Origin of the sequence: Streptomyces aurantiacus (genome assembly GCF_001418335.1) — a bacterium.
Lineage (GTDB): Bacteria > Actinomycetota > Actinomycetes > Streptomycetales > Streptomycetaceae > Streptomyces > Streptomyces aurantiacus.
The window spans coordinates 1-51,468 of record NZ_LIPP01000061.1 but is presented as its reverse complement, the minus strand read 5'-3'; the positions used below and the strand labels follow the sequence as shown (position 1 = coordinate 51,468).

The 51,468-nt window shown below is 71.5% G+C and carries 44 protein-coding genes; 16 read left to right on the top strand and 28 right to left on the bottom strand.

The window, feature by feature from the left end; all coding sequences use genetic code 11:
• Positions 1-69 precede the first annotated feature (69 nt).
• Entirely contained in the window at positions 70-1,338 is a 1,269-nt protein-coding gene (locus AOK01_RS09600; RefSeq protein WP_055510507.1) for an extracellular solute-binding protein, read from the bottom strand.
• Between the two features lie 260 nt (positions 1,339-1,598).
• Here AOK01_RS09600 and AOK01_RS09595 point away from each other — a divergent pair, with 260 nt between their 5' ends.
• The 6 genes from AOK01_RS09595 to AOK01_RS09570 all read left to right on the top strand — a co-directional run bounded on the left by AOK01_RS09595 (position 1,599) and on the right by AOK01_RS09570 (position 8,438).
• Complete coding sequence (locus AOK01_RS09595; protein WP_055510506.1) at positions 1,599-2,444, top strand: GntR family transcriptional regulator; 846 nt, start codon at positions 1,599-1,601, stop codon at positions 2,442-2,444.
• Positions 2,445-2,599: 155 nt separating this feature from the next.
• Entirely contained in the window at positions 2,600-3,184 is a 585-nt protein-coding gene (locus tag AOK01_RS09590; protein ID WP_055510505.1) for a TerD family protein, read from the top strand.
• 161 nt (positions 3,185-3,345) lie between these two features.
• Positions 3,346-4,626: an MFS transporter gene (locus AOK01_RS09585; protein ID WP_055510504.1), complete on the top strand. Its 1,281-nt coding sequence runs from the start codon at positions 3,346-3,348 to the stop codon at positions 4,624-4,626.
• A gap of 91 nt (positions 4,627-4,717) precedes the next feature.
• Entirely contained in the window at positions 4,718-5,299 is a 582-nt protein-coding gene (locus AOK01_RS09580; RefSeq protein ID WP_055510514.1) for a sugar O-acetyltransferase, read from the top strand.
• 11 nt (positions 5,300-5,310) lie between these two features.
• Positions 5,311-5,859 (top strand): TetR/AcrR family transcriptional regulator, encoded by a 549-nt coding sequence (locus tag AOK01_RS09575; RefSeq protein ID WP_055510503.1) that lies wholly within the window; start codon positions 5,311-5,313, stop codon positions 5,857-5,859.
• A gap of 179 nt (positions 5,860-6,038) precedes the next feature.
• On the top strand, positions 6,039-8,438 hold the full coding sequence (locus AOK01_RS09570) for an ATP-binding cassette domain-containing protein (RefSeq protein WP_055510502.1): 2,400 nt from the start codon (positions 6,039-6,041) through the stop codon (positions 8,436-8,438).
• A 141-nt stretch (positions 8,439-8,579) separates the two neighbouring features.
• Here the strand turns inward: AOK01_RS09570 and secD are convergent, their stop codons facing one another.
• From secD to AOK01_RS09550, 4 genes are all read right to left on the bottom strand, one after another.
• Positions 8,580-10,958 (bottom strand): protein translocase subunit SecD, encoded by a 2,379-nt coding sequence (secD, locus tag AOK01_RS09565; RefSeq protein ID WP_055510501.1) that lies wholly within the window; start codon positions 10,956-10,958, stop codon positions 8,580-8,582.
• A gap of 63 nt (positions 10,959-11,021) precedes the next feature.
• Positions 11,022-11,477, bottom strand: a complete 456-nt coding sequence (locus AOK01_RS09560; RefSeq protein WP_055510498.1) for a hypothetical protein — start codon at positions 11,475-11,477, stop codon at positions 11,022-11,024.
• Positions 11,478-11,706: 229 nt separating this feature from the next.
• Positions 11,707-11,946 carry a helix-turn-helix domain-containing protein gene (locus tag AOK01_RS09555; protein WP_055510497.1) on the bottom strand — a complete coding sequence of 80 codons (240 nt, stop codon included), beginning with the start codon at positions 11,944-11,946 and terminating at the stop codon, positions 11,707-11,709.
• The gene (locus tag AOK01_RS09550; protein ID WP_055510495.1) at positions 11,946-12,443 is read right to left on the bottom strand and encodes a DUF2975 domain-containing protein; all 498 of its coding nucleotides are present in this window, start codon (positions 12,441-12,443) and stop codon (positions 11,946-11,948) included. The genes AOK01_RS09555 and AOK01_RS09550 overlap by 1 nt, the downstream gene beginning before the upstream one ends.
• 240 nt (positions 12,444-12,683) lie before the next feature.
• On the opposite strand from AOK01_RS09550, the gene AOK01_RS09545 reads away from it, so the two are divergent.
• Entirely contained in the window at positions 12,684-13,913 is a 1,230-nt protein-coding gene (locus AOK01_RS09545; RefSeq protein ID WP_055510493.1) for a cysteine desulfurase-like protein, read from the top strand.
• Positions 13,914-13,928: 15 nt separating this feature from the next.
• On the opposite strand, the gene AOK01_RS09540 is transcribed toward AOK01_RS09545, so the two are convergent.
• From AOK01_RS09540 to AOK01_RS09515, 6 genes are all read right to left on the bottom strand, one after another.
• Complete coding sequence (locus tag AOK01_RS09540) at positions 13,929-15,698, bottom strand: hypothetical protein (protein ID WP_055510491.1); 1,770 nt, start codon at positions 15,696-15,698, stop codon at positions 13,929-13,931.
• Complete coding sequence (locus tag AOK01_RS09535; protein WP_055510489.1) at positions 15,695-19,348, bottom strand: vWA domain-containing protein; 3,654 nt, start codon at positions 19,346-19,348, stop codon at positions 15,695-15,697. The genes AOK01_RS09540 and AOK01_RS09535 overlap by 4 nt, the downstream gene beginning before the upstream one ends.
• A gap of 5 nt (positions 19,349-19,353) precedes the next feature.
• Positions 19,354-20,535: an ATP-binding protein gene (locus AOK01_RS09530; RefSeq protein ID WP_055510486.1), complete on the bottom strand. Its 1,182-nt coding sequence runs from the start codon at positions 20,533-20,535 to the stop codon at positions 19,354-19,356.
• Between the two features lie 112 nt (positions 20,536-20,647).
• Positions 20,648-25,726, bottom strand: coding sequence for a hypothetical protein (locus AOK01_RS09525; RefSeq protein WP_055510484.1), 5,079 nt, complete (start codon positions 25,724-25,726; stop codon positions 20,648-20,650).
• Entirely contained in the window at positions 25,723-26,577 is an 855-nt protein-coding gene (locus AOK01_RS09520; protein WP_055510482.1) for a DUF4132 domain-containing protein, read from the bottom strand. Before AOK01_RS09520 ends, AOK01_RS09525 begins: the two co-directional genes overlap by 4 nt.
• 158 nt (positions 26,578-26,735) lie before the next feature.
• Positions 26,736-27,326: a TetR/AcrR family transcriptional regulator gene (locus AOK01_RS09515; protein ID WP_055510479.1), complete on the bottom strand. Its 591-nt coding sequence runs from the start codon at positions 27,324-27,326 to the stop codon at positions 26,736-26,738.
• Between the two features lie 225 nt (positions 27,327-27,551).
• Here AOK01_RS09515 and AOK01_RS09510 point away from each other — a divergent pair, with 225 nt between their 5' ends.
• Positions 27,552-28,481 carry an alpha/beta hydrolase family protein gene (locus AOK01_RS09510; protein ID WP_079103294.1) on the top strand — a complete coding sequence of 310 codons (930 nt, stop codon included), beginning with the start codon at positions 27,552-27,554 and terminating at the stop codon, positions 28,479-28,481.
• Positions 28,482-28,530: 49 nt separating this feature from the next.
• Here the strand turns inward: AOK01_RS09510 and AOK01_RS09505 are convergent, their stop codons facing one another.
• Positions 28,531-28,935, bottom strand: coding sequence for a MerR family transcriptional regulator (locus AOK01_RS09505; RefSeq protein ID WP_055510475.1), 405 nt, complete (start codon positions 28,933-28,935; stop codon positions 28,531-28,533).
• Between the two features lie 128 nt (positions 28,936-29,063).
• Here AOK01_RS09505 and AOK01_RS09500 point away from each other — a divergent pair, with 128 nt between their 5' ends.
• Complete coding sequence (locus AOK01_RS09500) at positions 29,064-30,137, top strand: alkene reductase (protein ID WP_055510473.1); 1,074 nt, start codon at positions 29,064-29,066, stop codon at positions 30,135-30,137.
• A 96-nt stretch (positions 30,138-30,233) separates the two neighbouring features.
• Here the strand turns inward: AOK01_RS09500 and AOK01_RS09495 are convergent, their stop codons facing one another.
• Entirely contained in the window at positions 30,234-30,743 is a 510-nt protein-coding gene (locus AOK01_RS09495) for an SRPBCC family protein (protein WP_055510471.1), read from the bottom strand.
• Between the two features lie 102 nt (positions 30,744-30,845).
• Positions 30,846-31,406, bottom strand: a complete 561-nt coding sequence (locus AOK01_RS09490) for a GNAT family N-acetyltransferase (RefSeq protein WP_079103293.1) — start codon at positions 31,404-31,406, stop codon at positions 30,846-30,848.
• A gap of 101 nt (positions 31,407-31,507) precedes the next feature.
• On the opposite strand from AOK01_RS09490, the gene AOK01_RS09485 reads away from it, so the two are divergent.
• Positions 31,508-32,239 (top strand): class I SAM-dependent methyltransferase, encoded by a 732-nt coding sequence (locus AOK01_RS09485; RefSeq protein ID WP_055510467.1) that lies wholly within the window; start codon positions 31,508-31,510, stop codon positions 32,237-32,239.
• Between the two features lie 54 nt (positions 32,240-32,293).
• Here the strand turns inward: AOK01_RS09485 and AOK01_RS09480 are convergent, their stop codons facing one another.
• The 7 genes from AOK01_RS09480 to AOK01_RS09450 form a co-directional block, all read right to left on the bottom strand.
• Complete coding sequence (locus tag AOK01_RS09480) at positions 32,294-33,154, bottom strand: MmyB family transcriptional regulator (protein ID WP_055510465.1); 861 nt, start codon at positions 33,152-33,154, stop codon at positions 32,294-32,296.
• Positions 33,155-33,241: 87 nt separating this feature from the next.
• The gene (locus AOK01_RS09475; RefSeq protein WP_055510463.1) at positions 33,242-34,387 is read right to left on the bottom strand and encodes an RNA polymerase sigma factor; all 1,146 of its coding nucleotides are present in this window, start codon (positions 34,385-34,387) and stop codon (positions 33,242-33,244) included.
• Between the two features lie 8 nt (positions 34,388-34,395).
• Positions 34,396-34,803 carry a YciI family protein gene (locus AOK01_RS09470; RefSeq protein WP_055510461.1) on the bottom strand — a complete coding sequence of 136 codons (408 nt, stop codon included), beginning with the start codon at positions 34,801-34,803 and terminating at the stop codon, positions 34,396-34,398.
• A gap of 133 nt (positions 34,804-34,936) precedes the next feature.
• Entirely contained in the window at positions 34,937-35,479 is a 543-nt protein-coding gene (locus AOK01_RS09465) for a DinB family protein (protein WP_055510513.1), read from the bottom strand.
• Positions 35,480-35,499: 20 nt separating this feature from the next.
• Positions 35,500-36,180 (bottom strand): class I SAM-dependent methyltransferase, encoded by a 681-nt coding sequence (locus AOK01_RS09460; protein WP_079103292.1) that lies wholly within the window; start codon positions 36,178-36,180, stop codon positions 35,500-35,502.
• Positions 36,181-36,390: 210 nt separating this feature from the next.
• Positions 36,391-37,821, bottom strand: a complete 1,431-nt coding sequence (locus AOK01_RS09455) for an MFS transporter (protein WP_245702190.1) — start codon at positions 37,819-37,821, stop codon at positions 36,391-36,393.
• 20 nt (positions 37,822-37,841) lie between these two features.
• Positions 37,842-38,687 carry an alpha/beta fold hydrolase gene (locus AOK01_RS09450; protein ID WP_055510459.1) on the bottom strand — a complete coding sequence of 282 codons (846 nt, stop codon included), beginning with the start codon at positions 38,685-38,687 and terminating at the stop codon, positions 37,842-37,844.
• Between the two features lie 118 nt (positions 38,688-38,805).
• On the opposite strand from AOK01_RS09450, the gene AOK01_RS09445 reads away from it, so the two are divergent.
• Positions 38,806-39,768: a LysR family transcriptional regulator gene (locus tag AOK01_RS09445; RefSeq protein WP_055510457.1), complete on the top strand. Its 963-nt coding sequence runs from the start codon at positions 38,806-38,808 to the stop codon at positions 39,766-39,768.
• Positions 39,769-39,781: 13 nt separating this feature from the next.
• On the opposite strand, the gene AOK01_RS40890 is transcribed toward AOK01_RS09445, so the two are convergent.
• The gene (locus AOK01_RS40890) at positions 39,782-40,126 is read right to left on the bottom strand and encodes a hypothetical protein (RefSeq protein ID WP_055510455.1); all 345 of its coding nucleotides are present in this window, start codon (positions 40,124-40,126) and stop codon (positions 39,782-39,784) included.
• Between the two features lie 31 nt (positions 40,127-40,157).
• Between AOK01_RS40890 and AOK01_RS40885 the strand changes: the two genes are divergently transcribed.
• Complete coding sequence (locus tag AOK01_RS40885) at positions 40,158-40,406, top strand: hypothetical protein (protein WP_157871236.1); 249 nt, start codon at positions 40,158-40,160, stop codon at positions 40,404-40,406.
• Positions 40,407-40,570: 164 nt separating this feature from the next.
• On the opposite strand, the gene AOK01_RS09430 is transcribed toward AOK01_RS40885, so the two are convergent.
• Positions 40,571-41,368 carry a class I SAM-dependent methyltransferase gene (locus AOK01_RS09430; protein ID WP_055510451.1) on the bottom strand — a complete coding sequence of 266 codons (798 nt, stop codon included), beginning with the start codon at positions 41,366-41,368 and terminating at the stop codon, positions 40,571-40,573.
• Between the two features lie 196 nt (positions 41,369-41,564).
• On the opposite strand from AOK01_RS09430, the gene AOK01_RS09425 reads away from it, so the two are divergent.
• On the top strand, positions 41,565-42,743 hold the full coding sequence (locus tag AOK01_RS09425; RefSeq protein WP_055510510.1) for an FAD-dependent monooxygenase: 1,179 nt from the start codon (positions 41,565-41,567) through the stop codon (positions 42,741-42,743).
• A gap of 31 nt (positions 42,744-42,774) precedes the next feature.
• Here AOK01_RS09425 and AOK01_RS09420 read toward each other — a convergent pair whose 3' ends face one another.
• Positions 42,775-43,257: a MarR family winged helix-turn-helix transcriptional regulator gene (locus AOK01_RS09420; RefSeq protein WP_055510449.1), complete on the bottom strand. Its 483-nt coding sequence runs from the start codon at positions 43,255-43,257 to the stop codon at positions 42,775-42,777.
• A gap of 72 nt (positions 43,258-43,329) precedes the next feature.
• Here AOK01_RS09420 and AOK01_RS09415 point away from each other — a divergent pair, with 72 nt between their 5' ends.
• Positions 43,330-44,199, top strand: coding sequence for an alpha/beta fold hydrolase (locus AOK01_RS09415; protein WP_055510447.1), 870 nt, complete (start codon positions 43,330-43,332; stop codon positions 44,197-44,199).
• Positions 44,200-44,273: 74 nt separating this feature from the next.
• Positions 44,274-45,179 (top strand): NAD-dependent epimerase/dehydratase family protein, encoded by a 906-nt coding sequence (locus tag AOK01_RS09410; RefSeq protein ID WP_055510445.1) that lies wholly within the window; start codon positions 44,274-44,276, stop codon positions 45,177-45,179.
• A gap of 21 nt (positions 45,180-45,200) precedes the next feature.
• Here AOK01_RS09410 and AOK01_RS44365 read toward each other — a convergent pair whose 3' ends face one another.
• Both AOK01_RS44365 and AOK01_RS09400 read right to left on the bottom strand, forming a co-directional pair.
• The gene (locus tag AOK01_RS44365) at positions 45,201-46,154 is read right to left on the bottom strand and encodes a hypothetical protein (RefSeq protein ID WP_079103291.1); all 954 of its coding nucleotides are present in this window, start codon (positions 46,152-46,154) and stop codon (positions 45,201-45,203) included.
• 201 nt (positions 46,155-46,355) lie between these two features.
• Complete coding sequence (locus tag AOK01_RS09400; protein WP_245702189.1) at positions 46,356-47,738, bottom strand: MFS transporter; 1,383 nt, start codon at positions 47,736-47,738, stop codon at positions 46,356-46,358.
• 55 nt (positions 47,739-47,793) lie between these two features.
• Here AOK01_RS09400 and AOK01_RS09395 point away from each other — a divergent pair, with 55 nt between their 5' ends.
• Positions 47,794-48,630, top strand: a complete 837-nt coding sequence (locus AOK01_RS09395; protein WP_055510442.1) for a helix-turn-helix transcriptional regulator — start codon at positions 47,794-47,796, stop codon at positions 48,628-48,630.
• Here AOK01_RS09395 and AOK01_RS09390 read toward each other — a convergent pair.
• Positions 48,627-50,357 carry a carbohydrate-binding protein gene (locus tag AOK01_RS09390; RefSeq protein WP_055510440.1) on the bottom strand — a complete coding sequence of 577 codons (1,731 nt, stop codon included), beginning with the start codon at positions 50,355-50,357 and terminating at the stop codon, positions 48,627-48,629. The two genes, AOK01_RS09395 and AOK01_RS09390, sit on opposite strands and share 4 nt — an antisense overlap.
• A gap of 137 nt (positions 50,358-50,494) precedes the next feature.
• Positions 50,495-51,256: a carbohydrate ABC transporter permease gene (locus AOK01_RS09385; protein ID WP_055510508.1), complete on the bottom strand. Its 762-nt coding sequence runs from the start codon at positions 51,254-51,256 to the stop codon at positions 50,495-50,497.
• Positions 51,257-51,468 lie beyond the last annotated feature (212 nt).

Genomic DNA, 51,468 nt, shown 5'->3' with positions numbered 1-51,468 from the left:
CGGTGGGGGGTGGGGCGCGGTCTGTTCTCGGACGGCCGACACGGCACTCTTCCTCCGGTGCGTTGGCGGTCAGGAGCCGGAGTTCATCGCCGTGGTGATGGCGTCGGACGCGGTGGCGGCTTCCTTCTTGGCGTCGCCTCCGGTGAGAACGGCCGTCATGTAGTCCTTGATCGGGTTCTTGGCCTCGACGGCGGCCCAGCCCGGTGTGTTGGGCGTGGCATGGCCTTCCGCGGCGCCGACCGCCATGGCCGAGGCGCCCGGGTCGGAGGCGACCGCGTCGGACAGGGTGGTCTTGTTCGGGACGTAGCTCATGGCGACGGCGAGCTTCTTCTGCCAGGCATCGCCGGTGAGTTCCTTGATGAACGTGTAGGCCGCGTCCTGCTTGGCGGAGGCCGTCGGGATGACGAGGTCGGAGCCGCCGGTGAAGACGGCACCCGGTGTCCCGGCGGTCTTCCCCGGGATCGGGAAGAAGCCGAGCTTGCCCTTCAGTTCGGGGTTGTTCTCGATGACGACGTTGGCGCCGCCGGGAGTCGAGATGACCTGGGCGACCTTCCCCTTGGCCATGACGTCCGCCTGCGGAGGGCTGTCCTCGTCGGAGTCCTTGGGGCCCTTGCCGAGTGCCTGGAGCTTCTCGTAGAACTCCATGCCGCGGACCGCCTCGGGAGTGTCGAGGTTGCCCTGCCACTTGCCGCCCGACTCGGTGGCGAGCTCGCCACCCTCGTCCCAGACGAAGCCCGCGAGGGTGTACCACATCTGACCGGGCAGATAGATGCCCTGCGTGTCACCGGTGTTGAGCTTCTTGGTGGCGGCGATCCACTGGTCGCGCGTCTTGATGGCGGCTGTGTCGACGCCCGCCTCCTTGAAGAGGTCGGTGCGGTAGACGACGACACGGTTGGCGGCGTAGTACGGGATGCCGTACTGCTTGCCCTCGTAGGCGCCGGGCTCGGCGAGGCCCTTGAGCCAGTCCTCGCCCCCGAGCTCGCCGACCTTGTCGCTGAGGTCGAGCAGTCCTCCGCTCTGCGCGAACTGGGCGACCTGGGTGTTGCCGGTCTCGATGACGTCCGGTGCGTCCCGGCCTGCGAGGGCCGCGGTGACCTTCTCGCCGATGCCGTCCCACTCCTGGATCTGCACCTTGACCTGGATGTCGGGATGAGCGGTCTCGAAGCCCTTGACGAAGTCCTTCTGGAACCGGTCCGAGACGCTGTCGCGCATCAGCCAGACGTCGATGGTGGTGCTCCCGCCGGAGCCGCCGCCGGAGTCGTCGGAGGAACTGCTGCAGGCACTCAGTCCGGCGGTCACCACAAGCACGGACACACCGGCGAACAAGCGGAGCTTCACGGTTCACCTCTGGAGGACAGGAGCCAACCACCTGACCAGTGAAGTCCACTGGACAGCTCACCTCTTGATGCGGGGATGAAACTGGCATAGACCAATCGGTGGCGTCAACCCCCTTGGCAGCAAGGGAATTTGACGTATGCGCCGGTCGATGCTCCGGCGATCACCGTGGGGAAGCGGTTACACTTCGTCCGACCAGGGGAGCAGCTGCGTTCGGCAACTGGTCAACTGGTAAAGGGGATTTCGCGTATGGGGGGCACGCCATGAAGGAAGACGCGCCGGGTGCGGTGCTCAAGCGGGAGCGGGTCCGCGACTTCGTCCTCGACCTCGTCGAGTCGCGCAGCCCCGGTGACGCGATCCCCTCCGAACGCGCCCTGTGCACCCGTCTGGGGGTGTCCCGCCCGACCCTGCGCGCGGCGGTCGACGAACTCGTCGCCGCAGGACTGCTGGTACGGGAACACGGCCGCGGCATGTTCGTGGCCCCCGAGAAGATCACCCAGGAACTCGTCTCCGGTCACGGCCGGCAGACCATGACGGCACCGCCGGCCTCCGGGGCCTGGTCCAGCCGACTGCTGGAGTTCACCACCTTCCCGGCCGGCGCGCGCGTGGGCCGCAAACTGCGTATGTCACCCGCCGCCGAGATCGTGTACGTGGCACGGCTGCGCCTGGTCGACGGCGCCCCGATGGCCATCGAGCACCTGCACATCAGGGCCGACCTGGTCCCCGCCCTGTCCGCCCGGGAACTGGAAGCCGGCGACCTGTACGAGCACCTGCGCGAACAGCACGGCGTGCATGTCCAGGAGGCGGTACAGGCGATCGAGCCGACCGTCGTCACCCGGGCCGAGGCCGAACTGCTCGACGTTCCCGAACTGTCCCCGGCGCTGCTCTTCGAACGGCTCACCTCGGACACCACGGGCCGGCCCGTCGAATACGTCCACTCGGTCTACCGCGGCGACCGCTACCGCATCGTCTCCCGGCTCACCCTGGACCCGTCGGCCGCGGTGCCACCGGCTCGGCTCGGCCACCATCCCGGCATCCCCCCGGGTGACTTCGCCCACCGCGAGACCATCGCGGCCTCCACCCGGGGGGACATCCAGTCGGCATCGTGAGGCGAGTGCGCCTGTTCCGCGTCTCGGGGCGTCTCGGGGTGCCTGTCGCCCGAGACGGGCGTGGATCTGGTGATTCGTAGGGGTCCCGGACTACGCGGCGTGGCAAAGGGGAGGCAGACTGCGTACAGGCATTCTCACGATCAAGAGGGACAGGCATGATCACGCTTACGAAGGAAGACGGCCCGGCGGACCTGGACGGAGTGACTCATCTGTCGATCGGGGTGTCCTGGGACCCGACCGTCGGCAGCAGCGGCGGTCTGATCGGCAAGCTGCGCCAGACGAAGGGCACGGACCTCGACCTGATCGCCATCGCGATGCAGGGATCGGACCCGGTGCGGCTGGCCGGTCTCGACTCACTGGACCCGCTGGGCAACGGCTCGTTGGTGCACACCGGCGACAACCAGACCGGCAAGGGCGCCGGTGACGACGAGACGGTGACCGTCGAGTTCGCCCGCGTCCCGCAGAACATCACCTCGGTCGTCTTCGTCGCCGCCGCGTACAAGAAGGCCAGCTCTTTCCAGAAGGCGCGGAACATCAGCTTCAAGGTGTACGACGCGAGCGGGGGCAGCGTGCAGCAGGTCGCGGACATCTGGCCGAGCCTGCTCAGCAACGACAACGGCTGCGCCGTGGCCAAGGCGATCCGGGTCGGCGGGGTCTGGAAGCTCCAGGTGATCAACGAGACCGGGAAGATCAAGCAGGGTGACGAGCAGGCCCTGATGCGCTTCGCCGCCAGCAAGTAGGTCACGCCGGGCGGGTCCCGCCGAGCAGGTCCCGCCAAGCGGTTCACGCAGGGCCGAGGTGGGGCGGTGCCGACACGTGTCGGCACCGCCCCACCTCCCCTTTTGCCGGGTGCGACGGCCGAGAGTGTACGTTCGTACGCTCTCGCTGTAGGGTCACTCGCATGACTGTTGACGTACTGCGCCGACCCGCGTCCGCCGAGCGGCAGGCGCGCGTTGCCGTTGCCGTGCTGTTCTTCACCAACGGCGCCCTGTTCGCCAACCTTCTGCCGAGGTATCCGCAGATCAAGGCGGATCTCGGGATCGGCAACGCCGCCTACGGCCTGGCCGTGGCGGCGTTCCCGGCGGGCGCCATCGCGGCCGGCCTCGCGGCGGGGGTGGCCATTCGCCGGCTGGGCTCGGCGCGGGCGGCGGTGGCCGGCACCCTGCTGACCGGCGCCGGAATCCTCGTCGCGGGCCTGGCCGACTCGGTGGTGCTGTTCGCGGCGGCGTTGTTCCTGGCCGGAGCGATGGACGCGGTCACCGATGTCGCGCAGAACGCCCACGGACTGCGGGTGCAGCGCCGCTACGGACGCTCCATCATCAACTCCTTCCACGCGATCTGGTCCATCGGCGCCGTCGCAGGCGGCTCCATGGCCGCCGCGGCGATAGCGCTCGACCTGCCGCGCGGGCAGCACCTGGCGATCTCGGCGGTGGTGTTCGCGGTCGCGGCGTGCGTCGCCCTGCGCTTCTGCCTGCCCGGCCCCGACGTCGAGCCGACGTCGGAGACCGAGTCGGCGTCGGGGGTCGAGCCGGTGTCGGGGACGGATGGGGCGTCGGGGACGGACGCGGCGGTGGCGTCGGACGGCGACGGCCGTGGAGCACGGCAGGCGAAGCGTCCGGCGGCAGCCCGACGTACCGCGTACGTCCTGGCCGCGCTCGTGCTCATCGCCACGGCCGGCACCCTCGTCGAGGACGCGGGCAGTTCCTGGGCCGCCCTCTACCTCTCCGACTCGCTGTCCGCGTCGGTGACGCTGGCGGCCTCCGGCTACATCGCCCTGGTCGGGGCCCAGTTCATCGGCCGCAGCATCGGTGACCGGCTCGTCGACCGGTTCGGCCAGCGCACCGTGGCCCGTACCGGGGGGCTCATCGTGGTGGTCGGCATGGGCCTGGCGCTGGCCGTGCCCACGGTGCCCGGCACGATTCTCGGCTTCGCCGCGGCCGGGTTCGGCGTGGCGACGCTGGTGCCCGCGGCGATGCACGAAGCCGACGAACTGCCCGGCCTCAAGCCCGGTTCGGGTCTTGCCATCGTCTCCTGGCTCATGCGCCTGGGCTTCCTGCTCTCCCCGCCGGTCGTCGGCCTTGTCGCGGACTCGGCGAGCCTGCGGGCGGGCCTGCTGGTGGTGCCCCTCGCCGGACTGCTGGTGCTGCTGTCCGCCGGAGTGCTGCAGTCCAGGCGGCGGTAGGCGGACCTCCCCGGAGACCTCCCCGGAGACGTCCCCGGGGACATCTCCGGTTCACGGGCCGCGGACCGACGTGAAGTGTACGATCGTACGCATGTCGACGGACCACTTCGCGCAGGATTCCCGCACGAACCTCGAACGCATGGCGGCGGGCGACCTCTACATCGCCGACGACCCGGAGATCATCCGCCGGTACCAGCGCGCCGTGCGCCTGGCCGCCCGCTACCAGGCCGCCTACGTCGAGGACCCCGATGCCGCCCGGCCGATCCTCGCCGAACTGCTCGGTTCCCTGGGCGAGGAGGTACATGTGCGGCCGCCGCTGTACGTCGACTACGGCAGCAACATCACGATCGGCGCGCGCACCTTCGTCAACTACAACCTGACCGCGCTGGACGTCGCCGCGATCACCATCGGCGAGGACTGCCAGATCGGGCCGAACGTTCAACTGCTCACCCCCACCCACCCCTTGGAGCCGGGGCCGAGGCGCGACAAACTGGAAGCCGCCCGGCCGATCACCATCGGGAACAACGTGTGGCTCGGCGGGGGCGCCACCGTCCTGCCCGGTGTGAGCATCGGCGACAACTCCGTCATCGGCGCGGGCGCGGTGGTGACGAAGGACGTGCCCGCCGACGTCGTCGCCGTCGGCAACCCCGCCCGCCCGGTCCGCACCCTCTGAGGGCTCCCGCCATGGCCACCGGACACACCGACCCGCAGCGCCGCGAACGCATCATCGCCGCGACCCTCGATCTCATCGCCGAAGAGGGCATCGCCCACGTGTCCCACCGGAAGATCGCCGCGCGCGCCGGTGTTCCGCTGGGATCGATGACGTACCACTTCAGCGGCATGGACCAGCTGCTCAGGGAGGCGTTCACCCGCTTCGCCGACCACATCGTCGCCGTCTTCGACTCCCACCTCGCCGCTCCGGCCGACCGCGACCAGGCCCGCGAGGCGGTGACGGATCTCGTCCACGCCCTCTCGGAGGGGAGCCAGCGTGACCTCGTACTCACCCAGGAGCTGTACGTCCTCGCCGCTCGCCGGCCGGTCTACAGGGAACTCACCCATGAGTGGATGGGCCGCAGCCGCGTCCACCTGGAGAAGCACTTCGACCCGGACACGGCCCGTCAACTCGACGCCCTCATCGAGGGTCTGACCCTGCACCGCGCCCTGGACAACGAGCCACACGACCGGGCCCTGACCCTTGAGGCGATCACGCGCATCACCACGACAGGCACGTAGAACCCGCTCGCTGTGCGAGGCAGGAGCGGTACGTGAGGCGGCGGGCATGCCGCCCACCGGCTCGGAACCGGTGGTGGGCACCGGCTCGGAACCGGTGGCGGGATCGGTCAGTAATCGAGAAGCGCCGACGCCCGCGCCGCGGCTAGCGTGATGGCCCCGCGCAACAGTATGGAGAAACGATGAGCATGGCTCCGAAGACGGATGCGCAGTCGTCCGCGCCGCACGCCGCCGACAGCCACGACCTGATCCGCGTGCACGGCGCGCGCGAGAACAACCTCAGGGACGTCAGCGTCGACATCCCGAAGCGCCGCCTGACGGTGTTCACGGGTGTGTCCGGTTCGGGCAAGAGCTCACTGGTGTTCAACACGATCGCCGCGGAGTCGCAGCGGATGATCAACGAGACCTACAGCGCCTTCGTCCAGGGATTCATGCCGACGCAGGCGCGACCCGAGGTCGACGTCCTCGACGGACTGACCACCGTGATCACCGTCGACCAGCAGCGGATGGGTGCCGACCCCCGCTCCACCGTCGGTACCGCCACCGACGCCAACGCGATGCTGCGCATTCTCTTCAGCCGGCTCGGCGAGCCGCACATCGGTCCGCCCGGCGCGTACTCCTTCAACACCGCCTCGGTCCGGGCCAGCGGTGCGATCACCGTCGAGCGCGGCACCAAGAAGGCGGTGAAGGCGACCTTCCAGCGCACCGGCGGCATGTGCACGCGCTGCGAGGGCCGGGGCGCCGTCTCCGACATCGACCTCAGCCAGCTCTACGACGACTCCAAGTCCCTCGCCGAGGGCGCGTTCACCATCCCCGGCTGGAAGTCGGACAGCCAGTGGACCGTGCAGGTCTACGCCCAGTCCGGCTTCGTCGACCCGGACAAACCCATCCGCGCGTACACCAAGAAGGAGCTGCAGGACTTCCTCTACGGGGAGCCGGTCAAGGTCAAGGTCAACGGCGTCAACCTCACCTACGAAGGGCTGATCCCCAAGATCCAGAAGACGTTCCTGTCCAAGGACAAGGAGTCGATGCAGCCGCACATCCGGGCGTTCGTGGAGCGGGCGGTCACCTTCGCCACCTGCCCCGAGTGCGACGGCACCCGGCTCAGCGAAGGCGCCCGGTCGTCCAAGATCGACAAGATCAGCATCGCCGACGCCTGCGCGATGGAGATCCGCGACCTGACCGAATGGGTCCGCCGCCTCGACGAGGCGTCGGTGGCTCCGCTGCTCGCCGCGCTGCAACAGACCCTCGACTCGTTCGTGGAGATCGGTCTCGGCTACCTCTCTCTCGACCGGCCGGCGGGCACGCTGTCGGGCGGCGAGGCGCAGCGCGTCAAGATGATCCGCCACCTCGGTTCCTCGCTCACCGACATCACCTATGTCTTCGACGAGCCCACCATCGGCCTGCATCCCCATGACATCCAGCGGATGAACGACCTGCTGCTGCGGCTGCGCGACAAGGGCAACACGGTGCTCGTCGTCGAGCACAAGCCCCAGACGATCGCGATCGCCGACCACGTCGTGGACCTCGGCCCCGGCGCCGGTACGGCGGGCGGCACCGTCTGCTTCGAGGGAACCGTCGAGGAGCTGCGGGCCAGTGACACCGTCACCGGCCGCCACCTCGACGACCGGGCCGCCCTCAAGAAGACGGTGCGCACGCCCACCGGCGCGCTGGAGATCCGCGGCGCGACGGCGCACAACCTGCTGGGTATCGACGTCGACGTCCCTCTCGGGGTGCTCACGGTCGTCACCGGCGTCGCGGGTTCCGGAAAGAGCTCACTCGTGCACGGTTCGATCCACGACGACCAGGGTGTGGTGTCGATCGACCAGGGCGCGATCCGCGGATCGCGGCGGAGCAACCCGGCGACGTACACCGGCCTGCTCGACCCGATCCGCAAGGCGTTCGGGAAGGCCAACGGCGTCAAGCCGGCGCTGTTCAGCGCCAACTCCGAGGGCGCCTGCCCGACCTGCAACGGCGTGGGCGTCATCTACACCGACCTGGCGATGATGGCCGGCGTCGCCGCCCCCTGCGAGGAGTGCGAGGGCAAGCGGTTCCAGGCGGCGGTCCTGGAGTACCACCTCGGCGGCCGGGACATCAGCGAGGTGCTCGCGATGCCGGTGACCGAGGCCGCGGAGTTCTTCGGCGCGGGCGAGGCGAGCACGCCGGCCGCGCACCGCATCCTGGCGCGGCTCGCCGACGTCGGGCTCGGCTACCTCAGCCTCGGCCAGCCGCTCACCACGCTGTCCGGCGGCGAGCGGCAGCGGCTCAGGCTGGCCACCCACATGGCCGACAAGGGCGGCGACGGGTCCGTCTTCGTACTCGACGAGCCGACCACCGGTCTCCACCTCGCCGATGTCGAGCAACTGCTCGGCCTGCTCGACCGACTCGTCGACGCCGGCAAGTCGGTCATCGTCGTCGAACACCACCAGGCGGTCATGGCGCACGCAGACTGGATCATCGACCTCGGCCCCGGCGCGGGCCACGACGGCGGCCGCGTCGTCTTCGAAGGCACGCCCGCCGATCTCGTCGCCGGCCGTTCCACCCTCACCGGCGAACACCTCGCGGCCTACGTCGGCGCCTGACCGCGGCCCTCGACCGGCACCGGGCGAGGTGTTGCCCTGGCAGACGGACAGGGCAAGGTGATTCGGCGTACCCGGCGGGCTGACATGGTGTGACGCCCGCCGGGTCGCGCGCGGCGCCGAGCGGCAAGCCTGGTCGTGTTCCTAGACCACTGCTGCGCCGCGTGGGGTTGTTGATGGGCGTTTGGTGCTCGGCGGTGGTGCACTGCGGGCGTGGAGCTCGATGGCCAGGGGTGTGGCGGTGAACATCGAGGAATACGTGCCGACGACGATGCCGATGAGCAGGGCGAGGGCGAAGTCGGTCAGGGAGTCGCCGCCCAGCAGGGTGAGGGATGCGAGGATGAACACCGCTCCCATGCCGGTGTTGACGGTGCGGGGGAGGGTTTGCAGGATCGCGGTGTTCGCGAGGGCCGCGAAGGGGGTCTTCTTCCGGTTGCCTGCCGACAGTTCCCTGATCCGGTCGAAGACGACCACGGAATCGTTGACGGAGTATCCGATCACGGTCAGCAGCGCCGCGAGGAAGACTCCGTCGATCGGCTTGCCGAGCCAGGCGAAGACACCGATGAGGATCAGCGTGTCGTGAGCCATCGCGGCGACCGCGGACACTCCGAGGGTCCAGCGGAAGCGAACCGCGAGATACAGCAACTGCGCGGCCAGGGCCGATGCGAGGGCGATCAGAGCCCCGCGCCGCAGCTCGTCACCCATGCTGGGACCGATGAGCTCGTCACGGATCTTCTCGGCATGACCGGCCCGACCGGCCTGACCGTCACGATTGGCCTGGTCGGCGAGATCCCCGACCGTCTTGTCCACCTTCGCCGCCTCGGCGTTGGACAGTTGCTCGGTGCGCACGGTGAGGTCCCCGTCGCCGGAAGTCTGGACGACCACGCGGGGCATACCCGCGTCGGCCAGCGCGTCCCGGGCGCGGTCGGCGTCGACCGGCGCGGAGGTGGCGTACTCCATGAGCCGTCCGCCGGTGAACTCGACGCCGAAGTCCAGCCCCCGGACCGCGATGCCCGCGGTGGCCAGGACGAGTGCGACGGCGGACGCGGCCAGCCAGGCGCGCCCACGCCGCATCAGGTCGGGCTCGCGGCGGCCGAGCCAGTCGCGGACCTTCCCGGTGTCCGCGATACCGGTGAGCCGGGGACGCCGTCGTACGGACCGGCGGGCGACCGCGTGGTCGGCGAGGACGCGGGTGACGACCAGGGCGCTGACCATCGAGGCGAGTACGCCGATGCCCAGGGTGACGCCGAAGCCGCGGACCGGCCCGGAGGCGAGGAAGAAGAGCAGGCCGGCGGCGATGAGGGTGGTGATGTTGGAGTCGGCGATGGCACTGAAGGCGTTGCGGAATCCCGCGGTGAGGGCGGAGCGCAGGCCCTTGTCGCGGGCGGCGTACTCCTCACGGGCCCGTTCGAAGACGAGCACGTTGGCGTCGACGGCCATACCGATGGCCAGGACGAACCCCGCGAGCCCCGGGAGGGTGAGGGTGGCGCCGAGCGCGGCCAGAGCGGCGTACGAGATGACTCCGTAACAGGCCAGGGCCAGGGCCGCCAGGGCGCCGAGAAGCCGGTAGACGCCGATGATGAACAGCGAGGTCAGCGCGGTGCCGATGAGGGCGGCGCGGGCGCTGGCCTCGATGGCCGTGGCGCCCAGGGTCGGGCCGACGGTGCGCTGTTCCACGGTCTCGACCGGCACCGGCAGGGCTCCGCCGTTGATGAGCAGGCCCAGTTCGCGGGCTTCGTCCCGGCTGAAGGAGCCGGTGATCTGGGTGGATCCTCCGGCGATGCCCGTTCGGCAGGCGACGGTGGGGGTGACCTGGGGGGACGAGATGACCTTGCCGTCCAGCACGATGGCGACGCGGCGGGCCGGATCACCTGCCGGGTGACATGCCGCCGCGCCGGTCAGCTCGGCCCAGGCGTCGCTGCCCGCCCCCTTGAAGTCGACGCCGACGTACCAGCCGATGCCGCTCTGCTGGTCGATGCGCGCCTCGGCGCTGTCGACGTCCGCGCCGGTGAGGGCCGACGGGCCCAGGCGCACGGATTCACCGGCGTCGCCGGATTCGTCGGGGAGCACGAGTTCGGACGGCCGCGTGGACGGCTGTTCGGACGGCCGTTCGGTCTGCGTCTCGGGCGCGGCTTCACCGGAGTCGGCTGTGGTATCCGTCGGGGAGTCCGCTGTGCCGAGAACGGGGTGGAAGGCGAGCTGGGCGGTACGGCCGAGGACGTCGGCGGCTTCGCGCGGGTCCTGGACACCGGGCAGCTCGACGATGATCCGGTTGTTCCCGGAACGGGCGATGGTGGGCTCGGAGACGCCGAGCGCGTCGATGCGGCGGCGCAGTACCTCCACCGTACGGTCGGTGGCCGTGGAGTCGGCCTCGGCGGTGGGGGAGTCGCGGGTTTCCAGGACGATCTGGGTTCCGCCGCGCAGGTCGAGTCCGAGGCGGACCGGCACGGTCAGGGTGATGTAGAGCGACAGGGCGAGAACGGTCAGGGCGAAGAACGCCCGCACGCGGATGGCGCGCGTCAAGAGTGCCTCCAACAGGCATACCGCGGCCGGGAGAAGGACGCGGCAGGGATCGACTGGGTGACGTCAGATACCGGTTGAAGACGGCGGGCTCCGCCCGCTGTGCCGTGCGGAACGCTGTGGAGGTGCGAAGGCGCCGGGTGAGGCCGACGGCGACGGCCCGGCCTCGGGCAGCGGCACCACGAGGCTGGGCGGAACGGACACCCCGCCGGGGGACGGGGCGTGCCACTCGCCCGGCGTGGCCCGGCCCACTCGGGGCGGCTGGCCGCAGGTCCCGACGCACGTGTCGCCGACGTTGCTGACGGGGTCGGCAGTGGTGGCGGCACGCGTGGCTGAAGGGCCGGTGGCCGAACGGTCGGTGGCCGAAGGACCCTGGCCATCCTCGGCCGGTGCCGGGCTGTGGTGTACGGAGGCCGTGATCGGCGTCAGCGCGCTGATGGAGGCCGCGCCGGTGGAGGCCGTGGCGGGGACGCCCTGAAGGCCGAGTACGCCGAGGAGTGCGAACAGTGTCGCCAGCAGCATGCCGGTGACAGGGGCTCGGTTCCGGCTGACGGGGGCGGCTGCACGGGGTCGCCGCTGTGTCACGCGATGCACGCGATGCACGCGGCGCATGTGATGCCCCCTCCCCGCCCGTGGTTGCTGGATCGGTCGTGGTCGTAGTCGTGGTGGCGCCCCTTGAGGACAACGTACCAACGGAGGAACGTACGAGGGACGGCGAAGGTTCGCGCCGACCGGAACGGATGGGCCCAGGTCAGGCCCGGTCGTCGTCCTCGTCGTCCTCGCCGCTGTCCGGTACCCAGCGCAGGACGTCGCCCGGCTGACAGTCGAGTGTGCGGCAGATCGCGTCGAGGGTCGTGAACCGTACCGCCTTCGCGCGGCCGTTCTTCAGTACGGCGATGTTGGCGGGCGTGATGCCGACGGCGGCGGCGAACTCGCCCACCGACAGGCTGTGTCGGGCGAGCTGGACATCGAGGTCGACGATGATCGCCATCAGACGACCGCGGCGATCTCGGTCTGCAGATCCGTCGCCTTGCGCAGGAGGCTTCGCATGATGACGGTGAGCATCGCGAACGCCACCCCCACGCCGACGGTCGCGATCGCGGCACCCAAGGCGCCGATGAGCTCCATGCCGTCGTCCGGAGAGGGGATGTCGGCCAGGGCGAGATGTCCGGCGACCCCGGTCACCAGCAGCGTCGCCACGAGCGAGGACCCGATGACGGTGTCGACCCACCGGAAGGCCAGCGGCGTGAAGATCGCGTCACGCCGCACCATGGTGAGCAGCATCCACACGGCGACGAGGGCGACCTGGACGCAGGCGACGCCGATGATCGCCACCGTCACATAGGGCGTGGCGAACGGGGCGTAGGGAGGGAAACGGTCGACCTCGTCGGCCGCCGTCGTCGGGATGACCACGATCTGGCCGAACAGCCCGACCGCGATTGCGAAGGCGATGCCGGCTCGGAGCGCGGCTATGAAGAGACGATGCATGGATCGACTATCGATCGGTATCGATCGAAAATCAATCGATTCTTTCTGGTCTGTGACGTCCGTCGCGAGACCGTGACGACTTACCGGCATCCGAGACGACCGCCACCTCTCCTGACGGCCACTGGCTCCCGTCACGTCGGCTGCATAAGTTGATCGGTGCCGGATCACCCCACTCCCGCGACCCGCCCCACCACGGCGATTCAGCACGCCCGCCCCGGCACGGCACCGACAGGAGCTTTCGTGACGTACGACATCACCGCCCTCCGCTCTCAGTTCCCGGCGCTGAGTGCCGGAACCGCCCACTTCGACGGACCCGGCGGCACCCAGACCCCGGCGCCCGTCATCCGGGCGATCGCCGACGCGATGGCGCAGCCGCTGTCCGTCCGGGGGCAGATGGCACCGGGGGAGCGGAACGCCGAGGCCATCGTCACCAAGGCACGTCAGGCCCTGGCCGACCTTCTGGGAGCGCAGCCGACAGGGATCGTCTTCGGCCGCAGCGCCACCCAGCTCACCTACGACTTCGCCCGTACCCTCTCCCAAAGCTGGTCGCCCGGTGATGAGGTGGTCGTCACCCGCCTCGACCACGACGCCAACATCCGGCCCTGGGTCCAGGCCGCCGCGCGGGCCGGGGCCACCGTGCGATGGGCCGACTTCGATCCCGGCACCGGGGAACTGACCGCGGCCGACATCGGCGCCGTACTGTCCCCGCGCACCCGGCTGGTGGCCGTCACCGCCGCCTCCAACCTGATCGGGACGCGCCCCCCGATCGCTGAGATCTCCCGCCTGGCGCACGACGCCGGAGCACTCACGTACGTCGACGGCGTCCACTACGCCGCCCACACGCTGGTCGATCTGGAGGAGCTGGGCGCGGACTTCGTCGTCTGCTCGCCGTACAAGTTCTTCGGCCCGCACCACGGAGTCCTCGCCGCCCGGCCGGAGTTGCTGGAAACACTGGAGCCGGACAAGCTCCTGCCCTCCACCGACGCGGTTCCGGAACGCTTCGAACTGGGCACCCTGCCCTACGAGTTCCTCGCGGGCACCGAAGCGGCGGTCGACTTCCTCGCCGGGCTTGCCGACCTCCCCGGCCTCGACGCGGCTGCCGCGGGTACCCGACGGCAGCGCCTCGCCTCGGCGTTCACGGCACTCGAAGCGCACGAACGGACGCTGCGCACACAGCTCGACAAAGGTCTGTCCGCACTCCGGGGAGTCGAGGTCCACTCCAGGGCGGCCGACCGCACGCCCACCCTGCTGCTCACGTTCGAGGGCGAGGGCCGCTCGACGGTGGAGGCGTACCGCTTCCTCGCGGAGCGCGGCGTGCACGCGCCGTCGGGTTCCTTCTACGCGATCGAGGCCTCCCGTCGGCTCGGACTCGGCGACACCGGCGGCCTCCGGATCGGCCTTGCCCCCTACAACCACACGGAGGACATCGACCGGTTCCTGGCCGGCCTGGCCGAATTTCTGGCGCTCTGAGAGTCCTACCGGCCCTCAGAGGGAGGGCGGCGGTGCCGGGTCCGCGCCCCACGCCGCCGCGCACAGCGCCCGGTCGACCTCCTCCGTGTAGTGGGCCGCCGCGAGCCAGGCGCGGGCGAAGCGGTTGACGTCGGCGGGGACGAGACGGCCGAAGACGTCGCGGGACCGGTCCGCGGCAGCCGCATGGAGTTCGTCGAGGAGGTCTCCGGCGCAGGCGAGCCCGTAACGGCTCAGGCGCCGGCCGTCGGCGGCGCTGTCCCCCGGGAAGGCGAGGACGCGGCGCCCCGCCGAGGCCGCCTGGTGGACGCGGCGGCGCAGCAGATGCAGCGGCGCCTCGTCCAGGACGGCCGGGGGCCCGGCGGGCGGCATGGCCGGGGCGGGCAGATCCGCGTGCTGGAGACGGTCGAGGCCCAGGTCGAGATGGGCCCCGGGATCACGCGGGTGGTCCGTGGCGAGAAGCAGCGCCCGGGGTACGGCGGACGGTTCGAGGCGGGCGACGACTCGCAGCCGGGTGCCCGGGGTGGCCGCGAGGAGACGGAGGTTGTCGCGGTACGGAAGCGCGGGGTGGTCGTGGGCGGCGGCGAGACGGAGAGCCAGGCCCTCGCAGTCGGCGAGCAGGCAGTCGCCCGCCGCCTCGCGGACCGTGCCGGTGAGTGTCACATCGAGGAACAGCAGACCGTCCCCGCCGGTCAGGGCACGTGACACCTGTTCGGCGACAGGCGGCGTCCACAGGCGGTCGAGCGGTGCCTCGTGCCATGTGGCGCCCGACGCGCGAACGGCCCGCACGCCCGCGCCCGCACCCAGCCGGCCCGTCGGGGAGACGGTCGCGCCGGACACGGCCAGCCCGGCCCGCGACAGCTCGCGGTGGGTGAGAGCCGTGTCCCCGATCCGTACGGCCCGATCGGCCGCACCCACGGCCCGCCCGGAACCTCCCGGCGCGACGTCCGAGAGCGTGTGGAGGCGGCCCTGCGCGTCGACGGTCCAGGTGACCGCTCCCGCGTACCCGGTCGCCGTGAGGACGGGTTCGGAGAAGAGCCCGTACAGCCGCAGGGACCCGTCCGGAACGTACGGCTGCCGTGAAGTCCCGCGCAGGGCGGCCAGTTCGGGGCCGGTGGAGCGTGGCAGGCGATGCGCCGTCCCGAGGACCTCGCGCAGAGCGGCTGCGAGATCGGTGAGACGGTACGCCGGATCGACACCGCGGGCGGCGCGCAGCTGGGTGACCACGGAGACCGCCGAGGCGGCGACCCTGGGCAGACCGCTGATCCGCGCGGTGTGAGCGGCGCGCAGCAACTCCGCCTGCAGCACGGCGCCGGCCCCGTCCGTACCGGCTTCGAGTACGGCGGCCGCGGCGCCGTACATGGCCTGCGCGGCGGCGCACTGTTCGGGGGTGGCGGCCTCGGGCTCCGCCGCGGGCCGGGTGCTCGCCGGGTCGACGGAGAGCGGCGCGTCCGCTGCGTCCGGTATCGACCCGGAGCCGGGGTCAGAGGTGGAGTCGGGGTCGGCGATCGGGGCGGCGGAGGCCGCGGCCGCGCGGTGCAGGCAGTCCGGTGCCAGCAGGCAGCCGCAACGGATCGCGTCCACGCCGGTCACGATGCCACCGGGGGCGTGCAGTTCGAGGTGCGTGTCGTCGTCGACGGCGATGCGTACCGTGTCGCCGTCGCGCACGGACGGGCGCCCCGCGAGCTTGGCGATTCCGGCGTCCAGCCGTTTACGGAGCCGGGGAGTGAGCCCCTGAACGAGTTCGGCGGTCACGGACGGCGCGACCGGAGGCAGGTCGAGGCTCATGAGATCTTCTCCCCTACCCAGCGGGCGAGTTCGAGTGGGCTGAGGGCGGCGACGGGCATGCCCGCGGCGACGAGTTGTCCGGCGACGCCGGTCGAGTACCGGGGGCGACCGGTGTCGTCCAGACTCGCGCAGCCGAGTACGTGGCAGCCCGCCCCGACGAGGCCGCGGACCTCGGCGAGCAGACCACCGAGGGGGTAGCCCTCCTCGAAGTCGCTGACGACCACGACGAGCGTGCGGGACGGCACGGTGACGAGTTCACGGGCGTGGCGCAGTCCCGCGGCGATGTGGGTGCCGCCGCCAACACTGACCTCAAGCAGCAGCGACAGCGGGTCGTCGACATGTCCCGTGAGGTCGATGACCTCGGTCGAGAAGGCCAGGAAGTGCGTGGACAGGGTCGGTACTCCGGCCAGGACCGAAGCCGTCAGGGCGGCCCAGACGGTGGAGGCCTCCATGGACCCCGACACGTCGGTGACCAGGATCAGCCGCCAGTCCGCGGCACGTTTGGCGCGCGAACGGAAGACGGGGTGCTCCGGAATGACCTGCACGGTGCCGTCCGGGCCGCGGCGCGCGGTCGCGAGGTTGGCGCGCAGCGTGCGCGCCAGGTCGAGGCCGCCACCCGGCCGCCGGCTGGGGCGCGGCAGGGTCGTGCCGTGCAGTGCGGGGCGCAGCCGCGTGGCCAGTTCCCGGGTCAGCGCCTCGACCAGGCGACGGACCAGCGGGCGCAGGGCGGCCAGCCGTGTCTCGGGCAGCCCTCCGGCGTGCCTGAGCACGGTGCGCAACAGGTCGACGGAGGGCCGGGCGCTGTCCGGATCGAGTTCGACGAGCACGTCCTTGCGGCCCGACGCGGCGGCAGCCGCCAGCACCTCTTCCCGGATGCCCGGTCCGAACAGGGCGGCCAGTTCCTCGGACCACTCGCGCACTCCCGGATACGGGGCTTCGCGGCCACCGCCGGCGCCGCGCGGGCCCGGCCCCGTCAGATCGCCCCTGCTGCCCTCGCCGCGTCCACTGCCGTACAGCTCGTCCAGCGCGGTCGCCAACGCCGAGGCCGAGCGCGGCAGTTGATCCGTACGGCGGCCGAGCACGAGCCGCCAGCGATCGGCGGGCGCGAGGACATGCTCCTCGGGGAAGCCCTGGGCAACGCCGACAGGTCCCTCAGGTCCCTCAGGTGCGTCAAGTGCGCCAGGTGCATCAAGTGCTTCGGATACTTCAGGTCCCGGAGGCGGAGGCAGCAGCCCGAGTGCGCGCAGGGCGGCGCGCGCCGCGAGGTCCGCGCTGGTCCAGGTGGCGAGTGCGGCGGGGTCGACGCCGCCGGTGTCGCTCAGACGCGTGGTGGCCGGACGGGTGGTGGCCAGGCGCTCCTCGACGATGTCGAGGAGCCGGTCGCGTGCCGCGGGACTGAGGGCGTCGAAGCCTCCCCGGAGCGCGGGGAGCCGGTCGAGCAGCTGCCGGTCGGGCATCTCGGCCACCCGGTTGAGCAGCGGCTCCAGGGCGGGAGCCGCCGCCTCCAGGAGCGGACCCGCGGCGGTCAGTACTCCGATGAGGCGACCGGTGAGCTCGGACCGGGCCTGCGGGGTACCGGCCGCGTCGACCCACGAGGCGATGCGATCCCCCAGAGCACGCGGGTCCTCGTGTCCCAGGAGAACGCGTACGGCTCCGGCGGCGCCCCGCATCAGTGGGGAGCCGTCCGCGGCCAGCCGGGCGAGCGCGTCGGTGAGCCGTATGCCGCCCAAGAGGTCCGCCCGGTGGGCGAGTTCGAGCAGCGCGTGCGCGTCGGCCGGGTCCTCGGAGCCCGTGAGACCGTCCACCTGCCGCACCGCCGCGGCGGTCAACAGGTCGGTCACCGTGGCCACCAGGGCGGCACGTTCCTTGTCGACACCCAGCCCCGCGACATGACCGGCCCGCAGCCGGTCCGACAGGGCCAGACCGGCGAGGAGTTCCGGCAGCGTGGCGGAGTGCGGCAGTACGTCGCGGACGTCGGCGAGGCGTTCGTCCGTGAGGCCGGGCAGACCGCACTCGGCCGCCTGTCGAAGGCCGTGCAGGGTCTGCGCGGCCGTGGGCCCGCCCTCGTCCCGCTCCGCCCGCAGGCGTTCACGCAGCAGACCTTCGGCGGCCTGCGCGGGGGTGACTCCGCGGACACCGGCCGCGGTCAGCATGGCCGCCGTGGCGGGGGTCCAGCGCACCTCCCAGCGGGAGGTCAGAGCCTCCGTGCCGCCGGCACCGACGACCTCCGTGGGCTCCCCGTACGGCACACCGCACACGGTCAGTCGGCGTAGCAGCAGCTCACGGCGGCGGTCCAGGTCGGAGCGCAGCGGGTCGAGTCGCAGATCCCGTGAGGCGTCGGCGCCATGGCTGTCGGGGCCGGGCAGCCGCAGCGACGCCAGCTCGGCCTCCACCGCCGGAGCGAGTCCGCTGCGGGGCGCCCCGGGTGCCGGGCGGCCACCGCGCGTTCCCACGAGCACCCGCTCCATCGCCCGTGCGACGGCCCGCCCACGCCCGTACGGCTCACCCTGTGTGAGGACGGTCTGCACCGCTTCCACCAGCTCGCCCCGGCCGGCCGCGGGGAGCGCGCGCAACCGGGAGAGGTCTCCCGCGAGGCGGCTGATCTCCCGGGCGTCGGCGGGCCCCGACGGGTGGCCGAGGGCGCGCAGTTCGGCACAGATCCGTACGGCGGCGCGGGTCAGGGCCTCCTCCAGCGCGGCCGGGTCGCCCGCCGCGCGCAGGACCAGGTGCTGCCACTCGGGGTCCCGGATGCCCGCCGGATAGCCGGACCGCTCGTCGAGAAGCGCGTAGGTGTAGGGGATGAGCGACGTCGTCCATGCCGGGACGTGGGGGCGGTTGTCCGTGCCGCCGGGTCCGGGTGCGGGCGACCGGGCTTCCGCACCCGGGTCGGGGTCCGACCCCACCGTCGACGTCAACGCCGGTGACGTCAACGCCGGGGCGTGGAAGGCGCCGACGACCACGGCGGCACGTTCGCCGTTCGCGGTGGCGGCGGCCAGCCGGGCCCGCATCCACTCCTCGCGCCGCAGGTCCAGCGCGGACACGCCTCCCGAGGCTGCCGCGTCCTCGCGCAGCGCCCAGCCCGTCAGGAGGGCGGCGCGCCGCAGCGCTTCGGGAGGCGAGCCCGGGGCGGTGGCCTCGACGAGGCGGTCCCAGAAGTCGTCACCGGTACGGCCCGTGAGCCGGGCCCGCAGGGCGCCGGCGAGGCCGGCCGTGGCCGGTGCGGCCGGTGCGGCCAAAGATGCGGGGGCGGGCGCAGGTGCGGGACTGCCGGGTGGTTGTGGAGCCGAGGCCCGGTCGGCGAGCGGCAGGTCGCACGCGATGACCGGCACGTCGTGCCGCGCGGCCCAGCGCAGGGCGGCGAGCTCGGGCGAGAAGTCGGCGAACGGGTAGAAGGCCGGGCCCCGCGCGCCGCCCCCGTCACGGGGAGCGGCGGCGAGGGCGACCGGTGCCCGGGTCTCCTCATGGCTGAGCCAGGGCAGCCATTCCTGCATCTCGTCGGGGAGTTCGACGAGCAGCACGTCCGGCTCGGCCGCGGCCAGCAGCGCGGGCACGGCCGCGGCCAGGGAGGGCGCGTGGTGCCGTACGCCGATGAGGTAGGGCGCCGCCGGGTCGGTGAGGGCCGCGACGGCTTCGTCGGGGGAGAGGGGCACGGTGGTCAGTCCTCCAGGACGGTGCGCAGGTCCCACAGGGTGCGCCAGGTGGCGGAGCCCTGTTCGGCGCGGCGCCTGACGGGGCCGTCCCAGTAGCCGCGGAGCCGGGCCGCGTCGGCGGGGTCGTCCTTGCGGACCACGCCGAGGAGATGGCCCGGCAACAGGCCGAGGACATCGCGGTCGCCGGGGAAGTAGGCGGCGGCGAGCCCCAGCGCACCCGCCACGGACACGGCTTCCGCGGTGCTCAGCACGGTGGAGGGCCGCTCGATCTCCCAGCCCTCCGCGGACCGGCCTTCCCGCAGGTCCCGGAAGGCCGTGACGAGGGCTTCCAGTACGGCGTCGTCGACCCGGAAGGACGCCCCGGCCCGCTCGACCGAGGCGCGTGCCTGGCTGCGTACGAGCGCGATCTCGGCGTCGAGGTCCGCGATCGGCCCGACGGTCTCGAAGTTGAAGCGCCGCTTGAGCGCGGCCGACATCTCGGAGACCCCCTTGTCGCGCAGGTTGGCGGTCGCGACGAGGCAGAAGCCGGGCGCCGCGTGCGCCAAGGCGTCGTCGGTGCCCGCCAGTTCGGGTACGGCGATGCGCCGCTCGGAGAGCAACGACACCAGCGCGTCCTGCACTTCGGGCAGACAGCGGGTGACCTCCTCCACCCGGGCGACGGCTCCCCGGGTCATGGCGGTCAGGACGGGCGAGGGCACCAGGGCCTGCCGGCTGGGACCCTGGGCCAGCAGCAGCGCGTAGTTCCAGCCGTACTTCAGCTGGTCCTCCGTCGTGCCCGCGGTGCCCTGGACGACCAGGCCGCTGGTGCCGCAGACGGCGGCGGACAGCAGCTCGGACAGCATGGACTTGGCGGTACCGGGCTCACCGACGAGCAGCAGCCCCCGCTCACCGGCGAGGGTCACGACACACCGCTCGACCAGGGCGCGGTCGCCGACGAACTTGCCCTCGACGACAAGGCGCCGTGGCACGCCCTCGGGCGCCTGGGCGTCGTCGGGCAGTCGCAGGGCCCGGCCGTCACTGCCCATGACGAACGTGACGACGGCGCGGGGCGTGAGCCGCCACGCAGGCGGGCGCGGCCCGTCGTCGTACGCGGCGAGGAAGGCCAGCTCGGCGGCGTGCCGGTCCTCGGGCGGGGTGATCTGGCGGCCCACGGCAGAGCCGGGGGCGGGGGCCAGGGTGGTGGTCATCGGTGGTCCGTCCGGTCGGTTCGGTAGGTCGTCAGCAACGTCATCGGCGCCATCCGTGTCGTCGGCGTCACTGGCGTCGTCAGGGGGTTCGGCCGGGTGGCTCGGGCGGTGGTCATCGGCCGCGGCCCTTCCGGGTGGCGCGGGTGGTGAGCTTCTCGTAGGCGGGCGCGTCGCCGTCCTGGACGCGGTGCCAGGCACGGGCGAACAGGTCGGGGACCGGGAGGAGAGGTACGGCACGCGTGTTCGGACGTACCGGGTACAGGCTCTCCTTCCAGGTCTCCACCGGCAGGGCCGGGGACTTGAGGTCGCGCCATCCGCAAGGCAGGAACAGCGTGCGCCCGGCGCGCGGTCGCTTCGCCTCGACGACCAGGCCGGTGGCGGCCAGTTCGGTGCGGGCCTTCTTCAGGCGGACGGGCTTCCAGCCGGTCCAGCGGGCGCAGTTGCGGTCCGTCGGATCGGGCAGGGCCAGCAACTGGAGGTAGAGCGCCGCCGCGTCCTCGCCCAGACCGTGCGCCGCCGCCACCTCGGCGACCAGCGCGGGAGCACCGACGGTCGGGTCCTGGGCGTACCCGGCGGGTCCCTCGGGCTCGATGCCGGCCCGCAGAGCGTGGGCGAGTCCGTCGTCGAGGATCGCGCGCAGCGCCTGGAGGTCGCCGTCGCGCTCCGGTCCCACCAGACCCGCCAGGAGCCCGATGGCCGGGTCGTCCGGACCGGTGAGGACGGCGGGGCGCAGCAGGACCGTCTCCCGCTCGGAGTACCAGGGCCGCAGTACGAGAGCCTCCCCGACGGGTGTCAGGCCGTGTGCGTCGGCGCCTCCGGTGGCGGGAAGCCCGTACGCCTTCCGCAGTTCCACGGCTGTCGTGCCGCCCTTGTCCGTCCACGTGACGTCGAGGTCGAGCAGCAGTCCCGGGTCGGTGAGGCGGTGGCGCAGGGCGGCGAGGCCCTCGGGCAGGGCCGCGCGCAACGGGTGCCCGTACGGCAGGGCGTAGGCGAGCGAGGCCAGGGCGGCGACGGCGCGGGTCAGCGCCTGGCGTCCGGGCAGCGCCGCCGGGTCCACCGGAACGAGGGTGCCGTCCTTGTCCGGCCGGTGTTCCGTGGTGCGGCAGATCCAGGGGGTGAGCCCCGGATTGAGCACGGCCTCGGCGGAGCCGGCGGGCAGGCCGGCGAGATCGACCGTGAGGTCCTCGGGCAGACGGACGACGGAACCGAGACGCTCGGCCCACACCCGGCCCGCGGCCGCCGTGTCGGGCCCGGTCGTCCACAGGTCGGCGGGGTCCTCGGGCAGCAGGGCGCTCAGGAGCGCGGACCGGTCCTCCCGGCCGAGTGACGACAGGCGGCCGTTGCCCAGGTCCAGCTGCCGGGGCTTGAGCCCGAGCGTGGCGAGTGTGCCGGCACCGGGCTGCCTCGGACACGCGGCGAGCAGCAACGTGGCCTGGACGGGGCCCAGACCGTCGCGGGTCGCGGCGGCGAACACGGCGGGCGCCCCGGGCAGCCAGGGGGCGGCTCCCTTGTCCCGGATCAGCCGGGTGACGGCGGCGAGCCCGTTCTCGGGGAACACCGACGGCACCGCGGTCTCCCGCTCCAGGGCGAAGTGGGCGACGGCGCCGAACGCGCCGGACGGGTCGTGGTCCAGAGCGAGCCAATTGACCCGTTGACGCTGGTGGTCGATGCTCTCGATGCCGAGGAGGACCACGGTGCGGCCGTCCCGGCGCAGCACCTGACCGACACGCTGCTGCTTGGTGTACGGCTCGCTCAGCAGGATCTCGCGCAGCCCGTGGCCCGGCGTGGCCAGCGGCCCTTCGGCGACCGCTTCGAACAGCAGGAGCAGCGCTTCCCGCCCGACGTCGGGCACGGTGGGCATGGCGGCCCGATAGGCCAGCGGCCGCAGCACGGTCAGGAGCGACGGCCACCCCATGCCCATGCCGGGGACCGTGTACTCCTCACTGCGCCATCCCTCACCGAGAGCACCCGTCCGAGCGAGGTCGGGCAGCGGCTTGCCGTCCGCGGGCCGCCCGGACAGGACGTGGTTCACGGCCCGGATCTGGCGCAGCGTTCTCCACTGGTTGTCGCCTCCCCACCCTCCCCACAGTTCACCGATGCCGGCGGCAGCCTCCATCAGGGTGCCGTCGTCGCCGTCCTCGGGGCTGTAGTCGGCGAACATGCCTTCGCTCCGCCGCCGATCGGTCTGCGGCTTCTCGACGGGCGGCTCCACGAACGTGGCGACCGAACCGACGACCCGGAGCGCGGCACGGACCAGGGCGGACACGCCGGTGAGCGTCCGTTCGTCCGTGAGCCCGGGCAGGGTCTCGGACACGGCGCGCCGGACGAACGCGTCCGCGTCCGGGACGACGGGCTTGCCGTCGACGGTGGTCCTGGCGGCGTCACCGGCCTCGACGAGCCGGGCCTCACGCTCGGTCAGCGCCTGGGCCGCGGCGGCCAGGACGTCGGCCGCCGCCTCGTCGGTGAGCGCGCGCAGCACGGCGGACGCCCGCTCGTCGCGGGGGCGCAGCGCGTGCCAGAAGGCGACCGGCGGTACGAGCCGGGTGCCGGCGGCGAACTCCCCGCCGCGCTGACCGGGTGTCACCCGGCCGAGTTCGCCGGAGGCCGAGGTGTCCTCGGCGGCGAAGAGCGCGACCTGCCGGTTCAGGAGCGTGGCCACGGGCTCGGCGCCGCCGGGAAGGCGCAGCGCACCGAGGGGGAATCCGGCCGACCCGCGGCCGGCCGACAGCAGGGTGACGGTCCGGCCGTCCGGCGTACCGGTGGTCGTCCGGGCCTCCGCTCCCGTGCCCTCCGAGCGGACCCAGCGGCCGAGGACCGTGCCGTCGGTGCCGAACGGGCTGTGTTCCAGGCCGGGTTGGAGCGGCAGGACCTCGCAGTGGTGCTGCAGAAGGGTGGCGTCCTCGCGGATGCCCGACCGCAGGAAGGCGGGCAGGGAGGCACGTCCGTGTGTTCCGGTGGCCGGGTCGTACTCCAGCCAGACCTGCTGTCTGCCCTGCCTGCCCTGGCGCCAGAGCGTCGTGCCGTCACCGATGACGGGGCGGTCGGCCGGCAGGACGGTGTCACCGGCGTGCAGGGTGCGTCCGCCGGTGGCCCGGCCGCCGGCGGACAGCGGGATGGAGGGGCTACCGGCGTCGCTGCTGTACCAGTGGGGCACTTGCTCGCCGCCGAGGGTGAACACCTCGGACGGCCGGGCCGACCAGTAGCCGCGCTGCTTGGTGTCCTGCCGCCACATCACGAGCAGTTCGCCGTCGGTGTAGCGGAACTGCGGATGCGTCCAGCGGTCCAGCTCGACGGGCAGCCGCAGGTCGTGGTCGAGGAGCACCTCGTCCGGGCCGACGACGACGGCCTTGTGGCGGCGGGAGAGGATCAGCGCGGGCCAGGCGTCGGTCAGGCGCAGATGGTCGTCGCGGTCGGGAGCGGTCTCGCTGTCCAGGAGCCGCAGCCCCTCGTCGAGGGCGGGCCAGCCCAGTTCGTCGGGGATACCGGCCCGCAGGGTGCGGCCGAGCAGCGGCGCGATCTCGTGCTCCGCGACGCGCGCGACCGATCGCGGGCTGACCCGGGCGGCGACCGGACGGAAGGGGCGCAGGCGCTGGAGCGCGTCGCGGGCACCGGGCAGGCCCGTCGACGCGGCGAACGTCTCGGCGGCGTCGTCCAGCCATTCGCGCAGCACGTCGGTCAGCACGGGATGGGCGACGAGGCTCTCCAGCAGGCCCGAGGACAGCGTCCGGTCGTTGCCCAGTGCCCCGATGGCCCCGTGCAGCAGCGGCCGGAAACGCGCGTCAGCGGCGGTGGCGGTCAGATCGCGCCCCTCGGGCTGAGGATCGCGGAGCCAGCGGTCGAGGGCCAGATGCACGTCCTTGTCCGCGTCGGGCATCGCGAGGGGAATGCCCGACGCCACGCACAGGTCCAGCAGGTCGAGATCCGCGCCGGCGTGCCAGCGACCGGTGAAGAGATCCACGGCCCGGCCGTCGGCCCGTAGCCGTGGCGCCATCCGCTCGACGAGCCGGAGGGTGAGCGGGGAACGCTCGCAGACGGTGGCACCGTGCTTGCGGTGTGCGGCCCAACGGCTGAGCCAGTCCGCCGCGTCGATGCTGGTTGCGTCGATGCCGGCGGGCGCGTCGACGCCGGTGGCCGCGCTGCCGCCGCCCTCCGCCCGCGAGCCGTCCTCGCCGTTCTCGCCGCCCTCGCCGGTGAGGAGGCGGTCGGCGCCGCTCTCCGCGAGCAGCGTCAGCCAGAACTCGTCGTTCTTGGCGTCGCGTCCCAGACCGGTCGGCATGATCTCCAACAGCCGGGCGCGGACGGCCGGTTGCCGCTCGGCGAGGATCGGGAGAGTGGCCCGGAAGGCGGTCCAGAAGGAGGCGGGCGCCCGCACCGCGGCGGGTGAGGCGACCAGGTCGGCCACGAAAGAGCATTCCTCGGTGACCCGGTCGAGACCGGCGGCCCTGATCAGGCCGCGGGCGTCCTGCGGCAGCGACGCGTACGGCGGCATGCCGGCCGCGCAACGCTCCATGCACAACTGCCGGAACTGCGCCCATGCCGTCGCCGGGTCGAGCCGGTGGGCCAGGTCCTTCACATGTTCCTTGAGCGCCTTGACCGTCAGCGCTCCGGCGAAGGCGAACTCCAGGAACACGGCACGCTGCCGCTCCTCGTCGACGGTGAGCGCGTGGACCCGCTCGGCCTCGCGGGCCCTGCCGAAGAAAGTGGCGGCGTACGTCGTGTTCTCGTGCCGCAGGAAGATCCGGGCGGCCTGTTCGTAGAAGGTGGGCAGGAAGTGTGGCACGGCCCGGCCGAGCCGTTCGCCGAGCGCTTCGAAGCCCTCCTTGGCGGTGCCGGGGCGGGACTTGGCCTGGCGGGCGAGCCGCTCGACGTCCTTGACCAGTGCCAGCGCGTGGTGTCCGTTGGCCGGGTCGTTGACCAGCGCCCAGGCGGGGAAGCCGAGGGTCTCGCGGCGTACCTGTCCGACCTCGGGGGTCTCCGGTTCCCGGACCAGACCGAGGAACTCAAGGGCGAGGTCCTCGGCCTCACCGAGAGTGCCCGGCACGAGCCGGACGGCGAGCCGGCCGTCCAGCGCGGGATGCGTGTAGGTGCGTATGGTGAGGGTGTCGGCGTCCTCGCCGGTGGCGGCCCCCACTGGCAGGACGGCGCCGGCTTCGAGCAGCGCGGCCGTGGTGGTGTGTGCGTACGTGGTCATGCCGCCTGCTCCTCGTCCTCGATGTCACGCCCGGCGAACAGGGCGGCTGCCATGCGCATGCCCTCCGACCAGGCGACGGGCCCCACCTGACCGAGCTTCAGCACCCGGCCCGTGCCGTCGGTCCACATGAGGGGACCGGTCTCGGTCTCCTCGAAACCGTCGTAGTCGCCGATCCAGACCCGGGCCTCGACGCCGCGGGAGTCCTCCCGTACGGAGCAGACGGCGTTGCCGCCGCGTACGCGGTAGCCGAACTGGGTGGTCCTGCCCTGCAGGAAGCGCAGTTGCTTGAACGCGCCGCCCGCGAACTCCTCCACGGTGGTGGCCTCGGCGTCGATGCCCGCGGGGCGCTGCCACACTTCGCGGAAGAGCTGCTGGGCCCGCTGCTCGACGCCGAGTTCGACGGCGAACTCCCGCAGTTCTGCGAGGTCGTCGAGAAGGACGGGGTGCGGGAGGTGCACGAGCTCGGGGGTGATGCGCACGCTGTCTCCGTCGAGGTCGACCAGGCCGAGGCCGCGGTCGAGGTCGGCGTCCCGGAGGAATCCGGCCACTTCACCATCGGGACCGGTGACGACGAGATCGCGCAGAGCGCTCTGCCAGGCGGGATCCGGCCACACCCGGGCGATGACGGCGAACGGCACCGGAAGCGAGCGCACCATCCACTTCTCGACGTCGGTGAGGCATTGGCGTTCGTGCCGCTCCAGCCATTCGGCGAGCTGCCGCAGTCCCATGACCGCGGGATCCTCGGCGAGTCTGGCCGGTACGGACTTCAACTGCCGTCCCGCGCCGTTGCGGCACACCACCTTTCCGCCGTCGAGGCCGACCTCGTAATCGCCGGCCGTGACCCACCCCATATGTGCCTCCCCGCACTCCAGTGATCAAGTGACGGGAACTCTAGGTGAGAGCACTGACAACGCCTCACCGGCAACCGCCACGCGAACACCGTCCTGCACACCCTCACCCCACTCGGAGCGGCGCTCCTGCGCCTGCCCGAGCCGAGAGCCGCCAGCCCTCAGGGTGATCGGCGCAGTCCGGCGACGAGGATCTTCACCAGTCGGCGTGCGTCGTAGCGGTGATGGGTGCCGGCGCCCGCACAGAGGCCACCGACACCGCGCATGAGTTCGTACGCGTCCATGCCGGAGCGAATCTCTCCCGCGTCGGCCGCGGCGTCGAGCAACTCGGTGCACACGGGTACGAGCCGCTCGACGAAGTAGGAGTGCAGGGGGTCGAAGCAGGGGTCGTCCGACTGCAGCACGGAGGCGAGTCCCTGTTTGGTGACCACGAAGTCGACGAAGAGGTCGATCCACTGCGCAAGGGCCGCGTACGGGGTCGCGCTGGTCGCCAGCAGGGAGGGGCCGGTCTCGGCGAGGGCCTCCACCTGGTGTCGGTAGACGGCGACGATGAGATCCGCCCGCGTCGGGAAGTGGCGGTAGATCGTGGCCGTTCCGACGCCGGCCTCGGCCGCGATGTCGCGGATGGGCGCCTCCACGCCGGACGCGACGAAGACCGCGGCGGCCGAGTCGAGCAGGACCTCCTCGTTGCGTCGCGCGTCCGCCCGTTTGGGCCGGGGTGCACGTCCCGCGCCCCGCTCGCTTCCGCTCACCGCACCATGCCTCTCATCACCGGCTTTACTAAACGGGACAGTGTCCCGTATGTTCGGTCCTTGATACGGGACAGTGTCCCGTTTTCCTCATGATGGCAGACCGGGGAGCGGCGGCCAAACCGCGCACGGCCGCCATGCCGAACAGCCGGAAGAAGGAATTCACCCATGACCGCAGCAACCCCATCAACCGCGTCAACTGCATCAGGCGTATCAGACGCGTCAGGCGTGGCGGTGTCCGGCGTCGTCCTCACCGCACCCACCCCCGTCGTCTCGGTGAAGCCTGTGGTGCTGGAGGCGCCGGGCCGTGGCGAAGACCTGCGGGTGCGGGTCTCCGCGCCGGCGGCGGGGGACGACCTGCCGATCGTCGTCCTCTCGCACGGCTTCGGCTCGTCGCTGAACGGCTACGGCCCTCTGGCCGACTTCTGGGCCGCCCACGGCTTCGTGGTGATCCAGCCCACCCACCTCGACTCCAGGACGGTGGGCCTTCCCCAGGACGATCCCCGCACCCCGCGGCTCTGGCGCTTTCGTGTGGAGGACATGAAGCGCGTCCTCGACGGGCTCGACCTGCTGGAGGCCGCCGTTCCCGGTCTCGGCGGTCGCCTCGACCGGACCCGTATCGCCGCTGCCGGGCACTCCTTCGGCGGTCAGACCGCGGGCAATCTCCTGGGCCTGCGGGTCCTGGATCCGGTGAGCAAGAAGGAAGAGGACCTGTCCGACGCGCGGATCAAGGCGGGTGTGCTGCTCGCCACGGCCGGAAGGGGCGGGGCCGACCTGACACCGTTCGCGGCCGAGCACTTCCCGTTCATGAACCCGAGTTTCGAGAATATGACCACGCCGGCCCTCGTGGTCGCCGGGGACCAGGACGACTCCCCGCTGTCCGTCAGGGGACCCGAGTGGCTTGCCGATCCGTACTTCCTGAGCCCGGGTGACAAGAGCCTGCTCACTCTGTTCGGGGCGGAGCACTCCCTGGGCGGGATCGCCGGCTACGAGGTCCAGGAGACGACGGACGAGAACCCCGAGCGCGTCGCCCTGATCCAGCGGGTCACGTGGGCCTACCTCCGGCACGCGCTCGGCATCGAGGACGCCGGCTGGGCGGCGGCACGAAAGGCCCTGTCGGACGGCACCGACCCACTGGGCCGGATCGAGTCCAAGTAAGGCCCTGCGCGAGGGGGGCCGGAGCGGGCGATGTGAGGGGCGGGCGGAGTCAGGCGCTCACCGCCCTTGCCTCGGCCCCTGCCTCGACTTCCGCGTCGAACTGTTCGCGGTATGCGCGGGCGGAGGCCATCACTTTGTCGAGGGTGTCGCGGGTCTGGAGGAGTTCCGTGATGTGCGTGGTGAGCCGGTCGCGTTCCTCGCCCATGCGTTCGAGGGCGGCGTCCGAGTTCTCCTCGCTGGGGGCGTCGACGCAGGGGAGCAGCGCGGCGATGGTCCGGCTGGACAGGCCGGCCGCGTAGAGCCGCTGGATGAACGTGACGCGTTCGACCTCGTAGTCCGTGTAGTGGCGCTGCCCGCTGCTACTGCGCGTGCTGGTGAGCAGTCCCTGCTCCTCGTAGTAGCGCAGCGACCGGACGCTGACGCCGGCCCGTTCGGCGAGATCTCCGATGCGCATGTCGCTCTCCCTGTTGTTGCCTGCGTCGCTGTTGTCTGCGTCACAACACTTGCCTCTGACGTCAGTGTCAGGTTTTAGCGTAACCGTTGTGCCCGGGACCGGGCCACGGATCGTTGAGGAGTCCTGAAGTGACGAGCCTGTTCCAGAGCTATGAGCTCGGTGACCTGACGCTGCCCAACCGAGTGGTGATGGCGCCCATGACCCGGGTGAGGGCCGCCGCCGGCGGTCTGGCCACCCCGTCGATGGCGACCTACTACGCCCAGCGCGCGACCGCCGGGCTGATCGTGACGGAGGGCGTCCAGCCGAGCCTGATCGGGCAGTCCAACCCCGGCACGCCCGGCCTGCACACCGAGGAGCAGCAGGCCTCGTGGCAGCCGGTGACGGACGCCGTGCACACCAACGGCGGACGCGTCTTCGCGCAGCTCATGCACGGTGGACGCGTTTCGCATCCCGACACCACCGGCACGCAGCCCGTCGGCCCGTCGGCCGTGCCCGCCGTCGGCGACGTGTTCACGCCGACCGGGCCGCAGCCGGCTCCCGTACCCCGCGCCCTGGAGACCTCGGAAGTGCCGGAGCACGCCCGCTCCTACGGCGACGCGGCACGCCGAGCCGTGGCCGCGGGATTCGACGGCGTGGAACTGCACGGAGCCAACGGATACCTGATTTCCCAGTTCCTGTCGTCCAACGCCAACCTGCGGACGGACCGCTACGGAGGCTCCGTGGCCCACCGGATCAGCTTCGCCGTCGAGGCGGTGTCCGCGACCGTCGAGGCGGTCGGCGCGGCCCGCACAGGCATCCGGCTCTCCCCGGCCGGGACCTTCTGGGGCGTGCGGGAGTCGGAGGTCACGGAGCTCTACACCGCCCTGCTCGGCGAGTTGGCGCGGCTGGAAGTGGCGTACGTGCACATCGAGGCGACCGCGGACGAAGAGGTGCTGGTGGCGCTGCGCCGTGCCTGGCCGGGCGCTCTCATCATGAACCCGGTCCTGCCCATGGGGCCGAAGCAGACCGGCCGGTCCGACGCCGATCACTGGCTCGGCCTGGGAGCGGACCTCATCAGCTTCGGCCGCGCCTTCATCGCAAACCCCGACCTGGTGGAACGCCTGCGCACGGGTGTCCCCATCGCCCCCGTCGACGAGGCGACCTACTACCAGGGCGGCGACGCGGGATACCTGACCTATCCGGCACACCAGTACGGGGCCTGACACCGGCCGGCGGGCGCGGTCAGCGGTGCGGTGGTCGCGTTGTTCCTGCGGCTCGCCTGCTCGTCTGCTCGTCTGATCGCCGGCTTGCGGAGCGCCTCAGGGGCGTACCGGTGCTTCGAGTTCTCGCTTGAGGTTGCGCAGGGTTCTGTCGATGTTGCCGGCCTGGAAGGCGGCGAACGTCTTGCCGCCCGTGGCCACCCGGTCGAAGGTGTTGGCCACGAGCGTGGGCCAGGAGCGCCGGTCGTCGGTCCAGGTCTCCGTCACCCGCGTGCCGCTGCCTGCCGCCTCGAACCGGTATTCCCATGTGGCGATCGGCGCCTTCAGACGTGGCCGCTTGAGCCCGATGGCATGCACGCGGAAGGCGAAGCGGCTGCCGGGATCCGCCGCGGTGACGGTGCAGCGGGTGGTCCAGCGGAAGCCGCCGCGCTTGTTGTGCCCCTCGAAGACCGTGCCGACGTCAGCCGGCCCGTCCCCGCCCGAGACGGTCGCGCCGAGGTTCTCGGGGCTCCAGCGGCCCATCTGCGCGGGCCGGCTGAGCTCGCCGTACACCCTTGACGGTGATGCCTCGACCAGGATGCTGCGAGCGACGGTGAAGGTGCGGGGCATGGGCGCTCTCTCCCTGGGCGCGGAAGCTACTGGCAAGTAGGAACACTACTCCGGGCCTGTGTGCGGTGACGTTCGCGGTGGCGTTCGCGGTGACGATGTCAGTTACCCGGCGTTCCCGGCGCTGTCCGCGGAGATGCGGAACTCCAACTCGGGCCGGTCCCACACCACGGCCGGCGGATTCGCGGACGCGGTCCCGACGTGCACCGCGCCCACGCTGCGGTAGAAGCCCTCGGCGGGGGGATGCGACACCACCCGCACACGGTCGAGCCCGGCGGCACGAGCTTCGGACTTCAGGTGCGCGACGAGCAGCCGCCCGACCCCGCGCCCCTGCGCCCGGTCGGCGACGAACATCAGGTCGAGCTCCGGCGGAGCGAGGACGAGCGAGTAGAACCCGAGTACTTGGCCGCCGCCTTCACTGCTGCCGCCGCCTTCACCGCCCCCGCTGCCTTCACCGGTGGCGTCGGCGGTGTCGGCAGTGACAGCCACGAAGACGCGGTGGGTCTCGATGTAGTCCGGGCCTACGCGGTAGCCCGCCACCATGGCCGCGTACTGCCCCTCGTAGGCGCGTGAGCCGCGCACGAGCCGTGTGAGCCGTTTGGCGTCCCGCGCGGTGGCCCGCCGGACCGAGATCGCCCCACCTGCGGTTGTAAGACTCCGATTCACTCAGTGAATATTACGTGCCGGGGAGCGCAATGACGACTCCGGTAGCGTCCGCAGCGAAAACGAGTGGAGCGTCGGACTCGTCGGCCTCTACCTTCGACCGCATGGCTGACGAGTGCTTCGGACATCCACGGCTCGCCGCGATCTATGACCCGCTCGACCCGGACCGCAGCGATCTCGACGCCTATACCCGCATGGCGGAGGAGTTCGGAGCGCGGCGGGTGCTGGACATCGGCTGTGGGACGGGAGTGTTCGCCCTTCTCCTGGCCGATCGGGGTATCGAGGTCGTCGGGGTCGATCCCGCCGCGGCGTCCCTCGATGTCGCCCGGGGCAAACCGGGCGGCGAGCGGGTGCGTTGGATCCGCGGCGACGTGACAGCACTCCCGCCGCTGCGGGTCGACCTGGCGACGATGACGGCGAACGTCGCCCAGGCCATCGTGGCTCCTGAGAGCTGGCGGGAAACTCTGCGGGCGGCTTACCGGGCCTTGCGGCCGGGCGGGCGGCTGGTGTTCGAGACCCGGGATCCGGCCAGGCGTGCCTGGGAGGACTGGAACCGTGAGCAGTCGTACTCCGTCACGGAGATCCCGGGCGTCGGCACAGTCGAGAGCTGGCTCCAGGTGACCGACGTGAGCCGGCCGTTGGTGACGTTCCGGTCGACGTATGTGTTCGCCGCGGACGGGCAAGTGCTGACGTCGCACTCGACCCTGCGGTTCCGTGAGCGGCAGGAGGTCGAGGCCGATCTGAGCGCGCAGGGCTATGTGATCGACGACGTACGCGACGCTCCTGATCGTCCCGGCCGGGAGTTCGTCTTCCTTGCCCGGCGCCCGGCGGCCTGAGGCGCGCCCGCATGAGGCCGGGCGCGGGGGAGCGTCGGCCCCGCGGGTGTGGCCTCAGTCGGTGGCGGCGGTGAAATGGTCGGTGCCCAGCACCGTGAGCAGGGCGAGCTTCTCGTGGCTTTCCGTACCCGGCGTGGCAGTGAAGATGAGAAGCGACTGGCCCTGGTCCGGTTCGAGCAGGAGTTGGCAGTACAGCTCCAGCTCTCCTACCTGGGGATGGACGAATCGTTTGGTCTCGCTCCACCGCAGGCCCACCTCGTGGCGTTCCCACAACCGGGCGAACTCGTCGCTGGTGCGCAGCAGGACGTCCGCAAGGTCCGCCGAGGGGGAGCCGGGCCCGTCCCGGGTGACAGCCGCCCGCAGTAGCACGACGTTGATACGGCTGTTGTCGGCGTACTGCTCGGGGTGGTACCGGCCACGGGAGTCCGGGTCGGTGAACCAACGGTACGTCGCGCTGCGGGCGTTGCCGCTGTAGTGGGTCTGGTCGCCGAGCAGTGCCACCGCGGACGGCGTCTGGAGCAGCGTCTCGCCCAGCGGGCCCATGACCTGCGCGGTGGTGCCGGCCAAGCCGTCCATGACCCGCATAAGGCCGGGGCTCACATGCTGGAGCCGCACGTCACGGCGGGCGGTGCGGTAACCGGCGAGCAGGAACAGATGATCGCGTTCGTCCGGGGTCAGCCGCAGGCCGCGGGCGATGGCCGCGGTCATCTGCTCCGACGGTTGCGGTCCGTCGCCGCGTTCCAGCCGGGCGAAGTAGTCGGCGGACATGGTGCACAGCTCCGCCACCTCCTCGCGCCGCAGGCCCGGAGCGCGCCGGCGTTGCCCGCGGCGCAGCCCGACGTCCTCGGGTTGCAGCGCCGTACGCCGGGTGCGGAGGAAGGCGCCCAGAGATGAGCGATCGAACGTATGGTCCATGGTCCCCATCCTTGGCCGTCCGGCGCGGCTCAGCCACGACCTCCGAGTCAGCGGTTGCGGGGGTCCCTCATCCGGGAGTGATCCCGGTCAACGGCGCTGCCGGGTGTTGAGCCGGGCGGCCTGTCGCGTCAGGTGGTCGCGCTCGGCGAGGTTGGGGGCCTTCTGGGCCGCCTCGGCGTACAGCCGCGCCGCCGTCGCCAGGTCTCCGTCGCGTTCGTGGAGGTAGGCCGCCACCGCGGTGTGGCGCGGCAGTGCGTCGTCCAGCGCGGCGAGCGCCGCCAGTCCGGCGCGGGGACCGTCGGCCTCCCCGACGGCCACCGCGCGGTTGAGCCGGACGACCGGGCTGTCGGTCAGGCGCGCGAGCTCGTCGTACCACTCGACGATCTGCACCCAGTCGGTCTCCGCGGCGATCGGCGCGTCGGCGTGCAGTGCCGCGACGGCGGCCTGGGCCTGGTACTCGCCCAGCCGGTCGCGGGCGAGGGCCGCTTGCAGGATCTCGACGCCCTCGGCGATCGACTCGGTGTCCCACCGGCCGCGGTCCTGCTCGGCGAGTGGTACCAGGCTGCCGTCGGGCGCGGTCCGGGCCGCGCGCCGGGCGTGGTGGAGCAGCATGAGGGCGAGCAGCCCCGCCACCTCCGGGTGGTCGATCACGGCGGCGAGCTGCCGGGTGAGGCGGATGGCCTCGGCGGCGAGGTCGACGTCACCGGAGTAGCCCTCGTTGAAGACCAGGTAGAAGACGCGCAGCACGGTGGCCACGTCGCCGGCCTTGTCGAACCGCACTCCGGAGACCGTGCGCTTGGCCCGGCTGATGCGCTGCGCCATGGTCGCCTCGGGCACCAGATAGGCCTGGGCGATCTGACGGGTGGTCAGTCCGCCGACGGCGCGCAGGGTGAGCGCGACCGCGGACGACGGGGTCAGCGACGGGTGGGCGCACAGGAAGTAGAGCTGGAGTGTGTCGTCCACCGTGGGCGCGGGCCCGGGTCCCGGCTCCTCGTCGACACGGTCCTCACGCCGGCGGCGGGCGGTGTCCGCACGGGTCGCGTCGAGGAACCGGCGCCAGGCCACGGTGACCAACCAGCCCTTCGGGTCCCGCGGCAGCTCGGCCGGCCAGACGCGGACCGCCTCGATCAGCGCGTCCTGCACGGCGTCCTCGGCCGCCGCGAAGTCCGCTCCGCGGCGGACGAGGATTCCGAGCACACTCGGTGTGAGGCTCCGGACCAGGGCATCACTCATCGGAGAGGTCACTCCGTGATGGTATGCGCCCCGGTCAGGAACGGGCGCAGCTCCAGCCACTCGTGGATCGGCTTCCCGCCCGCCCCGGGGGCGGCCGACAGCTCCCCGGCCAACTCGACGGCGCGCTCATGGGTGTCGACGTCGATCACCATCCAGCCGGCGATGACGTCCTTGGTCTCGGCGAACGGGCCGTCGGTGACCGGCGGGTGCCCTTCGCCGTCGTACCGGACCCACGTCCCTTCGGGGGCAAGTGCCTGACTCTCGACGAACTCGCCGGTTCCCTCAAGCCGGTCCGCGAAGTCCTGCATGTACTGCACGTGGGCCGAGATCTCCTCCGGGGTCCACTGCGCCATGGGCACGTCGTTGACCGCCGCAGGCGCGCCGCGGTAGTGCTTCAGCAGCAGGTACTTGGCCATGGTGGTTCTCCTCGGTACGTACGGATGCGGCCCATTGTGGTCGCCTTCACGACGAGGACGGAGCCAGGCACGGGTTCTCGACATCGGCGCCCGCTTTTCTTTCATGTCCTCCACACCGCGGAGACTCCTGCTGTCAGCGGCCGGTGGAGCCGTCGATGTGCTCTCGGAGGATGTCGGCGTGGCCGGCGTGCCGGCCGGTCTCCTCGATCATGTGCACCAGGACCCACCGCATGGACGGCGCCGGTCCCGGGCGCGGGGACCGCGGAGCGGGCAGCGCCAGGTCCGGGCAGGCCTCGATGACCTGGTTCGCCTGCTCGATCGCCGTCCGGTAGCCGGCGAGCACGCTGTCGGCCGTCTCCTCCGGGGACGGCCGCATGGTCCGGCCCCAGTCGTCGGGCTGCTCGCCGAGGAAGTAGAACCGTTCGACGTACGTCACATGCTTGACCAGCCCGAGGAGGTTGGTGCCGGAGGGCACACCACCGGTGCGGACCTGCGGTTCCGGCACGCCCGCGGCCTTGTCCGCGATCGCGTTTCGCAGCTGGTCGAGGAATCCCAGCAGGGTGGCCTTCTCATCGGCGCCGGTCCGCGGAGGCCCGGTGTCCTTGCCCCTCGGCCCGGGTTTCCGCGCGCGGTCGCGTTGCGACGTGTCGCTCCGGTCCGAGGTCTCGTCCGACATGTCGTTGAGGGGGTGGGCGCTCATGCGGCGGTTCGCTGGATGAGCAGGACGTTGTCGGTGACGGTGGCGGTCTCGCCGGCGGGGCCGACGGCCTGGCGGCGCGGCATCTCGGCACGCACGACGGGCCACTGCCCGGGGTCGAGGCCGAGGTCGGCGGCGACCTCGCCGGGTGTGGGGTAGTGGGTGTCCGGGTCCCGGTTCCAGGACCAGGGCGCGGTGGAGCCGTGGTCGACGATCAGGAGCAGACCCCCGGGACGCAGGGCCCGGGCCGCGGCGCGCAGCACACGGCCGCGGGGCAACGGGAAAGGGGTCTGGAGGTACTGGGCGGAGACGAGGTCGAATTCTCCGGCCGGGAAACTCCGGGCCAGATCGTGCTGTTCGGCGGTGACCCGGCCCCCGACGCCGAGATCACGGGCGTGCGTACGGACCCCGTCGACGGCGGTGCTGGAGATGTCCACGGCGGTGACCTGCCAGCCGTGCCGGGCGAGCCAGACGGTGTCGCCGCCGGCCCCGCAGCCCAGATCCAACGCGGCTCCGGGTGCCAGTGGTTCGGCCGTCTCGACGAGCAACGGGTTAGCGCGCTCACCCCAGATGCGCCGAGTGCTGTGGTGCTTCTCCCAGAACAGCTCGGCGTCGTCGCCCGGCGGGTTCGCGGCACCCGCGGAGCCGGTGTGAGGGTGTCGGCCTCGGGTGGTGTCCATGTGCTGTGGCTCCTTCGTCGGTCAGAAATGCCGGCATCCGGGCGGTGCCGGACACCGGGTTCTTTCGGCACGGCCAGCATCGGGACCGCCGACTCGGCCACGCAAGGAAAGTTGCGGATCCGCACGAGGAGGCCATGAACAGCACCGAAAGGGACGCCCTCGCAGAAGTAGAAGTAGAAGTGGGAGTGGGAGTGGGAGTGGGAGCCGGGGTCAGGGGGCCGGGGACCGAGGTGCGCGCGTCGCCGACCCGTCCCGTAGCCGGAGGCTGATCAGCGCTGTGACGACGAAGACGGCGGCCTCGTAGGTCATGGCGTGCCGGATCGCGTCGGCCGGGCCGGCGGCGGGCGCGAAGTAGGCCAGGCCGGCCGCCGTCACCCCGATCGACCCGCCGAGTTGCTGTGCGGTGGGCAGCAGCCCGGACACCGAACCGGCCGCGGCGCCACCCACCCCTGCCAGCACCAGCGTGAACGCCGAGGCGGTGAACGAACCGAACGCGGCGCCGCCGACGGCCAGCACCGGCAACGCCACCCAGCGTCCGGTCGAGGACCCCACGAGCGGAGCGAGCGCCAGGGCCATCCCCGCCAGGGCCAGCGACGCGACCGTGAGCACGGTTGATCCGTGACGCCGCGCGGCAGCGGGCGCACCCCGGCTGCCCAGGACGGCCGCGGCCGCGAACGGCGCGGAGGTCAGCGCGGCGGCGAGAGCGGAATACCCGGCGGCGGACTGCAGATGCAGGAACAGCAGGTACGTGAACGACGGCACCCCGGCGTTGAACACGAACACGAGCAGAACTCCCCATCGCGCCGTCCGGTCACGGAACACGGACGGATGGATGAGGGGGTCCGGCCGGCGGGAGAGGGCCCACGCGAAGTATCCGAGAGAGACCGCGGACACGGCGAAACCGGCCCACGTCCACCACGGCCAGCCGGCCTCCCGTCCCAGTGCCAGCGGCAGCACGAGCGCGCCGAATCCCACGGTGGTCAGCACCGCGCCCGCCCCGTCGACGCGCTGTCCGTCCGCGCCGCGTGTACGGGGCAGTGCGCGCGCCCCCACCAGGGAGACGAGTGCTACCGGCACCGTGACCAGGAATATCGGGCGCCAGCCGAGTCCGAACAGGTCGGCGCCCACGAGGAGTCCACCGATCAGCGGACCGGCCAGCGACGCCACTCCCATCGTGGCGCCGAACAGGCCGAGGGCACGTGGCCGCCGCGCCGCCGGGACGGCGACCTGGATGATCGACAGGACCTGCGGGGCGACGAGGCCACTGCCCGCGCCCTGCAGCAGCCGGGCCGTGATGAGCGTTGCGGTGTCGGGGGCGCACGCGCAGGCCACCGAGCCGATCGTGAACACCACGGTGCCCAGTACGAACAGCCGACGGTAGCCGTACCGGTCACCCAGCCGCGCGGCCGTGATGAGCAGGCACGCGTACGTCAGGGTGTAGCCGGCGAGGACGAGCTGCACCGCCCCCGGCCCGGCGCCCAGGTCGTCCCGTATCGCGGGGGCGGCGACCTGGGCGATGGTGACGTTGAGCAGCTGTACGAAGGTCGCGCTGAGCACCACGGACAGGACGAACCGCTCCTCGCCCATGGACCGCTCCTTGCCCGTGGACCGCTCCTCGCCCACGGACCGGCCCTTGTTCACGGGGACAGGACGAGGGCCGCTCACAGGACGAGTGCCGCGGCGAGTTCGCGCGGCCGGGCGGCGAACGGGCTGTGGCTGCCCGGCAGGGTGCGTACGGTGAACGGATTGTCCGGCATGGCCCGGTCGGCCTCCGCGATCATCAGGTCCTGCACGGCCGGCGTCAGTGCGCGGTCGTCCGCGCAGCGCAGGAACGTCCGCGGGATCCGTCCCCACCGGGCCGCGGTCACGGTGACCGGGGTCGTCGGGATCGCCAGCGGCAGGTCGGGGCTCAGCGCGGTGCGCCAGCGGTCGAAGTGCTCGCGGGGCGTGTCGTGATAGTGGGTCTGCCGCAGTTCCTCGACGTAGGCCGGGTCGGCGGAGAGCGGGTTGATGCGTACGGCGCCCAGCTTCTGCGGATCGCCGACGTGAAGGGTCTGCCCCCGCGCGGTGGCGTTCTCGGGTGAGCCGAGATAGTCGTAGAACCGTGGGCGTCCAGCAGGGACGAAAGCTGACAAGTAGACGATCCTGTCGACGAGTTCGGGTGCTCGCTCGGCGGCCAGTGACGCAGGGCCGCCGCCCGCGCTGTGCGTGACGAGTACGACACGCGGGTGGTGGCGGACCTGGCGCAGCGTGTCCACCACGGTCTCGGCGCAGTCGTCCGTCGTCAGAGCGGCGAGCCGGGATTCCTCGGTCGGCAGACCGGGCTGGCCGGGCAGGAGGTAACCGGTGGGCAGAGGCGCGTCGAAGCCGTGCCCGGGCAGGTCGACGGCCACACTCGCCGCGCCGAGTCCGGCCAGGGCGCGCTGGGTGGGCGCCCACTGCCCGGAGCTGTGCCAGGCACCGTGGACGAAGACGAAAACGGTGCCGGTCAGGGGAAGGTCTGTCATGCCTCCATCTCAGATCACCACGGCTCTGTCATCCAGCGAAAGATCTGACAAGCTGGGTGACGATACTTCTGAGATATCGACGGAGGTCGATCATGGAGGTCGATCATGGAGGCTGATCATGGAGGCGCGACATCTGCGGTACGCGCTCGCGCTCGCCGAGCACGAACACTTCGGCCGGGCGGCCGGCGCACTGGGGATCGCGCAGCCTCCGCTGTCCAAGCAGATCGCCGACCTGGAGCGCGAGGTCGGGGCCCGGCTGTTCGACCGTACGCGCCAGGGCGTGTTCCCGACGGCGGCGGGCGACGCGTTCCTCGCCCGGGCGCGGCGGGCGCTCGACGAGGTGGCGGCGGCCGTGGTCGAAGCGGGACGGGCCGCGCGCGGTGAGACGGGCCGGCTTCGGCTGGGTTTCATCGCCTCGGCCCTGCTCGAACCCCTGCCGACCGTCCTGGGCCGGTTCGGGCGCGAGCGGCCCGATGTGCGGCTGGAACTCCATGAGATGGCGACCAGTCGCAGTACCGCCGCGCTCGTCGCCGGTGAACTGGACGTGGCGATCACGCTCGGCCGTCCACGGGGTGCCGGAGCCGAGCGCCTGGTGTCCGTCCCGGTCGGGCACGACCATCTGATCGCTGTCGTGAGCACCGCGCACCCCTACGCCGGCCAACCGTCGGTGAGTGTCGACCAGTTGCGACAGCAGCCGCTGATCGTGGCGCCCGGCGAGGACGAGCCCGTCGTCGGCGCCGGGCTGCGCGCACTGCTGGGCGAGGATTCCCCTGCTCTCGGCGGTGCGACCGTCGCGAGGGACATCCACACGATCATCGGGCTCGCCGCGTCCGGGGTGGGTGTCGGTCTGGGACCCTCCCGCATGCTGGCGGCCCCGCGCCCGGGAGCGTGGTTCTGCGAGGTGACCCCGCGCACGCCCCTGCCCGACCTGGTCCTGTCCTTCACCGCCCGGGATCGCTCCCCGGCACTGAGCGCCTTCCTCGACATCATCCGGAAGAACTGCCCCGACGTCGGAGCCGCACTCGACCACCGGCTCGGCGCGCACTGCGAGCAGCGTGGACAGGACCTGGCCGACAGCTAGTTGATGCCGATAGCTAGCTGATCTTGAGGTTCGTCACGTACCAGGCGTCCTCGATCTTGCCGGCCTGGACGCTGATCTCCAGCTGGTCCGCCGTCACCCCGGTGGAGTGGGACAGGACGACCTGTTTGAGGGTCTGCCCGTCGATATTGATCTTGTCGGCGGGGAACACCACCGTGTCGCCGGTCGGCGGGACCTTCGTCACGTCCACCTTCGGGTCGTCGGTGGCCGGCTCGGGCGTGAACGACTCACGGATCGACCCGAGGGTTTTGTCCATCTGCTTCCTCTCGGGCGCGTCGTCGGCGCATGTCTCCTCACTGCCGACTTTCGCGGGCTTCGAGTCGGCGGCGGGGTCCGCCATCACCAGACACGCGTCCTTCGGCTCACCCTTGATGACCGCGGCGACCCACGCGGCGACAGCCCCCTCGGCCGTGGACTGGTCGGCGGCCGAAGCCCCCGATGACGCCGAGGCGTCATCGCCCGTCTTCTCCGCGTCGGATGCGGGCGAGCTGCTCGCGGACGAACTGCTCGCTGACGACTTCTCGTCCGAGGCCGAGTCCTTGTCGTCCGAACACCCCGCGAGCCCCACGACCGCCGCCACTGCGACCCCCGCGATCGAACCGACCCTTCTCGCCCTCTGATCCACTAACAGCACTCCGGCAGCCTTCCTGTGTACGTTCATGCGCTTCAACGGCACCACGAGTCGTCTCTCGTCGCGTCTCCGCTTCAACCATCAAGACGGGGCGGAGAGGGCAACGGTTCATTTCTGAAACGGTCATCGAAGTGCGTCGACGACGCGAGACGGCTACCGCGTCGGCGGGATCCGGTAGACGGAGACGTGAGAACGCGACTCGGCCGTGAACGGGGCCCCGCCCCAGTCCGCGTGCCTGGTCTCCAGCGCGAATCCGGCCAGTTGAGCCATGAGGTCGAGTTCGGCCGGCCAGATGTAGCGGTGCGGGCTGCGGAACAGTCGCGCCCGCTCGGTCTCGTCGAACCGGAAGTGGTGCGACACGACGTGCTGGCGCAGGACGTCGTAGGTGTCCAGGCCGACGTAGTCGGGGTCGGACCGCCAGACGGTGGCCGTCTGGCCTGGCGGGAGCTTGCGCAACTCGGGTACCCAGAGCTCGATCACGAACCGGCCACCGGGCGTGAGATGCCGGGCGGCGTTTCGAAAACACTCGACCTGCTCGGCCTGGGTGAGCAGGTTCGAGATCGTGTTGTAGACGAGATAGACCAGGCTGTACTCACCTGGGGCACCCGGGGCGCCCGGGGCCTCCGGGATGCCGGGCGTGTTGAGGGCTCTGGGCGCGGCAGCCGTCGCCATGTCACCGATGACCACGGGGATCGTCGCAGCGTCCGCCTTGGTGCGCAGTTGCTCCACCATCGGGAGTGACAACTCGATGCCGGTGACGGGCACTCCGCGCCGGGCGAGCGGTACGGCCACCCGTCCGGTCCCGATGGCGAACTCAAGAGCGGCCCCTTCCCCCGCGAGGTGGGCGAGGCGGTCCACGGTCGGCTCCAGCGTCTCGGGCGCGAACATGCCGGTGCCGGGCGTGTCGTACCGCTGAGCGGCGTCGGCGTCCCAGATCTCCTCCTGCTGCATTTCGTCAACGCTCGCCGCCGGCCCCCGCGTTGTCCAACGAATTAAGGAATTGAGGCACCACTCAGGGACAGGTGGCCGGCCGACCGGTGGTCCGGTCGTCCGGGGTACGGCGCTGTCGTCGGGGGTGACGTCGGCCGGTGTCGGTGGTAGGGGGTGTCTATGGCCCACGTCTGTGGGCCGGGGGCGGGGGTTCGGTGTGCGGGCGATCGTCGTGGGAGCGGGCATCGGTGGACTGGCGGCGACGCTGAGCCTGCGCCGCGCGGGCCATGAAGTGACGCTGGTCGAGCAGACGCCACGGTTCACCGAGATCGGTGCCGGTATCCAGCTCGCGCCCAACGCCACCCGCGTACTGCGCCGGCTCGGCCTGCTGGACGCGGTCTCCGCGTCCGCGTTCCGCCCCTCCGAGGTGCGCTTTCGCACCTGGTCCGACGGGACCGACGTCTGCCGCCACGTACTGGGACCCGAGGTCGAGGCCGCGTTCGGGGCGCCCTACCTGCTCGTCCACCGGGCTGACCTGCACAAGGTTCTGGCCACCGCGGTGCCGCCCGGATCGGTGCGCCTGGACACCACGGTCGTGGGCATCGACCAGGACGACAGGGCCGCCTACGTGACCACGGCGAGCGGTGAGCGCCTGGGCGCCGACCTGGTCGTGGCCGCCGACGGGATACGGTCCGCCGTCCGCCAGTGGCTCTTCGGCGCGGACGAGGCACTCTTCTCGGGCACCGCCGCCTACCGGGCGCTGCTCCCGGCAGGCAAGGTGGCCGACCTGGATCTCCCGGAGCTCGCCGTCTGGATGGGCCCGAGCCGGCACTTCGTCCACTACTGGGTGCGCCGCGGTGAACTGCTCAACATGGTGGCCGTGTTCACGGCGAAGGCGGCACAGGAGTCGTGGACCGCCCGGGCCGAACCGGGGGAGCAGTCGGGCGAGTTCGAGGGGTGGGACCCCCGCGTGCTCGCCGTCCTGGAACGCGCGGGGCAGGTGTTCCGCTACGGCATCCATACGCGCGCCCCGCTCGCACGGTGGAACGTCGGGCGAGTGACCCTGCTGGGCGACAGCGCCCACGCGATGGTGCCGTTCCTGGCCCAGGGCGCGGCGCAGGCGATCGTGGACGCGGCCGTGCTCGGCGACGTCCTCACGGACGCGACGCCGGCCGATGTGCCCGACGCGCTCGACGCGTACGTGCGCCGACGGCTGGCAACCGCCACGAGCGTGCAGGCAGGCGCGGCGCGGGCGGGCGAGGAGTTCCACCTGCCGGACGGGCCCGAGGCCCAGGCGCGCAACGCCCGCATGGCGGCGTACGCGGCCGGGAACAGGTTCATGCCGCAGGCGGCCGGGTGGGCGGCCGGCGCCGGTGACGAGCCGGCCGCGCCCTGACCGCTCCAGGTGCGCGGCCGTGAATGTTCCGTCAGCCCCGATCCGGACCGCGCTCACGGGACAGCGCGTCGGCGAGCTGCGTGAGCGTCTCCGCGAGCGCCGGTACCAGGGCGTCGGGGATCCTGTCGAGGACGCGGCGGCGGGCGCTGGCCAGGTGCGCGGGCCGCGCCGCCCGCATGGTGCGCAGGCCGCTGTCGGTGAGGACGGCTTCGTTGCCGCGGCCGTCGTGGCCGTGGCGTTCCTTGCTGACCAGCCCGTGCTTGCCCAGCCCGTCGACGAGGCGCGTGATGCGGGACGGGGTGAGGCCGGCCGCGTCGGCGAGCGCCGACATGCGCATGCGGTGGCCGGGTGCCGAACTGAGGATCAACAGGACGGCGAACTCGGTCATCGTGACGCCGGTACGGGACATGTCGTCCTCCAGCGCGCGGGGCAGGGAGTGGACCAGACGGCCCAGGCTCTGCCAGAGCTGGAGTTGGTCGGGGGACAGCGGGGCGGGATCGGCGTCGGCAGCCATGTCGGTCAGTGTATTTGACGAGGCAAGGAACTGCCGACATTATTGCTGAAGCAAGCAATTAAGGAGGTGGGTATGCCGCGTCCGTCCGAGGCACCCGACGGCTTCTCGCACGCATACGCCGACGTCAACGGCGTTCGACTGCATTACGTGATCGGCGGATCCGGTCCCGTGGCGGTACTGCTTCATGGGTGGCCGTTCACCTGGATCGAGTGGCGGGCCCTGATGCCGCTGCTGGCCGAGCAGGGCTTCACGGTGATCGCGCCGGACCTGCGCGGTTCCGGGGACTCCGCCGTCCCCGCCGGGCACTGGACCAAGCGGGACGAGGCCGAGGACCTCCACCGGCTCCTGCACCACCTGGGACACCGGCGGGCGTTCGTCGTCGGCACGGACGTGGGCACGATGACCGCTCACGCCTGGGCCCAGGCATACCCGGAGGACGTCACCCGGCTGGTGCTCAGTGAGGCGTTCCTGCCGGGCTACGGCCTGGAAGAGCACATGAACCCGGCTACGGGCGGCTCATGGCACTTCGGTTTCCACGCCCGGAGCGAACTGGCCGCGATGCTCACCCGCGACAAGGAGGAGTCGTACCTCTCCGGCTTCTGGTCGATGATGAGCCGCGGCGGCATCACCGGCGCCGACCGCGACGAACTCCTGCGCGCCTACACCGCGCCCGACGCGATGCGCGGTGGCTTCGAGCACTACGTCACGCTCGTCGAAGACGGCCGGGCCGCCCGCGCGGGCAAGCCGGTCCGGATGCCCGTCCTCGTTCTGAACGGTGAGTTCGGCCTGCCCCAGCAGGTTCTGCTGGACGGTGCCCGCCAGGCCGCGAGCGACGTACGCGCCGACACCGTCCCGGACGCCGCGCACACCTTCGCCGCAGACAACCCCCACGGGACGGTCGGCCGGCTCACCCACTTCTTCACCACCGAACCCGTCGCCTGACCGTGGCGGACCCACACACCTCAGTGCATCCACGCGACAGCGAACCCACACCTCAGCGAACACGGAGCAGCACGATGCAGATCCTCGTCACCGGTGCCACCGGCTACGCCGGCCGCCGCGTCTCCACCGCCCTGGCCCGCGCCGGGCACACCGTCCTGGGCCTGACCCGCGACCCTGCCACCCCGGCCGCCCGCGACCTCGCTGTCAACGAAGTCACTGTCGTACAGGGCGACTTGACCCGACCCGAAACGTGGCGCGGCCATCTGGACGGTACGGACGCGGTGGTGCACCTGCTCCTCGACATGAGCGATCCGATCGGTACCGACCAGCGACTGATCTCCGAACTGGTCGCGGCGCGGGAGCGGGACGCCCGGCTCCGCCACCTCGTCTTCACCACCGGCATCTCCTCCTACGGCCGCACCGGTCTGGCACTCATGGACGAGAACACCCCCGGCAACCCCGACAGCCCGCTCGGCTTCCGCTTCGCCCTGGAGAAGGAACTCGCCGCCACCGGCCTGGCCCACACCGTGGTCCGCCCCGGCTTCATGTACGGCGGCCCGGCCACCACCTCCATGACGGGGCAGTGGTTCGCCGCCGCCGAGGCCGGCAAACCCGTCTTCTACGGCGACACCACCAAGCGCTGGAGCTGGATACACGTCGACGACCTCGCCGACGCCTATGTCCGTGTCCTCGCCAACCCCGCCGCCGTCGACGGCGAGATCTTCGTCATCGCGGACGACCAGCGGCTGAGTGCCCTGGATCTGCAGCGCGCCGCCGTCAGGGCCGCCGGTTACACGGGAGAGATCATCATGGAGAGCGCCGAAGCCGGCGGCATGCTGCAGACAGCCGCCGACCAGGACGAACTCGTCTCCAGCGCCAAAGCCCATCGCCTGCTCGGCTGGCGCCCCCACCATGTCTCCTTCACCGACGCGCCCGAACGGCACTACCGCGCCTGGAAGGCCGCACAGCAGAGCGCCTGAGCCGGTCAGCCTGTCAGTCGGTCAGTCGGTCCGGAGGTTCTCCAGTGTCGACCGGGTGTCGGACTTCACCCATCGCGAGACCTCGCCGACCTCGGGCGGAGTGGTCGTCTCGTAGGACGACGTATAGACGCTCCAGCTCATCTGGTACGTCATCCAGCCGTCGCGCACCGCGAGGATCACCGACCGGCTGCCGCTGGTGGCGGCCGAGCCGGATGTGGTGTCCTCGGTCACGAGATAGGCCTCGTCACCGAAGCCGGACACCTCCTCCACTTCGTAGTCCTCGTAACGCTGGTGGTACTCCGACCACAGGGCGGTGAACTCGGCGGCCGGATCGGTCTTCTTGTGGAGATCCATCTGCACGGAGAGGTATGCGTCGGCGTAGGAGGAACTCGACGTTGTCTTCAGGGAGATGCTGCAGTAGCTCTGATCGATGGCCTTGTGCTTCAGCGAGTTGTGCGTGGGGGAGTCGTCCTTCTCGGCGTACTCGTCCCGGAGCGTGGAATAGTCGACCGAGGAGCAGAGATTGGACTTGGCCCGGTAGCCCGCCAGTTCGGGGTCGTCGCCGAGGGGGTCGAAGAGGAAGATCCCGCCGGCCCACAGCGCGGAGGCGACCACCGCACCCACGGCGGCCCACAGCACCGCACGCCCCGCGGTGCCCTTGCGCCCGGGCGGCGGAGGGAAGCCGGACGGCTGCCCGTACGCGTACTGCTGGGCCGGAGGATAGGCGGGCGGCGGCCCGTAGTTGTTCGCCGGCTGCGGGCTCGCGTACGGGCCCGGCGGCGCTGGCTCGGGTCTCGGCGGCGCTGACGGTGACGGCTGGTGGTGCGCCTGCGACTGGTTCTCGGGCGTGGGCGGACTCGCGGGCGCAGTGGCCGAGCTGGGCGGAGTGGCCGGGTCGGGCGGAGTGGCCGAGTCGGCTGGGGGCGGTGCCTGCGGTTCGGGCTGTGCCGGGACGTCTTCGGGCCGGTCCTGCATCCTGTGCTCCTTCTCCGAAGTCGTCGGGCGCGGTCGGGCGGTCGGGCGTGGCGACCACCCGTCGTGAGCCGGGGTACCGTCACCAGCGCGTCAGCCAACAAGCCGATTCTAGAGGGCAGTTCAACAGAACTGGCCTTCCCGGATCGCCCCGTGGTCAGTCGTCGATCCCGCCGATTCCGCCGCGAACGCCCGGCCCGAACCTCACTCCGGCGGCGTTGCCGGCGCCCGCGTCTCGCCGTGGTTCGGGTCTTGCGCCACGGTGACGTCGTAGCGCCAGAACGGCCGGACGAGCAGCGCGCCGGCCAGGACGACGAACATGCAGAGCAGTGAACTGCCCGTCCACGCGACGCCGAGGCCGGTGGCGGAGGCCATCGCGCCGGCGCGCAGGTCTCCGAGGCGGGGACCGCCCGCGACGACGACGGTGAAGACACCTTGCAGACGGCCGCGCATCGCGTCAGGCGCGTAGGTCTGCAGGATCGTCTCGCGATAGACGGCGCTGACCAGGTCCGCCGCTCCGGCAGCGGCCAGCAGGACCACCGCGACGAAGAGATGGTGGACGGTGCCCGCGAGAGCGATGGCAGCTGCCCAGACGGTGACCGCGACGGCCAGTGCCCGGCCTTGACGGCGTACGCGGCCGATCCAGCCGCTGCACAGCCCCGCCGCGACGGACCCCATGGCGATGGCCGAGTACAGCAGTCCCACTCCTCCGCCGAAGCGCGTCTCCGCGGCCTGCGGAAACAGGGCGGTGGGCATGGCCAACGTCATCGCCGCGATGTCGACCGCGAAGGACATCCACAGCACGGGGGCCGCTGTGATGAAGCGCAGCCCGTCGAGGACCGCACGCAGCCCGCCGGTCCGGACCGCTGATCCGGTCGGCATGACCGGAGGCAGGCGAAGGGCCGAGTACAGCAGGAGCGAGAACAGTACGGCGTCGGCGGCGTAGGCCCAGGAGTAGCCGTTCGGCAGGGAGATGAGGAGGCCGGCCACCAGCGGGCCCGCGACCTGCCCGACGTTGCCGGCGGTGAAGTACAGCGTGTTCGCGGCGGGCACCAGAGGCGTGGGGACGACGCGGGGAATGATCGCGCCGCGGGCGGCGGACGACATGGCGAACGCGCCTGCCTGGACGGCCACGAGGACGAGGATGACAGGTATCGAGCGCAGCTCGGCGACCGCCTGGATCAGCAGGGCCAGCGTGGTCGCCCAGGTGGCGAACGCCGATGCCAGGTACAGCACACGGCGGTCGAACCGGTCGGCGATGACACCCCCGTACAGACCGAAGACCACGAGCGGCGCGAGGCCGGCCAGTCCGGTCAGCCCCACGGACAGCGACGAGTGCGACAGCGAGTACACCTGCACCGGGATGGTGACCGCGGTGACCATGGTCCCGACGTAGGCCGCGCTCTGCCCGATCAGCAGGCGCCGGAAGACGGGGTAGGCCAACGGGCGGGTGTCGAGCGCGAAGCCGCGCAGACCGGAGACCATCCGGCGCGGACCGGAGGCCGTCCGGGCCTTCGGCGGGGGCGGGACGACAGGAGGAAGGCCGGGCGGAAGATCGGGTGGCGGTGGGTGAGGCGTCGTGGACATGGTCATTACGCTGGCAGGACCACCCGGCGCGCCGCTTCCGTTATTCTGCCGTCATATGTCGGAGAACAGCCAGGCGCACAAGGCGGCGGCGGAGCCCAGGGACACCACCCACGCCCACCTCGCGGGTGAGGTCATCGGCCGGCATCAGCATGGCTACCACCAGCTCCTCTACGTCAGCGCCGGTGTGCTGGCGGTGCAGACGGGCGAGGCGTCCTGGGTTGCGTCCAGCGCACGCGCCGTGTGGATTCCGGCGGGGACCTGGCATCAGCACCGGGTGCACGGGCACAGCTCCGTGCACACGCTCGGCTTCCCCGCCCACGACGTCCTGCTCAGGTCCGGGACACCGGTCGTCGTGGCCGTGGACGCCCTGGTACGCGAACTGATCATCGCGTGCAGCGAACCGTGCCTACCGCAGCCGGAGGCACGCCGCCTGCGCGCCGTCCTGCGGGACCGGCTGCGGCGGGCCCTCATCGAGCCCTTGACGCTGCCCACCCCCGGCAACCCCCTGCTGCGGCAGGCGTGCGCGCTGGTGACCGACGACCTGCGGCATCCGCGGACGGCGGCCTGGCTGGCACAGCGCATCGGCGTGAGCGAGCGCACCCTGGCCCGGCTGTTCAGGACCGAGTTCGGCATGACGTATCCGCAGTGGCGGACCAACGTCAGGGTCTTCCACGCCATGGTGCTGCTGGCGGAAGGAGCGAACGTCAGCGAAACGGGACGGCAGTGCGGGTGGTCGACGACCAGCGCGTTCATCGACACGTTCAGCCGGACCATGGGCCAGACACCGGGGACCTATCGCATCGGCCCCGGCGAGCGCGGATCCTCGGCCGCTGTGAGCCGGCGACGGGGAGGCATCCCCGCCCCGGCACATGTTTCGAGCGGGCCTTCCTAGTCGACCTGGATGTAGTCCAGTTCCGCGTAACCCGTGCCGCCGGCGAAGCCCGGCGAGCCCTTGGCCAGGCGGATGACGTTGTACCCGGCCCGCAGTGTCACTGTCTGGGACACCGTGGCCCCGAACTGCCCCCAGCCGGCGGTCGGCGGGTAGCTGACGGTCGTCCAGGCGCCGCCGTTGTAGGCGAGGCCCTGGGTGGCTGCCGCGCCGGTGCCGTTGGCGTAGCCGATGGACAGCTGGTAAGCGCGCGATGTGGGCACGTTGACGACGAAGTCCACGTAGGAGTGGGTGCGGGCGTCACCGATGTTGTCGATGCGCCCGACATAGCCGCCGTTGGAGGCGCCGGCGGAGGACAGGCTCTCGGCCCGGAAGACGGAGGAGTTCTCGGCCTCGTAGCGGTGCTGGTAGTCGGTGGCGGCGCCGGCCGGCGTGATCGCCAGCTGGTAGGCGGCGTCGGCGTTCATGTTGGGGACGCTGACGCTGATCGCCCCGTTGGAGACCTGGTGGGTCGTGGTGGAGACGGTCGTCGGAGCGGTGACGGCTGTGGTGCGTCCGGAACCGGGAGTCGAGCGCAGGGTCACCTTGACCGTGGAACCGAGCGGAGCCAGGCCTTTGACATTGACCGTGTTGGTGCCGGCTTCGTTGCCGAAGACCACGTCGACGGCTTTACGGGTGGTGTCGTAGGAGGCGAAGCCGTCCAGCCCGCTGAGGGAGGAGGGTGTGGTGGTGACCATGTTGCCCGCCATGTCGCCGTACCACTTGTAGAGCCAGTAGGAGGCGGTGGGCTGGTAGGCGGAGGTCGTCAGCAGGCCGTTGAACGTGCCGTACTCGTACCAGAACGCACGGTCCGCGGACCATACTTTCGCGCGTTCGAGCTTCGATATGTAGCTGCTGATGCGGCCGGGGACGTCGATCTCCGCCGGTGCTCCGTACTCGTTGACCGAGATCGGGCGAGGGGTCAGGCCGAGATCCGCCTCGATGGCCCGGTAGTCGGCGACGTGGGAGGCGATCAGGTCGGGACGGGAGACGAGTTCGTGCCAGCAGATGACGTCCGGGACCGTGCCGGATGCCCTGGCCGAGGTCAGGAAGTCCCGCATCCGGGCCGAGCTGTATGCCGAGTCGCTCGGTCCGACGATCGGGGTCACGCTGTCTTTGGCGCGTACGGCCTTGAAGGTGCGGGCCCAGCCGTCGTCGAACGGCCCGGCGGCAGCGGTGTTCCAGGTCCAGTCGGGCTCGTTCCACAGCTCCCACCCGCGGATGTTGGTCGCGCCGGTCGCGGCCAGCCGCTTGTCGACCATGGTGTCGACCTTGCCGAGCCAGTCGTCCCAGCTCACCCACCGGTAGGGGAAGTCCGGGTAGATGTCGGGCATCCGGATGATCTCGCCGGCGCCGGTGCGCTCCGCCTTGCCGGCGACCACGAGGGCGTCTCCTCCGGCGGGCTGCCCGTTGGGTTTCTGCTGGACGCCGGGGGCCGGCTGGGTGTGGGTGTGCGGGCGGAGCGCCTGGAGCAGGGCGTCGTCGGGTGGGGTGGAGGCGTCCTTCAGGGCGTAGAGCCCTCCGGCGGCGACCCGGGTGACGGGTTTGAACGGGGACGAGACGTCGACGGTGAGAGTGCCGCCGGCGGCGTGGGCCGGCGTGGGTGTGAGGGTGCCGGAGAGTAACAGGGCGCTTGTGACCAGCAAGGACGCTGTGACGGCCCGGCCCCTGCCGAGGGTGTGTGAGCGCATGCGGGATCGACCTCCGTGCGGGTGGGATGGATGGATGGATGGGTGGACGGGATGGATGGGTGGACGAGTGAGTGGACGAGTGGTGCTGTTGCCGCTCGCCGGTTCGGTGCGCGGCGGGTGGATCAGCTTTTGGTGGATCAGCTTTTGACGGCGCCGGCGGTCATGCCGGCGGCGACGTAGCGCTGGGCCAGGACCAGGAGGAAGGCGACGGGGACCGAGGCGACGACGGCGGTCGCCATGATGGCGTTCCACTCCTGGTTGTTGTTGCCGATGTAGCGGTAGATGCCCAGGGTGATGGGCTGCAGGGAGCTGCCGCCGGCGAGGGTGTTGGCGAAGACGAAGTCGGACCAGGCCCACAGGAAGCTGAAGAGGGCGACGGTGACGGTGGCGTTGCGGCTGACGGGCAGGATCACGGAGCGGAAGGTGCGCCAGGGACTCGCTCCGTCGATCTTCGTGGCATCGATGAGTTCGTCGGGGATGCCTCGCATGAACGCGGTGTAGATCATGACGCCGAAGGGGACCGCGATGGTGGAGTCGGCGATGATCAGTCCCCACCACGTGTTGAGGATGCCGAGGGTCAGGTAGACGCCGTAGAAGCCCATCGCCATCACGATGCCGGGAATCATCTGGGCGATGACCAGGATGAACCCCAGTGTGTTCCCACCGCGGACGCGGAGCTTGGAGAGGGCGTAGGCGGCCGGGGCGGCGATGGCCAGGGTCAGCGCGACGGTTCCCAGGCCGATGAGCAGGCTGGTGCCCAGATAGGGCAGTTGGTCGTCCAGAACGGCCCGGTAACCCTCGAAAGTCGGGTGGAGCGGCAGCAGGGAGGGAGTGGACGACCGCATCTCGTGCTGTGGCGTGAGGGATACGTTGACCATCCAGTAGACCGGCAGGAGCATCAGCGCGGTCAGTACCAGGGCGATCGCCGTGTTGCACCGGGCCCGGACGCGGGCCCGGCTGCGGGACCGGCCGAGGGCCGGTGCGCGTCGGCTGCCGGGGCGGGTGGTGGGACGGGTGCCGGGGTGGGTGGCGGCGGGTTTCACCGTGCTCATGCCTCCTGCCTGCGCTGGGTGTGGATGTGCAACAGGCCGAAGGCCAGGGCGATGACGAT

What these genes read in the sequence shown, in the direction of transcription:
- AOK01_RS09575 (WP_055510503.1), top strand. Translation starts at nt 5,311, where the DNA reads ATGGCCACCGGACACACCGACCCGCAGCGCCGCGAACGCATCATCGCC.
- AOK01_RS09595 (WP_055510506.1), top strand. Translation starts at nt 1,599, where the DNA reads ATGAAGGAAGACGCGCCGGGTGCGGTGCTCAAGCGGGAGCGGGTCCGC.
- AOK01_RS09530 (WP_055510486.1), bottom strand. Translation starts at nt 20,535, where the DNA reads ATGACCACCACCCTGGCCCCCGCCCCCGGCTCTGCCGTGGGCCGCCAG.
- AOK01_RS09420 (WP_055510449.1), bottom strand. Translation starts at nt 43,257, where the DNA reads ATGGCTGCCGACGCCGATCCCGCCCCGCTGTCCCCCGACCAACTCCAG.
- AOK01_RS09430 (WP_055510451.1), bottom strand. Translation starts at nt 41,368, where the DNA reads ATGCAGCAGGAGGAGATCTGGGACGCCGACGCCGCTCAGCGGTACGAC.
- AOK01_RS09550 (WP_055510495.1), bottom strand. Translation starts at nt 12,443, where the DNA reads ATGCATCGTCTCTTCATAGCCGCGCTCCGAGCCGGCATCGCCTTCGCA.
- AOK01_RS09525 (WP_055510484.1), bottom strand. Translation starts at nt 25,726, where the DNA reads ATGACCACGTACGCACACACCACCACGGCCGCGCTGCTCGAAGCCGGC.
- AOK01_RS40890 (WP_055510455.1), bottom strand. Translation starts at nt 40,126, where the DNA reads ATGGCGGACCCCGCCGCCGACTCGAAGCCCGCGAAAGTCGGCAGTGAG.
- AOK01_RS09415 (WP_055510447.1), top strand. Translation starts at nt 43,330, where the DNA reads ATGCCGCGTCCGTCCGAGGCACCCGACGGCTTCTCGCACGCATACGCC.
- AOK01_RS09475 (WP_055510463.1), bottom strand. Translation starts at nt 34,387, where the DNA reads ATGAGTGATGCCCTGGTCCGGAGCCTCACACCGAGTGTGCTCGGAATC.
- AOK01_RS09470 (WP_055510461.1), bottom strand. Translation starts at nt 34,803, where the DNA reads ATGGCCAAGTACCTGCTGCTGAAGCACTACCGCGGCGCGCCTGCGGCG.
- AOK01_RS09560 (WP_055510498.1), bottom strand. Translation starts at nt 11,477, where the DNA reads ATGCTGCTGGCGACACTGTTCGCACTCCTCGGCGTACTCGGCCTTCAG.
- AOK01_RS09495 (WP_055510471.1), bottom strand. Translation starts at nt 30,743, where the DNA reads ATGCCCCGCACCTTCACCGTCGCTCGCAGCATCCTGGTCGAGGCATCA.
- AOK01_RS09570 (WP_055510502.1), top strand. Translation starts at nt 6,039, where the DNA reads ATGAGCATGGCTCCGAAGACGGATGCGCAGTCGTCCGCGCCGCACGCC.
- AOK01_RS09445 (WP_055510457.1), top strand. Translation starts at nt 38,806, where the DNA reads ATGGAGGCGCGACATCTGCGGTACGCGCTCGCGCTCGCCGAGCACGAA.
- AOK01_RS09410 (WP_055510445.1), top strand. Translation starts at nt 44,274, where the DNA reads ATGCAGATCCTCGTCACCGGTGCCACCGGCTACGCCGGCCGCCGCGTC.
- AOK01_RS09485 (WP_055510467.1), top strand. Translation starts at nt 31,508, where the DNA reads ATGGCTGACGAGTGCTTCGGACATCCACGGCTCGCCGCGATCTATGAC.
- AOK01_RS09590 (WP_055510505.1), top strand. Translation starts at nt 2,600, where the DNA reads ATGATCACGCTTACGAAGGAAGACGGCCCGGCGGACCTGGACGGAGTG.
- AOK01_RS09480 (WP_055510465.1), bottom strand. Translation starts at nt 33,154, where the DNA reads ATGGACCATACGTTCGATCGCTCATCTCTGGGCGCCTTCCTCCGCACC.
- AOK01_RS09390 (WP_055510440.1), bottom strand. Translation starts at nt 50,357, where the DNA reads ATGCGCTCACACACCCTCGGCAGGGGCCGGGCCGTCACAGCGTCCTTG.
- AOK01_RS09450 (WP_055510459.1), bottom strand. Translation starts at nt 38,687, where the DNA reads ATGACAGACCTTCCCCTGACCGGCACCGTTTTCGTCTTCGTCCACGGT.
- AOK01_RS09505 (WP_055510475.1), bottom strand. Translation starts at nt 28,935, where the DNA reads ATGCGCATCGGAGATCTCGCCGAACGGGCCGGCGTCAGCGTCCGGTCG.
- AOK01_RS09585 (WP_055510504.1), top strand. Translation starts at nt 3,346, where the DNA reads ATGACTGTTGACGTACTGCGCCGACCCGCGTCCGCCGAGCGGCAGGCG.
- AOK01_RS09580 (WP_055510514.1), top strand. Translation starts at nt 4,718, where the DNA reads ATGTCGACGGACCACTTCGCGCAGGATTCCCGCACGAACCTCGAACGC.
- AOK01_RS09555 (WP_055510497.1), bottom strand. Translation starts at nt 11,946, where the DNA reads ATGGCGATCATCGTCGACCTCGATGTCCAGCTCGCCCGACACAGCCTG.
- AOK01_RS44365 (WP_079103291.1), bottom strand. Translation starts at nt 46,154, where the DNA reads ATGCAGGACCGGCCCGAAGACGTCCCGGCACAGCCCGAACCGCAGGCA.
- AOK01_RS09385 (WP_055510508.1), bottom strand. Translation starts at nt 51,256, where the DNA reads ATGCTCCTGCCGGTCTACTGGATGGTCAACGTATCCCTCACGCCACAG.
- AOK01_RS09465 (WP_055510513.1), bottom strand. Translation starts at nt 35,479, where the DNA reads ATGTCGGACGAGACCTCGGACCGGAGCGACACGTCGCAACGCGACCGC.
- AOK01_RS09460 (WP_079103292.1), bottom strand. Translation starts at nt 36,180, where the DNA reads ATGGACACCACCCGAGGCCGACACCCTCACACCGGCTCCGCGGGTGCC.
- AOK01_RS09400 (WP_245702189.1), bottom strand. Translation starts at nt 47,738, where the DNA reads ATGTCCACGACGCCTCACCCACCGCCACCCGATCTTCCGCCCGGCCTT.
- AOK01_RS40885 (WP_157871236.1), top strand. Translation starts at nt 40,158, where the DNA reads ATGACCGCGGCGACCCACGCGGCGACAGCCCCCTCGGCCGTGGACTGG.
- AOK01_RS09540 (WP_055510491.1), bottom strand. Translation starts at nt 15,698, where the DNA reads ATGAGCCTCGACCTGCCTCCGGTCGCGCCGTCCGTGACCGCCGAACTC.
- AOK01_RS09520 (WP_055510482.1), bottom strand. Translation starts at nt 26,577, where the DNA reads ATGGGGTGGGTCACGGCCGGCGATTACGAGGTCGGCCTCGACGGCGGA.
- AOK01_RS09395 (WP_055510442.1), top strand. Translation starts at nt 47,794, where the DNA reads ATGTCGGAGAACAGCCAGGCGCACAAGGCGGCGGCGGAGCCCAGGGAC.